The 54,896-nt window shown below is 72.7% G+C and carries 55 protein-coding genes (2 of these 55 cut by a window edge); 27 read left to right on the top strand and 28 right to left on the bottom strand.

Annotated features, from left to right (window positions below; all coding sequences use genetic code 11):
* Positions 1–1,167, bottom strand: the 5' portion of a protein-coding gene (locus tag ABZ267_RS11295; protein WP_356753290.1) for an alpha/beta fold hydrolase. Its footprint begins 135 nt before the window's first position; only the first 1,167 of its 1,302 coding nucleotides appear in the window; it begins with the start codon at positions 1,165–1,167; its stop codon lies off the left edge, out of view.
* A gap of 143 nt (positions 1,168–1,310) precedes the next feature.
* On the opposite strand from ABZ267_RS11295, the gene ABZ267_RS11290 reads away from it, so the two are divergent.
* Complete coding sequence (locus tag ABZ267_RS11290; protein WP_356753288.1) at positions 1,311–2,474, top strand: betaine/proline/choline family ABC transporter ATP-binding protein; 1,164 nt, start codon at positions 1,311–1,313, stop codon at positions 2,472–2,474.
* An 88-nt stretch (positions 2,475–2,562) separates the two neighbouring features.
* Here ABZ267_RS11290 and ABZ267_RS11285 read toward each other — a convergent pair whose 3' ends face one another.
* Complete coding sequence (locus tag ABZ267_RS11285; protein ID WP_356753286.1) at positions 2,563–2,766, bottom strand: hypothetical protein; 204 nt, start codon at positions 2,764–2,766, stop codon at positions 2,563–2,565.
* Between the two features lie 38 nt (positions 2,767–2,804).
* Complete coding sequence (locus tag ABZ267_RS11280) at positions 2,805–3,101, bottom strand: DUF2087 domain-containing protein (protein ID WP_356753284.1); 297 nt, start codon at positions 3,099–3,101, stop codon at positions 2,805–2,807.
* A gap of 345 nt (positions 3,102–3,446) precedes the next feature.
* Between ABZ267_RS11280 and ABZ267_RS11275 the strand changes: the two genes are divergently transcribed.
* Positions 3,447–4,343 (top strand): nitroreductase/quinone reductase family protein, encoded by an 897-nt coding sequence (locus ABZ267_RS11275; RefSeq protein ID WP_356753282.1) that lies wholly within the window; start codon positions 3,447–3,449, stop codon positions 4,341–4,343.
* Positions 4,344–4,347: 4 nt separating this feature from the next.
* On the opposite strand, the gene ABZ267_RS11270 is transcribed toward ABZ267_RS11275, so the two are convergent.
* From ABZ267_RS11270 to urtA, 8 genes are all read right to left on the bottom strand, one after another.
* Positions 4,348–5,295, bottom strand: a complete 948-nt coding sequence (locus ABZ267_RS11270; RefSeq protein ID WP_356753280.1) for an ABC transporter substrate-binding protein — start codon at positions 5,293–5,295, stop codon at positions 4,348–4,350.
* The gene (locus tag ABZ267_RS11265) at positions 5,292–5,963 is read right to left on the bottom strand and encodes an ABC transporter permease subunit (protein WP_356753278.1); all 672 of its coding nucleotides are present in this window, start codon (positions 5,961–5,963) and stop codon (positions 5,292–5,294) included. Before ABZ267_RS11265 ends, ABZ267_RS11270 begins: the two co-directional genes overlap by 4 nt.
* Positions 5,960–6,643 carry an ABC transporter permease gene (locus tag ABZ267_RS11260; protein WP_356753276.1) on the bottom strand — a complete coding sequence of 228 codons (684 nt, stop codon included), beginning with the start codon at positions 6,641–6,643 and terminating at the stop codon, positions 5,960–5,962. Before ABZ267_RS11260 ends, ABZ267_RS11265 begins: the two co-directional genes overlap by 4 nt.
* Before the next feature lie 133 nt (positions 6,644–6,776).
* Positions 6,777–7,475 (bottom strand): urea ABC transporter ATP-binding subunit UrtE, encoded by a 699-nt coding sequence (gene urtE, locus ABZ267_RS11255; RefSeq protein ID WP_356753274.1) that lies wholly within the window; start codon positions 7,473–7,475, stop codon positions 6,777–6,779.
* Between the two features lie 5 nt (positions 7,476–7,480).
* A complete protein-coding gene (gene urtD, locus ABZ267_RS11250) occupies positions 7,481–8,266 on the bottom strand; it encodes an urea ABC transporter ATP-binding protein UrtD (protein WP_356753272.1) in 786 nt (261 codons plus the stop codon).
* Complete coding sequence (gene urtC / locus ABZ267_RS11245; protein ID WP_356753270.1) at positions 8,263–9,399, bottom strand: urea ABC transporter permease subunit UrtC; 1,137 nt, start codon at positions 9,397–9,399, stop codon at positions 8,263–8,265. Before urtC ends, urtD begins: the two co-directional genes overlap by 4 nt.
* On the bottom strand, positions 9,396–10,280 hold the full coding sequence (gene urtB, locus ABZ267_RS11240) for an urea ABC transporter permease subunit UrtB (RefSeq protein ID WP_356753268.1): 885 nt from the start codon (positions 10,278–10,280) through the stop codon (positions 9,396–9,398). Before urtB ends, urtC begins: the two co-directional genes overlap by 4 nt.
* Positions 10,277–11,524 (bottom strand): urea ABC transporter substrate-binding protein, encoded by a 1,248-nt coding sequence (urtA, locus tag ABZ267_RS11235; RefSeq protein WP_356753266.1) that lies wholly within the window; start codon positions 11,522–11,524, stop codon positions 10,277–10,279. The genes urtB and urtA overlap by 4 nt, the downstream gene beginning before the upstream one ends.
* 438 nt (positions 11,525–11,962) lie before the next feature.
* Between urtA and ABZ267_RS11230 the strand changes: the two genes are divergently transcribed.
* Complete coding sequence (locus ABZ267_RS11230) at positions 11,963–12,442, top strand: MarR family transcriptional regulator (protein ID WP_356753265.1); 480 nt, start codon at positions 11,963–11,965, stop codon at positions 12,440–12,442.
* Here the strand turns inward: ABZ267_RS11230 and ABZ267_RS11225 are convergent.
* Positions 12,399–13,517 carry a substrate-binding domain-containing protein gene (locus ABZ267_RS11225; protein WP_356753263.1) on the bottom strand — a complete coding sequence of 373 codons (1,119 nt, stop codon included), beginning with the start codon at positions 13,515–13,517 and terminating at the stop codon, positions 12,399–12,401. The genes ABZ267_RS11230 and ABZ267_RS11225 overlap by 44 nt on opposite strands.
* A 184-nt stretch (positions 13,518–13,701) precedes the next feature.
* Between ABZ267_RS11225 and ABZ267_RS11220 the strand changes: the two genes are divergently transcribed.
* From ABZ267_RS11220 to ABZ267_RS11160, 13 genes are all read left to right on the top strand, one after another.
* Positions 13,702–14,067: a VOC family protein gene (locus ABZ267_RS11220; protein WP_356753261.1), complete on the top strand. Its 366-nt coding sequence runs from the start codon at positions 13,702–13,704 to the stop codon at positions 14,065–14,067.
* A 238-nt stretch (positions 14,068–14,305) separates the two neighbouring features.
* A complete protein-coding gene (locus ABZ267_RS11215; protein WP_356753259.1) occupies positions 14,306–15,397 on the top strand; it encodes a tetratricopeptide repeat protein in 1,092 nt (363 codons plus the stop codon).
* Positions 15,394–16,443, top strand: a complete 1,050-nt coding sequence (locus ABZ267_RS11210; RefSeq protein ID WP_356753257.1) for a polyprenyl synthetase family protein — start codon at positions 15,394–15,396, stop codon at positions 16,441–16,443. The genes ABZ267_RS11215 and ABZ267_RS11210 overlap by 4 nt, the downstream gene beginning before the upstream one ends.
* A gap of 85 nt (positions 16,444–16,528) precedes the next feature.
* Positions 16,529–17,131 carry an isochorismatase family protein gene (locus tag ABZ267_RS11205; RefSeq protein WP_356753255.1) on the top strand — a complete coding sequence of 201 codons (603 nt, stop codon included), beginning with the start codon at positions 16,529–16,531 and terminating at the stop codon, positions 17,129–17,131.
* 316 nt (positions 17,132–17,447) lie between these two features.
* On the top strand, positions 17,448–18,614 hold the full coding sequence (locus ABZ267_RS11200; RefSeq protein WP_356753439.1) for a glycosyltransferase: 1,167 nt from the start codon (positions 17,448–17,450) through the stop codon (positions 18,612–18,614).
* Positions 18,611–20,110 carry a sugar transferase gene (locus ABZ267_RS11195; protein ID WP_356753253.1) on the top strand — a complete coding sequence of 500 codons (1,500 nt, stop codon included), beginning with the start codon at positions 18,611–18,613 and terminating at the stop codon, positions 20,108–20,110. The genes ABZ267_RS11200 and ABZ267_RS11195 overlap by 4 nt, the downstream gene beginning before the upstream one ends.
* 2 nt (positions 20,111–20,112) lie before the next feature.
* Positions 20,113–21,465: an O-antigen ligase family protein gene (locus tag ABZ267_RS11190; RefSeq protein WP_356753251.1), complete on the top strand. Its 1,353-nt coding sequence runs from the start codon at positions 20,113–20,115 to the stop codon at positions 21,463–21,465.
* A complete protein-coding gene (locus ABZ267_RS11185; protein WP_356753249.1) occupies positions 21,462–23,285 on the top strand; it encodes a lipid II flippase MurJ in 1,824 nt (607 codons plus the stop codon). Before ABZ267_RS11190 ends, ABZ267_RS11185 begins: the two co-directional genes overlap by 4 nt.
* Complete coding sequence (locus ABZ267_RS11180; protein ID WP_356753247.1) at positions 23,275–24,090, top strand: polysaccharide deacetylase family protein; 816 nt, start codon at positions 23,275–23,277, stop codon at positions 24,088–24,090. Before ABZ267_RS11185 ends, ABZ267_RS11180 begins: the two co-directional genes overlap by 11 nt.
* Positions 24,087–25,223: a glycosyltransferase gene (locus ABZ267_RS11175; protein ID WP_356753245.1), complete on the top strand. Its 1,137-nt coding sequence runs from the start codon at positions 24,087–24,089 to the stop codon at positions 25,221–25,223. The genes ABZ267_RS11180 and ABZ267_RS11175 overlap by 4 nt, the downstream gene beginning before the upstream one ends.
* Entirely contained in the window at positions 25,220–25,918 is a 699-nt protein-coding gene (locus ABZ267_RS11170) for a lipopolysaccharide biosynthesis protein (protein ID WP_356753243.1), read from the top strand. Before ABZ267_RS11175 ends, ABZ267_RS11170 begins: the two co-directional genes overlap by 4 nt.
* The gene (locus tag ABZ267_RS11165) at positions 25,915–27,063 is read left to right on the top strand and encodes a GNAT family N-acetyltransferase (RefSeq protein ID WP_356753241.1); all 1,149 of its coding nucleotides are present in this window, start codon (positions 25,915–25,917) and stop codon (positions 27,061–27,063) included. Before ABZ267_RS11170 ends, ABZ267_RS11165 begins: the two co-directional genes overlap by 4 nt.
* Positions 27,064–27,202: 139 nt before the next feature.
* Positions 27,203–27,484, top strand: coding sequence for a chaplin (locus ABZ267_RS11160; protein WP_356753239.1), 282 nt, complete (start codon positions 27,203–27,205; stop codon positions 27,482–27,484).
* A gap of 68 nt (positions 27,485–27,552) precedes the next feature.
* Here ABZ267_RS11160 and ABZ267_RS11155 read toward each other — a convergent pair whose 3' ends face one another.
* A complete protein-coding gene (locus ABZ267_RS11155) occupies positions 27,553–28,416 on the bottom strand; it encodes a tyrosinase family protein (RefSeq protein WP_356753237.1) in 864 nt (287 codons plus the stop codon).
* Between the two features lie 55 nt (positions 28,417–28,471).
* Complete coding sequence (locus ABZ267_RS11150) at positions 28,472–28,927, bottom strand: tyrosinase family oxidase copper chaperone (RefSeq protein WP_356753235.1); 456 nt, start codon at positions 28,925–28,927, stop codon at positions 28,472–28,474.
* A 216-nt stretch (positions 28,928–29,143) separates the two neighbouring features.
* Here ABZ267_RS11150 and ABZ267_RS11145 point away from each other — a divergent pair, with 216 nt between their 5' ends.
* From ABZ267_RS11145 to ABZ267_RS11135, 3 genes are all read left to right on the top strand, one after another.
* On the top strand, positions 29,144–30,424 hold the full coding sequence (locus ABZ267_RS11145) for a cytochrome P450 (RefSeq protein WP_356753233.1): 1,281 nt from the start codon (positions 29,144–29,146) through the stop codon (positions 30,422–30,424).
* Positions 30,425–30,547: 123 nt separating this feature from the next.
* A complete protein-coding gene (locus tag ABZ267_RS11140) occupies positions 30,548–31,804 on the top strand; it encodes a glycosyl hydrolase (protein WP_356753231.1) in 1,257 nt (418 codons plus the stop codon).
* Between the two features lie 241 nt (positions 31,805–32,045).
* Entirely contained in the window at positions 32,046–34,547 is a 2,502-nt protein-coding gene (locus tag ABZ267_RS11135) for a SpoIIE family protein phosphatase (RefSeq protein ID WP_356753229.1), read from the top strand.
* Here the strand turns inward: ABZ267_RS11135 and ABZ267_RS11130 are convergent.
* The 11 genes from ABZ267_RS11130 to ABZ267_RS11080 form a co-directional block, all read right to left on the bottom strand.
* Entirely contained in the window at positions 34,486–36,306 is a 1,821-nt protein-coding gene (locus tag ABZ267_RS11130) for an ABC transporter ATP-binding protein (RefSeq protein WP_356753227.1), read from the bottom strand. The genes ABZ267_RS11135 and ABZ267_RS11130 overlap by 62 nt on opposite strands.
* A complete protein-coding gene (locus ABZ267_RS11125; RefSeq protein ID WP_356753225.1) occupies positions 36,303–38,078 on the bottom strand; it encodes an ABC transporter ATP-binding protein in 1,776 nt (591 codons plus the stop codon). The genes ABZ267_RS11130 and ABZ267_RS11125 overlap by 4 nt, the downstream gene beginning before the upstream one ends.
* On the bottom strand, positions 38,075–39,427 hold the full coding sequence (locus ABZ267_RS11120; RefSeq protein ID WP_356753223.1) for a nitroreductase: 1,353 nt from the start codon (positions 39,425–39,427) through the stop codon (positions 38,075–38,077). The genes ABZ267_RS11125 and ABZ267_RS11120 overlap by 4 nt, the downstream gene beginning before the upstream one ends.
* Positions 39,428–39,441: 14 nt before the next feature.
* Complete coding sequence (locus ABZ267_RS11115; RefSeq protein ID WP_356753221.1) at positions 39,442–40,809, bottom strand: YcaO-like family protein; 1,368 nt, start codon at positions 40,807–40,809, stop codon at positions 39,442–39,444.
* Positions 40,806–42,356 (bottom strand): CocE/NonD family hydrolase, encoded by a 1,551-nt coding sequence (locus ABZ267_RS11110; RefSeq protein ID WP_356753437.1) that lies wholly within the window; start codon positions 42,354–42,356, stop codon positions 40,806–40,808. The genes ABZ267_RS11115 and ABZ267_RS11110 overlap by 4 nt, the downstream gene beginning before the upstream one ends.
* A 29-nt stretch (positions 42,357–42,385) precedes the next feature.
* Positions 42,386–43,225 (bottom strand): hypothetical protein, encoded by an 840-nt coding sequence (locus ABZ267_RS11105; protein ID WP_356753219.1) that lies wholly within the window; start codon positions 43,223–43,225, stop codon positions 42,386–42,388.
* A gap of 130 nt (positions 43,226–43,355) precedes the next feature.
* Positions 43,356–43,490 (bottom strand): streptamidine family RiPP, encoded by a 135-nt coding sequence (amiA, locus tag ABZ267_RS11100; RefSeq protein ID WP_356753217.1) that lies wholly within the window; start codon positions 43,488–43,490, stop codon positions 43,356–43,358.
* A 65-nt stretch (positions 43,491–43,555) separates the two neighbouring features.
* A complete protein-coding gene (locus ABZ267_RS11095; protein WP_356753215.1) occupies positions 43,556–44,449 on the bottom strand; it encodes an ABC transporter ATP-binding protein in 894 nt (297 codons plus the stop codon).
* Between the two features lie 17 nt (positions 44,450–44,466).
* Positions 44,467–45,525 (bottom strand): iron ABC transporter permease, encoded by a 1,059-nt coding sequence (locus ABZ267_RS11090; RefSeq protein ID WP_356753213.1) that lies wholly within the window; start codon positions 45,523–45,525, stop codon positions 44,467–44,469.
* On the bottom strand, positions 45,522–46,562 hold the full coding sequence (locus tag ABZ267_RS11085; protein ID WP_356753435.1) for an iron ABC transporter permease: 1,041 nt from the start codon (positions 46,560–46,562) through the stop codon (positions 45,522–45,524). The genes ABZ267_RS11090 and ABZ267_RS11085 overlap by 4 nt, the downstream gene beginning before the upstream one ends.
* A 32-nt stretch (positions 46,563–46,594) precedes the next feature.
* Entirely contained in the window at positions 46,595–47,578 is a 984-nt protein-coding gene (locus ABZ267_RS11080) for an ABC transporter substrate-binding protein (RefSeq protein ID WP_356753211.1), read from the bottom strand.
* Positions 47,579–47,752: 174 nt separating this feature from the next.
* On the opposite strand from ABZ267_RS11080, the gene ABZ267_RS11075 reads away from it, so the two are divergent.
* On the top strand, positions 47,753–49,018 hold the full coding sequence (locus ABZ267_RS11075) for a hypothetical protein (RefSeq protein WP_356753209.1): 1,266 nt from the start codon (positions 47,753–47,755) through the stop codon (positions 49,016–49,018).
* Positions 49,019–49,109: 91 nt separating this feature from the next.
* A complete protein-coding gene (rpmF, locus tag ABZ267_RS11070) occupies positions 49,110–49,280 on the top strand; it encodes a 50S ribosomal protein L32 (RefSeq protein WP_356753207.1) in 171 nt (56 codons plus the stop codon).
* A gap of 83 nt (positions 49,281–49,363) precedes the next feature.
* Here the strand turns inward: rpmF and rpsN are convergent, their stop codons facing one another.
* Positions 49,364–49,669: a 30S ribosomal protein S14 gene (rpsN, locus tag ABZ267_RS11065; protein ID WP_356753205.1), complete on the bottom strand. Its 306-nt coding sequence runs from the start codon at positions 49,667–49,669 to the stop codon at positions 49,364–49,366.
* The gene (rpmB, locus tag ABZ267_RS11060; protein ID WP_356753203.1) at positions 49,669–49,905 is read right to left on the bottom strand and encodes a 50S ribosomal protein L28; all 237 of its coding nucleotides are present in this window, start codon (positions 49,903–49,905) and stop codon (positions 49,669–49,671) included. The genes rpsN and rpmB overlap by 1 nt, the downstream gene beginning before the upstream one ends.
* Positions 49,906–49,974: 69 nt before the next feature.
* Between rpmB and rpmG the strand changes: the two genes are divergently transcribed.
* The 5 genes from rpmG (at position 49,975) to ABZ267_RS11035 (ending at position 53,598) form a co-directional block, all read left to right on the top strand.
* Positions 49,975–50,139: a 50S ribosomal protein L33 gene (gene rpmG / locus ABZ267_RS11055; RefSeq protein ID WP_018487565.1), complete on the top strand. Its 165-nt coding sequence runs from the start codon at positions 49,975–49,977 to the stop codon at positions 50,137–50,139.
* 54 nt (positions 50,140–50,193) lie between these two features.
* Positions 50,194–50,448, top strand: a complete 255-nt coding sequence (locus ABZ267_RS11050; RefSeq protein ID WP_028417931.1) for a type B 50S ribosomal protein L31 — start codon at positions 50,194–50,196, stop codon at positions 50,446–50,448.
* Positions 50,445–51,602 (top strand): GTP-binding protein, encoded by a 1,158-nt coding sequence (locus tag ABZ267_RS11045; protein WP_356753200.1) that lies wholly within the window; start codon positions 50,445–50,447, stop codon positions 51,600–51,602. The genes ABZ267_RS11050 and ABZ267_RS11045 overlap by 4 nt, the downstream gene beginning before the upstream one ends.
* A gap of 49 nt (positions 51,603–51,651) precedes the next feature.
* Positions 51,652–51,894: a 30S ribosomal protein S18 gene (gene rpsR / locus ABZ267_RS11040; protein ID WP_356753198.1), complete on the top strand. Its 243-nt coding sequence runs from the start codon at positions 51,652–51,654 to the stop codon at positions 51,892–51,894.
* Positions 51,895–51,960: 66 nt separating this feature from the next.
* On the top strand, positions 51,961–53,598 hold the full coding sequence (locus tag ABZ267_RS11035; RefSeq protein ID WP_356753196.1) for an MFS transporter: 1,638 nt from the start codon (positions 51,961–51,963) through the stop codon (positions 53,596–53,598).
* Here the strand turns inward: ABZ267_RS11035 and ABZ267_RS11030 are convergent.
* On the bottom strand, positions 53,586–54,029 hold the full coding sequence (locus tag ABZ267_RS11030) for a subtilase-type protease inhibitor (protein ID WP_356753194.1): 444 nt from the start codon (positions 54,027–54,029) through the stop codon (positions 53,586–53,588). The genes ABZ267_RS11035 and ABZ267_RS11030 overlap by 13 nt on opposite strands.
* A gap of 391 nt (positions 54,030–54,420) precedes the next feature.
* Here ABZ267_RS11030 and ABZ267_RS11025 point away from each other — a divergent pair, with 391 nt between their 5' ends.
* Positions 54,421–54,896, top strand: partial view of an ABC transporter ATP-binding protein gene (locus ABZ267_RS11025; RefSeq protein ID WP_356753192.1) — the 5' portion only. 445 nt of this gene lie beyond the right edge of the window; only the first 476 of its 921 coding nucleotides appear in the window; the start codon lies at positions 54,421–54,423; its stop codon lies off the right edge, out of view.

The raw sequence follows: 54,896 nt of genomic DNA, 5'->3' as shown, positions 1-54,896 counted from the left end.
CGCGGTGTCGACGTACATGTCGTCGTGGTAGACGGCGGCGGCGACGGGCACCTCGTTGGCGGCGAGCCGCTCGGGGTCGTAGAGGACGGGCCAGTCGGTGCGCTGCGCGAGGAGCTCGGCGGTCTCGCGCAGCGGGCGGAGCGCCGGGTCGACGTCGAAGTGCCACGGGTGGACGGTCTCGCCGGTGAAGAGGAGCGGCCCGTCGCCCGCCAGCGCCGTCGCGGCGTCGAACTGCGGGAATTCGGCGCGTACGCGTTCGGCGGACCAGGCGGTGGGGCGCTCGCCGTATCCGTAGATCGCCTCGTGGATCAGCGCGTAGAGCGGGTGTCCGGCGAACGAGGTGGCCGAGCGCAGGGCCTCCTGGAAGGTGTCGGAGAGTGCGGTGCCGTGCGGCGTGCGGACGAACGCGTTCTCCAGGAGGTAGTGGAGCTGGTGGCTGCCGCTGCCGCTGCCGGCACCGAGCATGTGGCCGAGCGACTGGAAGAGTTCCGGGGTCAGGCGGTGGCCGGCGCTCTCGGGGCGGTGTTCGGTCAGGTACGCGGCGATGGCGCGGGCCCGCTCGACGTCCTGCGGGTAGCGGGCGTAGTGCGCGGCGACCTTCCGTTCGATACGCGGGTACGCGGCCCGGTAGACGTCGTCCGCGTGCGCGTCCAGCGAGGGCAGGCCACCGGTGATGAGGACCGCCGCGAGGCCTTCGGGCGCCGAGGAGAGGTAGCGGACCGCGCAGAAGCCGCCGAAGGACTGGCCGAGCACCGTCCACGGCGCGCCGCCGGTGAGCCGCTGCCGGACGGTCTCGCAGTCGCGGACGATGGCGTCGGAGCGGAAGTGGGCGAGGTGGTCGGCCTGTTCGCGCGGGCCGCCGCGCAGCGGGAGCGTCTGCCGGTTGGCGGGCGTCGAGAGGCCGGTACCGCGCTGGTCGAGCAGGAGCACCCGGAACTCGCGCAGCGCCCGGCCGAGCCACGCCTCCGTACCGGTGAACCTGCGGGCGCCGAAGCCGGGGCCGCCCTCCAGGTAGACCAGCCAGGGCAGCTCCTCGCCGGATCGTCCGGCGGCCACGGCCTCGCGCCCGTACAGCTCGATCTGCTCGCCGCCGGGGTCGCTGTGGTCGAGCGGGACGGTGAAGCGGTGGTCGGTGAGGACGACGCCGGGCTGGCGGTAGCTGGTCACGGATGCTCCTGGGTCGTGGGGCCGGGCGGTCCTGGTGAAAGGGCCAGTCCAGCACAGGACCCGCCGGTTACGGCGGGAGGGCGGGTGCCCCGGACGGTCCTGGCCCGTGTGCGCCGCGCGCGGGGCGCTCCTACTGTGCGGACATGATCCGGTTCGAGCAGGTCGGCAAGGTCTACCCGGACGGTACGACGGCGGTCGACGGTCTCTCCTTCGAGGTAGCGGAAGGAGAGCTGGTGACGCTGGTCGGGCCGTCGGGCTGCGGCAAGACGACCACGATGATGATGGTGAACCGGCTGATCGAGCCGACCTCGGGCCGGATCCTGGTGGACGGCGAGGACATCGCCGGGATCGATCCGGTGAAGCTGCGCCGCCGGATCGGCTATGTGATCCAGCAGGTCGGCCTCTTCCCGCACCGCACGGTCCTGGACAACACCGCGACCGTCCCCGCCCTGGTCGGCTGGAAGCGCGCGCGGGCCCGGGAGCGGGCGGCGGAGCTGCTGGAACTGGTCGGCCTGGACCCGAAGACGTACGGCTCGCGCTATCCGTCCCAGCTCTCCGGCGGCCAGCGCCAGCGGGTCGGCGTGGCGCGGGCGCTCGCCGCGGATCCGCCGGTGCTGCTGATGGACGAGCCGTTCGGCGCGGTGGACCCGGTGGTGCGGGAGCGGCTGCAGAACGAGTTCCTGGCCCTCCAGGAGCGGGTGCGCAAGACGGTCCTGATGGTCACGCACGACATCGAGGAGGCGGTGCGGATGGGCGACAGGATCGCGGTGTACGGGGACGGGCGCATCGAGCAGCTCGACACGCCGGCCGCCGTGCTCGGCACTCCGGCGACTCCGTACGTGGCCCGATTCGTGGGCTCGGACCGGGGGTTGAAGCGGCTGTCGGTGACCGCGATCGAGGCGGAGGACCTGGAGGAGCCGCCGGTGGCCCGGCTGGACGAGCCGGCCGCAGCGGCTGCGGGCCGGTTGCGGGCGGCGGGAGCCAGGTGGGCGGTGGTGCTGGGCGCGACGGGCGAGCTGCACGGCTGGGTGTCGGCGGATGCGCTGCGGTCGGCCGGAGAGCGGGGGACGGTGGGCGCGCTGGCCCGGCGGATGGAGGCGTGGGTGCCGGTGGGCGCGCCGCTGAAGCAGGCGTTCAGCGAGATGCTCCAGCACGACGCGGGGTGGGTGGCGGTGCTGGACGGGGCCCGGTTCCTCGGGGTCCTGACGCCGGCGAAGCTCCATGAGGCGCTGCGCCGGTCGGTGGACGCGGACGCGCAGGGCGTGGGGCGCGAGGAGGTGGACTTCGACTCGGTGGCGGACGCGTGAGCAGGCGCGGCCGCCACCGGTAACTCCTCTGTGCGGCCTGTCACGTGAGCGGTGGCCCCCGCCACCGCTCATCCCCTTGTGCGGCCTGTCAGTTGAGAATCGCGCGGACGATGGCACCGAACACGCGGCTCACCGCGCCCAGCGCACCGGCCTCCACCACGACCTCCGCGACATCGGTACCGCTCTCGGCCGCATCGGGCCCGTGCTCCTTCAACCGGCACCGGCGGCACACGCCGCTCCTCAGCCGTCCCCGTTTCTTGCAGCGCTTGCACGCCTTGCGCAGTATCCCCATGCGGCCAGGATCTCACCCCGGCCCGCAGGGACGCGAGGTCACCGGCCGCGGCGGTAACTGCTCCCGTCCCGCGGGCGGACGAGCAGTCCGGCGACGACCAGGTGGCGGCGCATCGCGGAGCAGTCCTCGTGGACGGTGAGCAGCGCCTCGTTGACCTCCCGCTCGGTGTACGCACGGTCGCGCTCGAACAGCGTCTCGGCCAGGTGCGTCAGCAGCTGCTCCAGCCGGGCCCGCTTGCGCGGGATGGTGACCAGGCGGCCGTGCGAGAAGAGGGCGGTGACCTGGTGCGTACGCCGGACGGACTGCTGCGGCGGAAGGGTCTGTTGTTCAGGCATGGCCCGAGCGTCGCAGGCTCCGAACGGGCGGGCAACGCGTTTTCCGTTCGGCCGGACGCGGGGGCCCGTCCCGCATTGACAGCGACTGGCGCCCTCGTTCTAATGGTCCGCGTGCAGCGTGACGTCGGCCAAAGAGATCTGGGCCGGCCGGCGGTCAAGCCAGCACCTTCTTCCAGGGACGACGTGATGAGTCTTCTCACCGCCCACTGCTTCTGACACCTTCAGGCGCTTTCTGCCACCCGACGCTTTCGCGACCGCGTGTGCCGCCTTTCCGGCTGCACTCGTCGTACCGCGCCGTCCGCACGTCTTCGCTTCCCCACTTCTCACGGGAGACCCAGAACACCCATGCCCTCTGCCTTCCAGCAGTCCGTCATCGACGAGTTCCGCGCCAACGCGGGCAAGGTCGGCGGTCCTTTCGCCGGCTCCGACCTGCTCCTGCTGACCACCACCGGCGCCCGCACCGGGCAACCGCACACCACACCGCTCGGCCATGTCCGCGACGGTGACCGGCTGTTGGTTGTCGGCTCGAACCTCGGCGCCTCGCACCACCCCGACTGGTACAACAACCTCCTCGCCCACCCGACGGTCCAAGTGGAACTGGGTGAAACGGAGTTCGGGACCATCGCCGTACCCGCCGAAGGCACCCGGCGCGAGGAGCTCTTCGCCCGGGTGGTGGCCGAAGCTCCCGGCTACGCCGAGTACCAGGCGGCGACCGACCGAACGCTGCCGGTCGTGGTCCTCCAACTCCCCGACCCGCAGGCGCCGGTCCGCGACATCACCTCGCTGGCCGACAAGCTCGTCGAGGTGCACACCTGGCTGCGCGGCCAACTGGCCCAGGTGCACGCCGAGACGGAAGCGCACTTCGCCGCCCGCGCCGCCCACCGAGGAGCGGGCGCGCCGCCCGCTCCCGGTCTCGGCCTCCAGATCCGGCAGCGCTGCCTGGCGTTCTGCCAGGCGCTGGAGTTCCACCACACGAGCGAGGACGGCCATGTCCTGCCGGTGATGGAGGGCTATCACCCGCACCTCGGACCGGTCTTCGACCGGCTCCGGGAGGAGCACCGCTCCATCGCGGCCGTACAGTCGGCACTGGCGGCGTTGCTGGCCGGTGTCGCGATCGCCGAGCCGGACCGCTTCCGCACCGAACTGGCCTCCATGACCGCACAGTTGACCGCACATCTCGACTACGAGGAGGCGGAGATCCTGCCTCTGCTGGCGGACGTGCCATGGCCGCCCGTCCCGTGAGTGCTCAGCTCCTCGGGATGAGCTTCTTCGACTCCAGGTAGGTGCGCGCGACGTCCTCGGGAAGCCTGCGCCAGCTGTCGACCTGTTCGTTCATCGACGCCAGGTCGGCGGTGGTCAGGACGGTGTTGAGCCGGCCGAGGGCGTCGCGTACTCCGGCGCCGCCGGCGCGGGCGCGGTTGACGACGGGGACCACGTAGTCGGCGTTCTGGAGCTTCTTGTCGTCCTCCAGCAGCACCAGCCCGAACTGGTCCAGCGTGGCGTCGGTGGTGGTGGTCAGCACCATCTGGTCCTGACCGTTCTGGACGGCCTGTTTCGCCTGCGTGGTGCCGACGCCTTTCGGGTCGACGGCGACGATGTCGAGCCCGTACGTCTTCTCCAGCCCGGGTGCGCAGTAGGGCCGCTGTACGCATTCGTCGCCCGCCGCGAGACGCACCGGGAGCTTCGCCCGGCCGAGGTCGCCGAGGGTCTTCAGGTTGTGCTTCTCCGCATAGGAGGCGGCGACCGCGAAGGCGTTCTGGTCGACGGCGCGGCCGGGGTCGAGCACGGTGAGCCCGCGCGGGGCCGCGAGCTTGCGCAGCGCCTTCATGGTGGCGGCGAGGTCGGGTGAACCGACCGGGGCCGCGTCGGCTCCGTTGGCCTTGGCGTTGAGCCAGTCGGCGAAGGTCGCCGCGTACTCCGGGACGACGTCGATCTGGCCGCTCTCCAGGGCCGGTTCGTAGATCTCCCGGTTGGTCACGGAGATGATGTCGGCGGAGTAGCCGGCGCGCTCCAGGAGCAGGGCGTACAGCTGGGCCAGCAGGTCGCTCTCGGTGAATCCGGCCGACCCGACGGTCAGCTCCTTGCTGTCGCCGGGCGGCGCGGTGACCTCACCTCGGTTCTCCAGGCTGGGACCGGTGGTGCAGGCGGTGGCGAGCAGCAGGAGACCGGCCAAGGCCCGGTAAGCGCCGATCATGCGGCCTCACTTCCACGGCTGGGCGCGATCCGCTGCCCCGCCTCGAAGAGGCTCTCGACGAGGAGAGCGAAGACGGCCACCAGGACCGCGCCGGCCACCACCTGCGGCGTGGAGGCGAGGTTGAAGCCCGCGGTGATGATCCGGCCGAGTCCTCCGCCGCCGGCCAGCGCGGCGAGGGTGGCGGTGGCGACCAGCTGCACGGCGGCGATCCGTACGCCGGTGAGGATCAGCGGGAGGGCCAGCGGCAGCTCCACGCTCCACAGCATCTGGCGGCCGGTCATGCCCATGCCTCGGGCGGCCCGCACGACGTCACGGTCGACCTCGCGCATTCCCACGTACGCGTTCGTCAGCAGCGGCGGCACGGCGAACAGCACGAGCGCGATGATCGTCGACCACTGGCCGTACGTGCCCACGGGCGTGAGCAGCAGCAGGACGAGCACGGCGAAGGTGGGGACGGCCCGGCCGATGTTGGAGATGTTGACGGCGAGCGCGCCGCCTTTGCCGAGGTGGCCGAGGACGAGCGCGACAGGCAGGGCGATCAGACAGCTGATGAGCAGGCAGACGACGGTGAGGAAGAGGTGCTCGCCGAGCCGGTTCCAGATCCCGTCGGGGCCGGACCAGTGGGTGGCGGTGGTGAGCCAGGACCAGGTCTCGGAGAGCGTGTTCATGCCTGGCTCCCCTTCCGGGTCCACGGGGTCAGCAGCCGTTGCGCGCCGAGGAGGAGCAGGTCGGCGGCGACGGCGATGACGACGCAGAACACGGAGGCGGTGAGCACCTGGGCCTTGAAGTAGGTGTTCATGCCGGAGTAGATGAGGTTGCCGAGGCCGCCGTAGCCGACGATCGCTCCGACGGTGACCAGCGAGACGGCGGAGACCGTGGCGATCCGCAGCCCGGCCATGGCGGCCGGCAGGGCCAGCGGAAGCTCGACGGCGAGCAGCAGGCGCAGCGGCCCGTATCCCATGCCGCGCGCCGCCTGCCGGGTCTCCTCCGGAACGGCCCGGAGGCCGGCGAGGATGTTGCGCACCAACAGCGTCAGCGAGTAGAGGACGAGGCCGGTGACGACGAGTGCGGGGGAGAGCCCGTACACCGGCAGCAGCAGCGAGAACATCGCCAGCGACGGAATGGTGTAGAGGATCGTCGTCAGCCCCAGCACCGGACCGGCGGCCCAGCGCCAGCGGCGGGCGGCGAGGGCCAGCGGGAGGGCGAGCGCGAGGCCGATGAGCACGGCGAGCGCGGTCAGTTGGAGGTGCTGGAGAGCAGCGTCCATAAGGATCTCCCGGCGGCTGGAGAGGTAGGCGCCGCAGATCCACTCGTTGCGTGCGAGGCAGTCGTCCGGAGGTGCCGTCACCTGCCCATTCCAGCGCGGGCACGGGACCTCCGCTTCTCCTGTTGGCCCGTCCGGGTGGTGTTCGAACGGCTGCGCAACGCTTCGCGGGCCGGGCGGGCCCCGTCCCGTACGGGAGGAGGCGCCGGCCCGCCGCTCACACGCTCAGCGCCTCCCGGACCGTCCGTTCCGCGCCCGTTCCTCCCTCTCCCGACGACGTGACCCGGCCCGCCTCCAGGACGTAGTAGCGCTCCGCCGCCCGCATGGCGAAGCCGACGTGCTGCTCGACCAGGAGGACGCAGAGGCCGCCCCGCGCGGCCAGGGACAGGATCGTGGTCTCGATCTCGGCGACGACGGAGGGCTGGATGCCTTCGGTCGGCTCGTCCAGGAGCAGGAGCCGGGGCCGGGTGACGAGGGCGCGGGCGATGGCGAGTTGCTGGCGCTGGCCGCCGGAGAGGAGGCCGGCCCGGCGGTGGGCGAGTTCGCGGAGTACGGGGAAGAGGTCGAGGGCCTCGTCGATGGCCTCGCGGCCGCCACCGCGCGGCGAGCCGTCGGCGACGAGCCGGAGGTTCTCGGCGGTGGTCAGGTGCGGGAAGGACTGCTGGCCCTGCGGGACGTACGCCATGCCTCGGGCGACACGCTGGTGCGGGGCCAGGCGGGTGATGTCCTCGCCGTCGAGGAGGACGCTTCCGCGCGACGGCCGCAAGAGGCCCATGGCCGTGCGCAGGAGCGTGCTCTTGCCGGCGCCGTTGTGGCCGAGGACGGCGGCGACGCCGTCGCGCGGCACGGCCACGGTCACGCCGTGCAGAACGGTGGTGCGGTCGTAGCCGGCGCGTACGCCGTTGATCTCCAGCACGGCTCTCACACCTCTTCGCGGACGGGGACGGGGTGGACGGCCGGCGGCTCGGGTTCGGAGGCGCGGCCGAGGTAGACCTCCTGGACGGTGGCGTCGGCCTGGACCTCGGCGACCGTTCCTTCGCTGAGCACCTTGCCGGCGTGCAGGACGCTGACGCTGCGGGCGAAGGAGCGCATGAAGTCCATGTCGTGCTCGATGACGACGACGGTGTGGTCCTCGCTGATCCGCTGGAGCAGCGCTCCGGTGGACTCGCGCTCGTCGTGGCTCATTCCGGCGACCGGCTCGTCGAGCAGCAGCAGCTCCACGTCCTGGACGAGCAGCATGCCGATCTCCAGGCTCTGCTTCTGGCCGTGGGCCAGCACACCGGCCGGACGGTGGCGGAGCGCGGTGAGGCCGGTGGTCTCCAGCGCCTTCTCCACGGCCTCGGGCACATGCCGGCGGCGCCGGAGCAGGTTCAGCGCGCTGCGGCCGGCGCCTGCCGCGATGTCGAGGTTCTGCTCGACGGTGAGCTGCTCGAAGACCGTCGCCGTCTGGAACGTGCGGCCGATGCCCCGGCGGGCGATGCGGTGCACGGGCTCGCCGAGGATCTCCGTACCGCCGAAGCGGACCGATCCGGTGGCCCGGACCAGGCCGGTGACGGCGTCGACCAGCGTCGTCTTGCCGGCGCCGTTCGGCCCGATCAGGAAGCGCAGGTCGCCCGGGCGGATGTCCAGGTCGACGCCGTCGACGGAGGTGACGCCTCCGTCGAACGTCACCCGCAGATCGCGGATCGTCAGTCCTTCGCCGCTCATGTGGTCACTTCCTTCGTCGTCCTGACTCCGTCGGAGGTCCGCCGCCTGCGCAGCACCGTCCGCAGCGAGGCCAGCCCGCCGGGCAGGAAGCCGACCGCGACGACGAACAGCAGGCCTTGCAGGTACGTCCATCCGGCCGGCCAGGCGTCCGAGAGCGTGCTCTGCGCCCAGGCCACCGCGATCGCTCCGAGCACGGCGCCGACCAGCGAGGCCCGGCCGCCGACCGCCGCGCCGATGACGAAACCGATGGACGGCACGATCCCGATCAGCGCCGGAGAGATGATGCCTACCGCCGGTACGAACAGCGCACCGGCCAGACCGGCCATGCCTGCCGCGACCACGTACGCCACCAGCTTGACGTCGGCCGGGTTGTATCCGAGGAAGCGCACCCGCTCCTCGGAGTCCCGTACGGCGATGAGGAGTTCGCCGTACCGGCTGACGAACAGCTGCCGGGCCAGAGCCATCAGGAGGAGCAGCGCGACCGCGATGATGAGGTACACCATCCGGCGGTTGACCGGGTCGCTCAGGTCGTAGCCGAAGAAGCCCTGGAAGTCGGTGAGTCCGTTGGTTCCGCCGGTGGTGGTCTGCTGGCCGACCAGCCAGATGGCCAGCGCGGCCGCCAGCGCCTGGCTGAGGATGGCGAAGTACGCGCCTTTCACCCGACGGCGGAAGACCAGCACGCCGAGCAGCGCGGCGACGGCCATCGGCAGCAACACCGTCATGGCCAGCGCGAACGCCGGATTCGCGAACGGCTGCCACCACCAGGGCAGGCCGCCTTCGGTGCCGTAGAGCTGCATGAAGTCCGGCAGGGTCTGTCCGGTCGCCGCCGCGTCGGCCAGCTTGAGGTGCATGGCCATGGCGTATCCGCCGAGACCGAAGAAGACGCCCTGTCCGAGCACCAGCAGCCCGCCTCGGCCCCAGGCGAGGCTGACGCCGATCGCGACGATCCCGTAGCAGAGGTATTTGGCCAGCAGTCCGAGCCGGAAGTCCGACAGGACCAGCGGTGCGACGCCCACCAGCAGCACCGCGCCGAGCAGGAAAGCGGCAGGTGTACGGAAGCGGCTCAGGAACGGTTCGGCCGCGGGTTCGGCGGCCGGATCGGTCGTCGGCACAGGGGTGCTCGTCGTCGTCATACCAGGCTCCTGGTGCGCACGGTGTACAGGCCCTGCGGCCGCCACTGCAGGAAGGCGACGATCCCCACGAGGACCACCACCTTCGCCACGCTCACGGTCGTCGAGTATTCGAGGACCGACTGCAGCAGGCCGAGTACGAACGCGGTGATGACCGCTCCTCTCAGCCGTCCGATGCCGCCGACGACCACGACCAGGAAGGCGTCCACGATGTAGTTGGTCCCGGTCGTCGGACCGATCGGCCCGATCAGCGTCAGCGCGACCCCGGCCATGCCGGCCAGACCCGAGCCGATGAAGAACGTCGTCCGGTCAACCCGCTCCGTCGCGATCCCGGACACCTCCGCGAGGTCCCGGTTCTGGACCACGGCCCTGATCCGGCGGCCCAGCGATGTGGTCCGCAGCGTCGCCGCCAGGCCGACCACGCACAGCAGCGCGAACCCGAGGATGAACAGCCGGCTGTTGGCCAGGTTCACTCCGGCGACCGACATGCTGCCGGTCAGCAGGTCCGGCGCTCTCGTCTGCACGTTCGGCGCACCGAAGACGTCCCGCGCGAGCTGCTGGAGCATCAGCGAGACACCCCAGGTCACCAGCAGCGTGTCCAGCGGACGGGTGTACAGCCGCCGGATCAGCAGCCACTCCAGGAGCGCGCCCATCGATCCGGCCACGAGGAACGCGATCGGCAGCGCGAGGAGCAGCGAGATCCCGGCGTCGCCGACCGGCTTCTGCAGGACGTACGTGGTGTAGGCACCGGCCATGATGAACTCGCCGTGCGCCATGTTGATGACGCCCATCTGACCGAAGGTGAGGGTCAGACCGAGAGCGATGAGGAGGAGCACGGCGCCTATGCTGACGCCGGTGAAGGACTGGTTGAGGATGACCGTCACAGGTCCGCCGCCCAGTCGTAGCCCTTCAGGTACGGATCAGGCTTGATGGGTCCGCCGGAGTTCCAGACCTCCTCGATGAGGCCGTCGGCGGTGACCTTGCCGATGCGGGCGGTCTTGTGGACGTGCTGCGTCGCTCCGTCGACCGTCACCTTGCCCTCCGGCGCGTCGAACGTGATGCCGTCCGAGGCCGCCTTCACCTTCTCGACGTCGAACGAGCCCGCCTTCTCAACCATCGCCTTCCACAGGTGGACGGAGATGTACGCCGCCTCCATCGGATCGCTGGTCGGCTTTCCCTTGCCGTACGCCGCCTGGTACGCGGCGACGAACTTCTCGTTCGCCGCGCCGGGCGTCGTCTGGTAGTAGTTCCAGGCCGTCAACTGGCCTTCCAGGTACTGCGTTCCAATGCTCTTGACCTCCTCCTCCGCGATGGAGACGGAGAGCACCGGCAGCTTCTTCGCGGTCAGCCCGGCGGACTTGTACTCCTTGAAGAAGGCCACATTGCTGTCGCCGTTCAGGGTGTTGAAGACCGCGTCGGCCCCGGCGCCCTTCACCTTGTTGACGATGGTGGCGAACTCCGTGGAGCCGAGCGGCGCGTAGTCCTCGCCGAGCACCTCCATGCCGTTGGCCTTGGCGTACGTCTTGATGATCTTGTTGGCGGTACGCGGGAAGACGTAGTCGCTGCCGACGAGGTAGAGCTTGGTGAGGCCCTGCTTCTTGAGGTAGTCGAGCGCGGGCACGATCTGCTGGTTGGTGGTGGCGCCCGAGTAGAAGATGTACGGGGACTGCTCCAGGCCCTCGTACTGCACCGGGTAGAAGAGCAGCGACTTGTTCCGCTCGAAGACCGGCTTCACCGCCTTGCGGCTGGCCGAGGTCCAGCAGCCGAAGGTGGCGACGACCTTGGAGTCCGTGATGAGCGCCTGCGCCTTCTCGGCGAAGGTCGGCCAGTCGGAGGCGCCGTCCTGGCTGACCGGATCGAGCTTCTTGCCGAGGACGCCGCCGGCGGCGTTGATCTCCTTGACCGCGAGCAGCAGCGCGTTGTGGACGGTGACCTCGCTGATGGCCATGGTGCCGGAGAGCGAGTTCAGCAGGCCGACCTTGACGGTGTCGCCGGAGGTGTCGGCCTTGGCGCCGGCGGCCTTCGACGTGTCGCTGCCGGTCTTCGCGCCGCAGGCGCTGAGCGCGGCGCCGGCGCCGAGGGCGGAGAGGCCGGTCAGGAGACCGCGTCTGGTGATGAGCCCGGACATGGCACATACCTCCTTGCCCCGAAGGGCGGTGCGAGGGAATTCCTCTGGATGAGGAAGAAAAGGGAAACGAGGGAATGGCGGGAACGGGTCGGCACCTGATCCGGTGTGGTGCGGCCGTTTCGACAGCACGGGTCCCAGCCGTTCCGGGGTGGCCTCCGGGCTGGTCGCTGAAGTGGTCCACAGCCTGCGGCGGAACTGTTTCCGGTGCGTTGCGGCGCAGTTGAGGAACAGTTTCCGACGGAAGTAATCGCGCACCGGCGTCCTGTGAGCCGACGCCACCCGGGCGATGGATCAACGGATTTCCGGTGTCCGCCCGCATTACTTCCATCGGAAAGGATCGGAATCGGCGAATGGCCTGACAGGTGCCTGGTGATCGGTTGTAGGCTCGATCGCGTCCCCGCCGCGGGGGCCGTGCCGGACGTGAGCCCGAGGAGTGCCATGGCTGGGCAGCCCCAGGAACTGCTCCACCTGCTGACCCGGGCCGAGCGTCTCGCGGCGCGGCGCGTGCACGCGGTGCTCGACGCGTTCGACTGCTCCGTCGACGCGTGGCGGGTCCTCGACCTGCTCTCCGGCGACCAGGGCCGGACCATGACGGGCCTCGCCGAGGACGCCGTCCTGCCCGCGCCGACCCTCACCAAGCTCATCGACCAACTCGTCGACCAGAACCTGGTGTTCCGCCGCGTCGACCCCACCGACCGCCGCCGCGTCCTCGTCCAGCTCACCCCTCGCGGCCTGCGGCGGCGCCGCCAACTCTCCCGCGCGGTACGGGCGGAGTGGGGACCGTCGTCGCCGGGGCTCACGGAGGACGAGGAGAGTCAGCTGACGCCGTTGCTCGGCCGGCTGGCCGACGCGCTGGCCGACGGCGGCGACGAGGTCACAACAACGGACTCGGGGACGGAAGTTGGACGAGCACGGTGAAGTCGAGTCCGTCTGCCTCCGCCAGGTAGATGCGCTGGCGCACATGCCGCCCGTCCAGACCGAGCAGGCCGCGCGGCCCCTCGTACCGGACATGCCCGGCGGCCGCGCCGATGGCGGACACGTCCAGGGTACGGGCGCGCTCGATGAGCGCCGCGAGCAGCAGCACACCTTCGTAGCAGGACTCGCCGAGGCTGCCGGGCACCGGCGCGTCCGCGCCGAAGCGTGCGGCGTAACGGCCGTGGAAGTCCATGCTGTATCCGTCGGCGAGCGAGGCGAAGAAGCCGGCCGTGCTGTAGAGGCCGACGGTCGCCTCGGGGCCGCTGCCGAGGAGCATGCTCTCGTCCATCAAGGTGCTCAGCCGCAGGCACCGCGCGTCCAGCCCGGTCGCGGCGAACGCCCGGTTGAAGCGGACCGCGTCGCTGCCCACGAGCAGCATCAGCACGGCGTCGGCGTCCGCCCGCTCGATGCGCCGCAGCACATCGGCGAAGTCGTCCGTGCCGAGCGGCAGATACGCCTCTCCACAGACCCGGCCCCGGGACTCGCGCGCGTACCGCCGGGCCGCCCGCGCGGTGTGCCGCGGCCAGATGTAGTCGTTGCCGACGACGAACCAGCGGCGTACGTCCCAGGTCCGCGCGAGCATCCTCATCGCCGGGAGCAGTTGTCCTGCCGGCGTCTCGCTCGTCATGAAGACACCCTCGGTCCGCTCACCGCCCTCGTACAGTGCGGTGTAGACGTACGGCACCCGGTGCGCGACCCGTGGCGCCACCGCCTGCCGCACCGAGCTGATGTGCCAGCCGGTGACCCCTTGCACCGCACCCGCCGCCACCAGCGCCTCGACCTCGGCCGCGACGCTCGACGGCTCCGCGCCGCCGTCCACCTCCAGGAGCCTCAGCTCCCGTCCCAGCACGCCACCCGCCGCGTTGACCTCCTCCACGGCCAGCCGCGCACACGCCGCGCAACCGGGCCCGAAGATCCCCGCCGGTCCCTGCATCGGATACACCAGCGCCACGTTCAGCACCGACGCGTCCACCGTGAACCACTTGGGTGCGGACAGGCGCGTCGGAAGCCGTGACATGCACTCATGATGGCGCCGCCCTCGGCCCGGATCCGGACGAGGCCCGGGATCGAGACCGATTCGTAGAGGTACGCGCCCGGGTCGCCGGGCCGGACACCTGCGCGGGCGGGATCATCGCCGTACGGTGGAAGAAGCGTGCGCACACGGACGCTCGCATGCCCATAGAGACGGCAGGTGCCCCGCGATGGCCGGTGAGATCTCCTTCTTCGAGCTCGGAGTGGACGATCCCGGGAAGGCCCGGGCGTTCTACGGCGCGCTCTTCGGGTGGACCTTCGAGCCGGGTCCTTCCGGCGAGGGCGGCTTCGCGATCGGTACGCCGAGCGGGCAGGGAGGCGTGCACGGCGGTGACCCCGGCGGCGGCCCGTACCTCTTCTTCCGGGTCGACGACATGACCGCGGCGGTGGAGCGGGTGCGTGAGCTGGGCGGCAGCGTGGAGGGCACGGACCTGGGCGAGGACGACGCGTCCGCCGCGCGGTTCGGCCGGTTCCGGCTCTGCCGCGACGACCAGCGCTCGCCGTTCGGCCTGCACGAGCCGCCGGGCGTGCACTGACATACGAGGCTTCGGTTGCCGCGCGGAGACGTCCCGGAGAACGTCCTGCACGGTCCGAGCAACCCCATGGGCTCCGCCGCCGTCTTGATCACTGACAGAACGGTTCGCCGCCCGGAAAACGAGCGGCGTCCACCCCCACCTGTACCGGGCTCGGAGAATCGGCCAACTATGCGCTCCATGTATACACAGAGCGCATAGTGTACACCGGTCCCGCCCGGGCACCGCGCGGAAGGCACCCATGCAGACCAAGGCACTGGCGCCCGAGTACCAGGGCGCTCTCACCAGGATGTCGGTGAACGCCTCCCTCACCGACGTACTGGCCGAAGGCGTACGCCATCTGAAACAGGCCGAACTCTCCGGCTCGCAGGAGGAGGTGGCGCGGACCGGGCTCGCGGTGGCCGAGGCGCACCGCCGGCTCGGGCAGGTCGAGGAGGCGGACCGGGCGTGGAAGGCCAGCTACCGGGCCGCGCGCTCGGCCGGGGCCACCGGGGCGATGGCGTGGGCGCTGTGGAGCGGCGGGACGCTGGCGCGTCAACGGGGTTCGCTGCGCCTCGCGTTCCGGCTGCTGGGGCTCGCCGCCGAGCTGGGCGAGCGCGGCGGCGACGTGGTCGCGCGCGGCTACTCGCTCGCCGGACTGGCCGAGACCGGACGCATCCAGGGCGACTACGCGACGGTCGCCACGCTCCACGAGCAGTTGCTCGCCGAGGCCCGCGCCCGCGGCGAGGCACGCCACACGGTGTGGGCACTGGAGGGGATCGCGCAGATCCACCGCAACACCGGGCAGCTGGACTCGGCGCTGGAGATGTTCGAGGAGGCGGCTCTCCTCGCGGGCAACGCCGACGACCGGCGGGGCCGCGCCTGGGCCCTGCGCGGCATCGCCGACATCGTTTCCCTCCGGGACGGCGGAACGGAACGCGCACTCGGCCTGCTCGCCGAGGCCGAGGTCACCTGCCGGGAGATGAAGCTCTCCAGCGCGCTCGCCTACAACCACAAGATGCGCGCCAACGTGCTCTTCCGCGCCGGGCGGTACGAGGAGGCGCGTGAGGTGTACGAGCAGGCGCTGACGGAGTTCCGCGCGATGACCGAACCCCGCGGCGAGGCGCTGGCGGCTCTGGGCCTGGTCAAGGCGCGCGCCCGCCTGGGCCGGGACCGCGCGGCCACGGCGGCGGAGCTGGACGAACTCCGTGGCCGGCTGAGCCGGATCGGACTGCTCAACGCGCGGGAGATGGTGGAGAAGGCGTACGTGGAACTCGGCGTCGAACCAGCGGCGGAGGACGGCGGGCGCGGCACCGGATCCGCCGCCTCGCACGAGGAGGCCCGGGCCCGATGACGCTGTCCACGACCCGGCAGGCACCGGCGCCGCAGATACTCGACCGGTGCCGCGAACTCGTCCGGCCCGCACTGGTGGAGTCGGTGCGCAGGCTGCACCCCTGGCACGCCGAGACGGCCGCCTTCTCGCTGGGCTGGAGCGGCGTGGACGGCGACCCGGTCCCGGGCTCGCAGGGCAAAGGGGTGCGCCAGGCGCTCGCGGTTCTCGGTGCGGAGGCGGCCGGGGGCAGTGGCCGGGACGGGGTCACCGGCGCGGTCGCCGTCGAGCTCGTCCACACCTTCTCGCTCATCCACGACGACATCATGGACGGCGACGAGACCCGGCGGCGCCGCCCGACCGTATGGAAGGCGTACGGCACCGGGCCTGCGGTCCTCGCGGGGGACGCCTTGTTCGCGCTGGCCGTCCGGACTCTGACGGAGGTCCCCGGCGCCACAGGGGCGGCGGCGGTGCGCCGTCTGTCGGCGGCGCTGGGCGATCTGGTGCACGGTCAGGCGCAGGACCTGCTCTTCGAGTCGCGGCCGTGGACCGGACCCGATGCGGTCCTGCCGCACGAGTACCGGGCGATGGCCACACAGAAGACGGGGTCGCTGCTCGGCTGCGCCGCTGCTCTGGGCGCGGTGCTGGCCGGGGCTCCGGCGGCCACGGCCGACGCGCTGGACCGGGCGGGACGGCACCTGGGCGTGGCGTTCCAGGCGGTGGACGACCTGCTGGGCGTCTGGGGCGATCCGCAGATCACGGGGAAGCCGGTGCACAGCGATCTGCGGCGGCTCAAGAAGACCTTCCCGGTCCTCGCGGCCCTGGCCTCCGAGCACCCGGCGGCCCGGCGGCTGGAGACCCTCCTCAGCGGAACCGGTCCGCTCGACGAGGCGGGGCTGCGCCGGGCGGCGGAGCTGATCGACGAGGCCGGCGGGCGCCGGGCCACGGTGACGGAGGCCCGGCAGCACCTGAGGACCGCCCGCGCCTGCCTGGATCAGGTGGACCTCCACGAGGGCGCACGCGGTGATCTGCTGACCCTGATCCCTTTCCTCGTCGACCGCACCGGCTGACCCGGGCCGGCGGCCTCGCCCGGGGCCGCCGGCTGCAAGGATGGACACCCCGACGCCCCGCACACCGCCGAAGGCCGGAGCCGTCATGCCTCCCCTCCTCCCGCCCGTACACGCGCTCCTCGTCGTGGATCTCCAGACGGCCTTCGTCGCGGGCGACACGCCCGTGCCCGACGCACACCGGCTGCTGGACCGGGTCGACGGCCTCGTCCGCCGGGCCCGGGCGGCCGGGGCACTCGTCGTCCACCTGCAGAACGACGGGCCGGCCGGAGAGCCCGACGAACCGCACACGCCCGGCTGGGAATTGCACCTCCCGGTCGCCGACGGCCCGGCCGAGACCGTGATCCGCAAGACCGAGGACGACGGCTTCGAGTCCACCACGCTGGAGGGCCGGCTGACGGCCGCCGGGATCGCGTCGCTCGCCGTGTGCGGGGTGATGTCGGAGATGTGCGTCCTGGCCACCGCCCGCCGGGCGCTGGAGCTGGAGTACCGGGTCGTGCTGCCGCACGACGCCCATGCAACGTACGACATCCCGGCCGCGCCGGGCATCAGTGAGCGCGTTCCGGCGGCGATGGCGTCCCGGGTCGCGGAATGGGCCCTCGGCGACGAGGTGGAAGTCGTCGCCCACGCCGAGGACGTCACCTTCGCGGCCACCCGGCCGGAGTCCTTCGCCGACAAGAGAACTGCGTGACCGTCAGTTCGATGGTGCCGCCACCCACTGCGGCAACCGGCCGTCCCCGAGATGCGGCGAGCAGCGTCACATCCTCCCCGGCACAATTCCTTCGGCCGGCCCTCGCAATGGCGCCTCGTCCTCTCTCCTGACACGTATTCCGCCACCTTGACGAGGACACGGCTCAGCCGCGCGGACCACCTGATCAGCGGCATCGCGCCGGTAATCCTCACGTGGTCGTATGAGCGAGTCACGCGCACGATTTCGCCATATATCTGCCAAAGTGCACTTCGGCTTTACTCACCGGATTGAGCGAAGAGAGCCGTACGTGCTGCACATGCGTCGTGCCGAAGAAAGACAGTTGACGGTCCTTCATTTGGTTCAGCCCGTGGACGGTGGAGTGGCCCGGGTCGTCACCGATCTCGTCAGGGCCCAGGCCGTCGCCGGGCTGCGGCCCGTGGTGGCCTGTCCGCCCGGCAGCCCGCTGGCCGTCGGGGCCGCCGCCGCGGGGGCCCAGGTCCGGGGCTGGGCCGCCACCCGGGCGCCGGGTCCGCGGCTGGCCGGTGAGGTGGCCGGGGCGCGGCGGATCGTCCGCGACTGTCGTCCGCACGTCGTGCACGCGCACAGCGCCAAGGCAGGCCTCGCGGGCCGGATCGCCGTACGGGGCAAGGTGCCCACGGTCTTCCAGCCGCACGCCTGGTCCTTCGAGGCCGTGGACGGCCGGACCGCCGAACTGGCGCTGAACTGGGAGCGGTTCGGCGCGCGCTGGGCCGACCACATCCTCTGCGTCAGCGAGTCCGAGCGGCGCACCGGACAGGAGGCGGGCATCACCGCCCGCTGGTCGGTGATCCACAACGGCATCGATCTCGACCGCTTCCGCCCCGGCGGCCAGACCGAACGCGCCGCCGCCCGCGTCTCGCTGCCGTTGCCGGCCGGCATGGATCCGCGGGCCCCGCTCGTCGTCTGCGTCGGCCGCCTGACCCGGCAGAAGGGCCAGGACGTCCTGCTGAGCGCCTGGCGGCGACTGCGGGTACCGGGAGCGCGCCTCGTCCTCGTCGGCGACGGCCCCGACCGCGCCGGCCTGGAGGACGCGGCCCCGGCCGGCGTCCTGTTCACCGGGGCGAGCCCCGACGTACGGCCGTGGATCCACGCGGCCGACGTCGTCGTCCTGCCGTCCCGCTGGGAGGGCATGGCGCTGGCTCCGCTGGAGGCCATGGCCTGCGGCCGGGCCGTGGTGATGAGCGATGTCAGCGGAGCGCGGGAGAGCGTGGCGCCGGGCGACGAGGACCGCCTCCTCGTACCGCCCGAGGACCCCGCGGCGCTGGCGGCCTCGCTCACCGCTCTGCTCACCGATCCGGAGCTGCGCGAGGCGGTGTCCCACCGGGCCCTGCGCCATGCCCGGACGGCGTTCGACGTCCGACGGACCGCGGGGGCGGTTGCCGGTCTTTACCAGGAAATTGTCTCCCTGTCCGGCCCCACGATGAGGAAGCGCACCGAGCGATGACGATGGAGAGTGCACCGGTCCCCGGCGCCGGCCAGGCCACAGCCGTACAGGCTCACACGGTTCATCCGCCGCGAAGAAGCGACGGCGGTACGCGGGTGCTCGGCGGTGGACGCCGCGCCACCCGGGTCGCGCCCGCCGCGCGGCTCCTCGGGGCCGACGCGGCGGCGCTGGCCGTCACGTTCGCCGTGTGCACCCCGGCCGGCTGGCCCTGGCCCGTGGTCGCCGTCCAGGCGGTGGCGCAGATGCTGCTCCACGCGTACCGGGGCCTCTACCGGTTCGGCCTCTCCCCCTCCGTGCTCTCCGAAGTGCCCGCGCTCCTCGGCCTCGGGCTGCTCCAGTGGTACGTGACCATGGAGGTCGTCGCGGCCTGGGCGCCGGCTCACGAGATCGGCTGGACGGTGCTGGCGTACGCGGCGGCCGCGCAGACCCTGCTCTGCGCCTCCGGACGCGCGGTCGTGCACCGGATGCGGCACCGGTCGGCCGTCCGCAACCCGCTCTCCACGCTGATCGTCGGCCACGGCCCGGTCGCCCGCCAGGTGACGGCCGCGCTGTACGACCACCCCGAGTACGGGCTGCGCCCGGTCGGCCGGGTCGCCGCAGCCGCCGGTCCCGACGCCTCCGACGCCTCCGTCGAGGAGCCCGCGGCGCGGCCGGACGGAGTGAAGCTGCCGGTCCTGGTCACTCCGCAGGAGGTGGGGCGGGCCGTCGTGCAGAACAGCGTGCGGCACGCGGTGTTCACCGCACCGCCGGAGACCACGCCCGACGGACCCGCTCTCTTCGCCCTGCTCACCGGGCACGGCTGCCGGGTGTGGCTGGTCACCGGCGACACCGCCGTCGCCACCCGGCCCGCCGGCGTGCGCCCCGACCACCTGTGGGGTTTCGCCGCCCATCCGCTCCAGGACGGCACGCACCGGCCGGTCAGCCACGCGGCGAAGCGGGTGATGGACGCGGTCCTGGCAGGCGCCGGTCTGGTGCTGGTGGCGCCGCTGCTGGCGGTGTGCGCGCTGGCGGTACGGATCTCGGACGGCCCCGGCGTCATCTTCCGGCAGGAGCGGGTGGGCCGGCACGGCCGTCCGTTCGTCCTGCTCAAGTTCCGTACGCTGCGGCCCGCCGACGCGCAGGAGTCCGCGACACGGTGGAACGTGGCCTCCGACGGACGGATGAGCCGTGTCGGCCGACTGCTGCGCCGCACCTCGCTCGACGAGCTGCCGCAGCTGTGGAACGTCCTGCGCGGCGACATGAGCCTGGTCGGCCCGCGCCCCGAACGTCCCTTCTTCGTCGCTCAGTTCAGCCGCACCCATCCCGGCTACCAGGCCCGCCACCGGATGCCGGTCGGCATCACCGGGCTGGCGCAGGTGAACGGGTTGCGCGGTGACACCTCCATCGAGGAGCGGGCCCGGTTCGACAACCGGTACATCGAGACCTGGTCCCTGTGGCAGGACGCGTGCGTGCTGGCGCGGACGGCGGGCTCCTTCTTCCGGCTCGGAGGCAGCTGACCATGGCCGCCACGCTGACCGCCCCGGCGCCCGGGGCCCCGGCGCCCGCCGCTCCCCGCCCGAGCCCGGGCGGATGGCGGAGCCGATGGCCACTGCTCCCTCTCATCGCGACCGTGCTGCTGCCCGCGCTGCCGTACGCCCTCGGCGGCGGCGTGGGACCGGCCGACATCGCCTCGGCCGTCGCGGTCCTGGTCTGCGGAGGACGGCTGCTGCACCTCCGGCGGCGCCCGCTCAGCGGGACCGCCGCCCTGGTGCTCGGACTGCCCGCCGTGGGCTTCGTGGTGGCGACGGTGACGGCAGCCGATCCGGCCGCGGCGTTGCCGGGGCTGGTCCGCTACCTCCAGGTCTTCGTCCTGGTCCCGGCCGCCGTCTGCCTCCTGCTCAAGGACGCCTGCGGCTTCCGGATTGTGACCGGGGCCCTGGTGCTCCTGGCGCTCGTGCAGGGCGTGGTGGGCGTCGACCAGTACGTGACCGGGACCGGCGCCTCGTACATGGGCGAGGATCTCCGGGCGGTCGGCACGTTCGGCCCGAGCGACATCATGGGCATGGCCACGGTCGTCGCGTACGGGCTGCTGGCCGCCGCCGCCTGTGCGCTGCGGACCCCGCGTACCGCTCCGGCGTGGCTGCGTCCGTGCGCCGCCGTCGTGGCCGTCGGGCTGATCGTGCCGCTCGCGCTCTCCTTCAGCCGAGGCGTGTGGATCGCCACGGCGGCCGCTCTCCTGGTCGCACTCGCTCTGACGGACCGGCGGCAGGCGCTGACGTCGCTGGCGGTGCTGGGAGCGACCGGCGTCGTCCTGGTCGGCGGGTTCGGCATCGGCTCGGAGATGATCGCGGACCGGGCCGCGAGCGTGACCCAGGTGGCCCAGGCGCCCGACCGGTCGGTGAACGACCGGTACACGATGTGGAGCGCTGCGGGCTCCATGTGGCGCGAGCAGCCCATGACCGGAGTCGGCCTCAAAGGCTTCCCCGACCACCGCGACGCGTACGCCTCGATCGGCCTATCCTCCGGCAGCGACACGGCGGGCGCGGGCCAGGAGTTCCGCAAGCAGGCTCTCCTCTCGCCGCACAACATGTATCTGCTCATCCTCAGCGAACAGGGCCTCATCGGTCTGACGGCGGTCGTCGGCAGCTGGGCGGCGATCCTCATCGGTGCCGTACGCCGGCTGGTCCGGGTCCGCGCGCGCGGCGACACGGCCGTGGACTGCGGGCTGGTGGCGGTCGCGCTGATGACCTGGCAGAGCGTCAACTTCCTGTACTCCGACATCGGCGGACCCACGACCGTGCTGGGCGGCGTCGTCCTCGGGCTCGCCGCCTGGTGGGCGCTGGCCGAACCGGAGAAGGCGGGTTCGGCGTGAGCGACACCGGTACGGGGACGGAGGCGGAGGCGCTCCCCCGCGAGGCCTCGCCCCTGGAGGACCGCCCCCGCGACGCCCTCCCCCAGGAGACGCTCCCCCGCGCGGAGACCGCCCCTCCCCTGCTCCCGGGGCCCGGGCAGCCTCCCGGCTCCGGCCCCGGGGGGACCACGGCCGTCGACGCCGCGCCGGAACCGGCGGACAGCGGCGAGGCTCCCGGGCTCGGGTCCTTCCTCGCCCGTGCGGCGGCGGGCACGGCGGTGCTGACCGTGCTCGCGGCGGTGCTCGGCCTGGTGCGGGACCAGGCGATCGCCCGGTACTTCGGCGCGAGCGACGCCAGTGACGCGTTCCTGATCGCCTGGACCGTGCCGGAGATGGCGGCCACGCTGCTGATCGAGGACGGGATGGCGCTGCTCCTCGTCCCGGCCTTCAGCCTCGCCCTCACCCGGCGCGCGGACGCGGAGGCCGCGAAGGGCGGCGAGGACGGCGCAAGGCCGGACGACGGCGGAGAGCCGGGTCCCGACCCCGTACGGGAGCTGGTGGCGGCCACCCTCCCCCGGCTCTGTGTCCTCCTCATGGCCGGAGCGGTGCTGCTGATGGCGGGCGCCCCCTGGGTCGTCGGCGTCCTCGCACCCGGGCTCGCCGATCCGGAACTCGCGGTGGACTGCACCCGGCTCACCGCCGTCACCGTGCTCACCTTCGGCATCACGGGCTACTTCAGCGCGGCCCTGCGCGCCCACCGCAGCTTCCTGCCGCCCGCCGGGGTCTACGTCGCGTACAACATCGGCATCATCGGCATGACGCTGGCGCTGCACTCCGCGTGGGGGGTACGCGCGGCTGCGGCGGGCGTCGCCGTCGGCAGCCTGCTCATGATCCTCACCCAGCTCCCCACCCTCCTCCGCCTGCTGCCCCTGGCACGCCCCCGCCTCGGGCGGCTCAGGAAGCGTGCCTCGCGCACCGCTCCGCTACTGGGCCTGACGGTCCTCGCCCCGGTCGTGCTGTTCGTGGTGAGCCGTCAGTCGCAGGTGCTGGTGGAGCGCTTCCTCGCCTCCACGCTCCCGGCGGGCGCCATCTCGCACCTGAACTACGCGCAGAAGGTGGCGCAGATGCCGATGGTGCTCTCGCTGATGATCTGCACGGTGACGTTCCCCGTCGTCGCGCGGGCCATGGCCGACGGGAACCGGGAGAAGGCCCGGCAGCGGGTCGAGCGGGATCTCGCGCTGGCGGGCATGGTCGTGCTGCTCGGCACGGCGGTCGTCCTCGGTTACGCGCCCCGGATCATCGAAGTCCTCTTCCAGCGCGGCGCCTTCGACACCGCCGACACCGAGGCCACAGCGCAGGTCATGAGGGTCTACGCGGCCGGGCTGCTCGGCCACTGTCTCGTCGGCGCGCTGAGCCGGCCGTTCTTCTCGTCCGGCCGGCCCACCTGGTTCCCGGCGTTCGCGATGGGCACCGGGCTCCTGGTCACGATGGGCGCCGGGTACGCGCTCACGTACCGCTTCGGCGTCGCCGGCATCGCGACCGCCAACGCCGTCGGGATCAGCACGACCGCGCTGCTCCTCCTGATGGGGCTGGGCACCCGGGTGGTCCCGATCCGGGCCCGGGCGGTCGCCCTGTCGCTCGCCCGCCTCGCGGGCGCGGCGCTGGTGGCCGGGGCGGCGGGCTGGGCGGCGGCGCAGCTGCTCGCCGACGCCGTGCTGAGCCTCGCCGCCGGATGTGTCCTCGTTCCCGCCGTCTTCTTCCTGACCGGGCTGGCCCTGCGCTCGCCCGAGGTCGTCTCCCTGCTGGCACTCATCCGACGGAGGTTCACTGATGGCCGCTGACCCTTCGGCGCCTTGCGCCGACGCTCCCTCGTCCCGGTTCCGGCCGCACACCCGCCGTCAGCCGTGGATCCTCACGTACCACTCGGTCACGGACACCGACGACGACCCGTACGGCATCACCGTCTCTCCTCGGCGGCTCGGCGAGCAGCTGGCCTGGCTGCGCAGCAGAGGCCTGCGCGGAGTCGGCGTGTCGGAGTTGATGCGGGCCCACGCGGCAGGCAGGCGCGGGCTGGTCGGGCTGACCTTCGACGACGGCTACGCGGACTTCTTCCACGAGGCCCTGCCGGTGCTGCGCGCCCACGGCTGCACCGCCACCGTCTTCGTCCTGCCGGGACGGCCGGGCGACGTCAACGAGTGGGACCCGCTGGGGCCGCGCAAGCCGCTGCTCACGCACGACGGGATCCGGCGGATCGCCGAGGCGGGAATGGAGATCGGCTCGCACGGTCTGCTCCACCAGGACCTCACCACGCTCACGGACCAGGAGCTGCGCCACGAGATCGTCCGCAGCCGGGAGTTGCTCGGCGAGCTCACCGGTACACCGCCAGACGGGTTCTGCTATCCGTACGGGACGCTCGACCGGCGGGTGGCGGAAGCCGTCCGCTCCGCCGGGTACGGATACGGCTGCGCACTGGCTCCCGGCCCGCTGATCAGCCGGTTCGCCCTTCCTCGCACGCACATCAGCCAGGCCGACCGAGGCGTCCGCCTCTGGGCCAAGGACCTGCGGCACGGGCTGCGGCACGGAGCGGTCGTGCCCGGCGCCGGCTCCCGTACCGCCTCTCCGGTACGGGCGGGTGGCCCGCGGTGAGGGCGCTGCACGTCATCACCGGGCTCGGGGTCGGTGGGGCCGAGCAGCAGTTGCGGCTGCTGCTGCGCCATCTGCCGGTGGAGTGCGACGTGGTGACGCTCACCAACCCGGGTCCGGTGGCGGACGGGCTGCGGGCCGACGGGGTGCGCGTCATCCACCTCGGGATGCGCGGCAACCGGGACCTCTCGGCGGTCGGTCGGCTGACCAGGCTGATCCGCGACGGCCGCTACGACCTGGTCCACACACACCTCTACCGCGCCTGTGTGTACGGGAGAATCGCGGCGCGTCTCGCGGGCGTCCGGGCCACCGTGGCGACCGAACACTCGCTGGGCCGCGCCGAGATCGAGGGCCGACCGCTGACCCGTGGCATCCGCGCTCTGTACCTCTCCACCGAGCGGCTCGGCGCGGCCACCGTCGCCGTCTCCTCCACCGTGGCCGGGCGGCTGCGGGACTGGGGGGTGCCGGCGGAGCGGATTCGGCTGGTGCCCAACGGCATCGACGCCGACCGCTACCGCTTCGACCCGGACCGGCGGCTCGCCGTCCGGGCGGCGCTGGGGATTCCGGACGACGCGTTCGTGGTCGGCGGGGTGGGCCGGCTGGTGCCGGGCAAGCGGTTCGACGTGGCGGTACGGGCGGTCGCCGCGCTGCCGGAGGCCCGGCTGCTGCTGGCCGGTGACGGGCCGGAGGCCGGACCGCTGCGGGCGCTGGCGGCGCGGCTCGGGGCGGCGGACCGGATCCTCCTCCTCGGCGAGTGCGGCGCCGGCGGTGGCGGCCCGGTGCCCGGCGTGCCGGCGCTGCTGAGCGCCGTCGACACCTTCGTATCGACGTCCCGCGAGGAGTCGTTCGGCCTGGCCGCCGTGGAGGCGCTCGCCGCCGGACTGCCCGTCCTGCACGACGCCTGCCCGGCCATCGACGACCTGTCCGCCGCCCACGCACCGGGCGCCACCCGGATCGCCGGGAGCCCCGACGAGCTGACCGCCGTGCTGCGGCAGCGGATACAGACCCGCCCGGACCGCCGCCCGCCGCCCCGGGCCGTCGGCCACTACGACATCCGGCGCAGCAGCGAGCGCCTGATGGACGTGTACGCGTACGCCCTGGACACCGCCCCACCGAACCGGAGAGCCCTTCCATGACCGAGTCTCCCGCGCAGCCGCGACACGTCGTCCTGCGGAAGCGGCTGAGTAACGCCCCTGCCCAGCTGCGCACCGCCCTGACCCGGCTGCCGCACTGGTGGCCCCTGCCCGCCTGCGTACTGCTCGGCACCGCCTCCGGGCTCTCGTACGGGCTGCTCGCCACGCCCCAGTACGAGGCCACCAGCTACGCCATGGCGGTCGCCGAGGAGGAGACGGACCCGTCGGCCGCGCTCGGCTACGCGCAGTCCTACGGGCGCCTCGTCACCAGCGACGCCACTCTCTCCTACGCCCAGGGCGCGGCCGGTGAGCCGATGCGCGCGCTCCGCTCCCAGGTGCGCTCCGAGACCTCGCCGGACTCGCCGATGATCGCGGTGACCGGAACGTCGGACAAGCCGGGCCGGGCGGCCGACATCGCCAACGCGGTGATCGAGGCCGTCATCGTGAGCAGCGGCCATGTCTCCAAGGACACCGGCGTGAAGCTGATCAAGTTCACCCACGCCATGAAGCCGGACCAGCCCATCTCGCCGTCGGTGCCGCTGGGCACCACCGTCGGCGCGGCCGCGGGCGGTCTGCTCGGCGGGCTCGTCCTGCTGGTACGGCCCAGGCGCGCGGGCTGGAGCGTCTCGGCCCAGGTGCCCGGGCCGACCGCCGCCGAGGACCACAGCACCACCGACGAACGGGAGCTCGTGCGATGACGGCCAACCGAACGGGCAGCCTCACCGTGACGCTCTGCCGCGACTTCCGGGAGTTCGGCGCGCTCGCCGGGGAGTGGGACGCGCTGCACCGCCGCTGCGCCACCGCCACTCCGTTCCAGAGCCACGCCTGGCTCCATTCCTGGTGGCTCTCCTACGGCCAGGAAGGCAGGCTGCGGGTCCTGCTGGTCCGCCGCTCGGGTCGGCTGATCGGAGCGGCACCGCTGATGCTGGTGCACCGGCCGATGCCGCTGCTGGTGCCGATGGGCGGGGCGATCTCCGACTTCTTCGACATCCTGCTGGACGAGGAGGAGGCCGGGTACGCGGTCGGCGCGCTCCAGCGCGGCCTGGACCGGGCCGCCCGGCACACCGTGATCGACCTGCGGGAGGTCCGGCCGGACGCGTCGGCGCAGCTGCTGTTCGGCCGGTGGCCGGGCGCGCGGAGCCGGCTCACGGACTCGACGTGCATGGAGCTGCCGGCCCGGCCGCTCGGCGACCTGGTGGGACAGCTCACCGGCTCGCGGGGCCAGCGGCTGCGGGCCAAGCTGCGCCGGATCGAGGCGCTGGACGTGGAGGCCCGCAAGATCCCGCAGGACGGGGTGCCGGCGGCGATCGGCACGCTGCTGCGGCTCCACGAGCTCCAGTGGCTGGACCGCGGGGTCAATCCGGAGCACCTGCGGGCCCGGTTCTCGGACCACCTGATCCGCTCGGTGGGCCGGATGGTGGGCGACGGTACGGCCGCTATGACCGAGTTCCTGATGGGCGGCGAGGTCGTGGCGGCCAATCTGACGCTGCAGTCCGGGCAGCTGGCGGGCGGCTATCTGTACGGGGCGGACCCGGGACTGCGGGAGCGGAAGGTCGATGTGTCGACGATGCTGCTGCGCGAGGTCTCCCAGCAGGCCTCGGACTCCGGCCGTGAGGTGCTGAGCCTGCTGCGCGGCGCCGAGCAGTACAAGAACCACTGGCAGCCGGCCACGGTGGTCAACCAGCGGCTCCTGCTGGCCCGTCCCGGCCTGGAGCCGCTGCTGCGGCTGCGGGAGTCGCAGGTGGCGGTACGGGAACGGGCCGTGGAGACGGTCAAGACCCGGTTCCCCGCCGCGCGGGACTGGCACGAGCGGCTTACCACGCTTCCCGTCCTCGGGCGGTGAGGCGGGCCGCGACAGGCCGGAGGACCACCCGGGAAACATCGGCTGCGCGTTGATCCGTTACCGACCGGCCTCTGCCGCGTTGTCAGGGCATGCGGGCCTCGTGCTCCGCAGAAACCCCCCTTTCTCACAAGGAGTTCTGATGTCGCGTATGACGAAGGTTGCCGCTGTGATGGCGGGCACCGGTGCCCTGATCGCCGGCGGCGCCGGGATGGCCACCGCCGACGCCGGTGCGCAGGGTGCGGCCATCGGGTCCCCCGGTGTCCTCTCCGGCAACGTCCTCCAGGTCCCGGTCCACGTGCCGGTCAACGTCTGCGGTAACACGATCAATGTGATCGGTCTGCTCAACCCGGCCTTCGGCAACACCTGCGTCAACGCTGACGGCGGCCACGACGACAAGGGTGACTACGGCTACGGCCGCTGATCACCCCGTAACACCGCGACGGCCGGCTCCCTCCTTCCCGGAGGGGCCGGCCGTCGTGCTGTGCGCGTTCAGGCGTAGCGGTAGACCTTGCTGTGGTCGAGGAGGGCCCGAGGGGTGACGTTCCACGGCGGCATCGGGTCGTCGAGGCCGAAGACGTAGTCACGGTCCCGGCCGGGCGAGGCGGGTTTGCGGCCCGGCAGGTAGGCGGACTTGGGGTGGGCCTTGCGCCAGCGGTCCCAGAGCAGGTCGATGAACGAGTGGTGGAGCCAGAAGACCGGGTCCTCCGGTGAGGCGGCCCCGGCCATCGGGCCGCCGACCCACTGGTGGACCCGGTTGTGGTTGGCGACGTTGCGCACCCGGTGGATGCCCCAGCCCTCGATGCGGTTGCGGAACCCTTCGGTGCTGATGCTGTTCCACGGCGCGGTGTCGTAGACCGGGTCCTTGAGCGCCCGGGCCACGTCGTCGGCGGTGGGGAGGGAGACCGGGTTGTTGCCGGGCCTGCCGAAGTTGCGGGTGAGCCAGTCCTGGTCGGTGATCCCGGCGCCGACCCTCCAGTTGCCCGCGTCGTAGGCGAACGGGCCGGTGGTGACGCGCCGGTCACCGGGCCGGCCGTTCCCGCCGAGGAAGTCCTCCGCCCAGAGCGAGGAGGTGGGCGAGCGGTCCTTCGTCCAGTCCCAGTACGGGACGCTCACACCGGCGTCGACGGCCTGGAGGGCCCGCTCGAACTCCAGCAGATAGCGGCGGTGCCACGGGAAGAACGAGGAGGTCATATGGGCCGGGCGCGGCCGGTTCTCGGTGTCCATGACGTAGTACTCGCGGTGCATGACGACGAAGTCGTCGTAGCGGCCCGAGCGCTTGAGCTTCAGGATCGCGTCGACGAGGCGCCGCTTCTCGGTACGCGTAAGGTCGCGCTGGTTCTTGCGGGTGTACACCGGTTCCGGTCCTCCTGGTTGCTGTGCGGTACGGCGGTCACGTGCAGCGCGACGCTCACCTGTGGTGCGGGGCGCGCAGCGCGAGGCGGGCGGTGCCGAGCTCGTCCACGGCGGCGCGGGCCGTCTCGCGGAGCGTGGGGAACGACTCGTAGTGCGTGACATCGCTCAGATAGGTGCCGTCCGCGCGCCGCATGACGTGCAGCGGCCGGCCGTCGATGCGGATCTCGGTGACCGGCTCGCCCTCGCCGGTCCCGCCCGCCTCACCGGCCGGCATCAGGACGGTCACCGACCCGCGGATCTCCCGGCCCCGGTACATCTCGGCGAACTCCTCCACACTGCCCGGCCCCTGCACGGGTGCTGAGGCGGTGCCGGGCTCGGGGTCGCGCAGCGGCAGGAGGACTGCGGCGGTGCCGGTGGCCACGGCCGCGGTGAAGGCGGTACGCAGGACGATCCGGCGCGACGTACCGCGTCCTTTACGCGGTGCGCCGCCCGGATCCGTGGTTCGGGTCATGGGTCACTGCCTCTCTCATCGACTCGTCCCGGCGGACGTTGCTCGCGATGGTGGCAACGAGGCGCCGCCGAATCGGTTCTCTTCGGCGCTGCGTCGCCCGCGTTCCGTCAAACGCGTGACCGTGCGCGGCCATCCGCGCCGGGCGCCCGCGTCGCGCGGTGCGCGGCGCGCACCGGACCGGACGATGGCCGGGCGAACTCGTGGAGGTGGATGGACATGACCGTTCCGAATCAGGTGTCCGGTGGCCGTGCGGCGGGCTTCGACCTCGCCGACCCGGCCTTCTGGCAGTTGCCGCGCCCGGAGAGGCTCGGCGCCTTCGCCCGGCTGCGTGAGCTGGAGACCCCCGTGCTCTTCACGCCCCGGCCGGGCACCGCCCGTACCTCCGGCAAACCGTTCTACGCGCTGGTGCGGCACGCGGACGTGCTGACCGCGAGCCGCACGCCGAAGGTCTTCGCGAGCGCTCCGGGAGTGACCACGCCGGAGCCGGCCGGCTGGGCGAAGGCGCTGTTCGGGAACTCGATGGTCAACATGGACGGGCCCGAGCACGCGGCGCTGCGCCGGATCGTCTCGCGGCGGTTCACACCACGGCTGCTGGCCGCCACCGAGGAGAACATCGGCCGGCTGGCCCGGCGGCTGGTGGACGAGATGATCGCCGAGCGGCCGGGCGACTTCATGCCGTCGGCGGCCTCGCGGCTGCCGCTGGAGGTCATCTGCGACCTGATGGGCATCCCGGTGGAGCACCGGCCGCGGATCGCGGCCCAGATCGACCACGCGTCGGAGCACGTCGGCGTCGAGCGCCGGGGCCGGGCCAGGCTCCGGATCCCCGGTCGGGGGCTCGCCTCGCTGGCGGTGATGCGGCTCGTCATGGCGCGCCTGGCGCACGAGCGCCGCCGCCACCCGCAGGACGACCTCGTCTCGGCCCTGGTGCGCGCCGACATCGACGGCGGGGCGCTGTCCTCGCGGGATCTCGGCGCCTTCTTCTCTCTGCTGCTGGTGGCCGGGGTGGAGACCACGCGGAACGCGATCGCGCACGGACTGTCCCTGCTGGACCGGCATCCGGAGCAGCGGGAGCTGCTGCGGTCGGATTTCGACCGGTACATCGGCGGCGCCGTCGAGGAAATCGTCCGCCATTCGACGCCGATCATCCAGTTCCGCAGGACCGTCGTCGCGGAATTCGAGCTCGGCGGCCGGACCTTTGTCCCCGGCGAGAAAGTCGCACTGCTCTACGCGTCCGCCAACCGCGATGAATCGGTTTTCACCCGTCCGGATCTCTTCGACATCACCCGGTCGCCGAATCCGCACCTCGGTTACGGCGGTGGCGGCCCGCACCACTGCCTCGGCGCCCACCTGGCCCGGCTGGAAATGACGGCCCTGTTCCGGGAACTGCTCACCCGACGGACCGTCATCCGGCAGACGGGCGATCCGAAGCTGGTCGATTCGAATTTCGACAACCGCGTCGGCTCGCTGCCGTTCACCTTCGCACCCGACGTCACCTGAACGGCTCGTTCGCAACGCCGAATACGATTAAATGGACCGCTCTGATCGCGTGCGGTGCAGGATGATGAAACTCTCTCCCCAACGGGCCGAATCGGCCGGAATTCATTGCAGCCAGGAGGAGTCATGCCGGCCAAGCGCCGACTCATCACCACGTGCATCGCCGCGGCTGTTCTCAGTCTCCTGGCAGGCGGCGGCATCGCGGGCCAGTTGCCGCCCGGCACCGATTCCGTGGACAGCGCCGCCCCCGGACCGCAGGCCGGCCGGGACGGCGGCTCCACCGCGCACGGCGCCTATCTGGACTACGGTCCCGACGGCGTACGCAGGATGGCGGACCTGTCCCGCTGGCTCGGCGGCGCGGAGCTGCGGGTGGGCCACACCTACCTGCCGGGTGACCTGTGGGTGAACATCGAGGGCACGCCCGACTTCCTGGACGCCTGGGCCGACTGGCGCAAGGCGGAGAAGGACCGGATGTTCGTCCTCAACGTGCCCATGCTGGAGCGGAACGAGGAGCGCGTCCCCGACGCCCAGGTCCGCCGGCTGCTGCGGTCGGGTGCGGCGGGCGACTACGACCAGCACTTCACCCGGCTCGCGGAGCGCCTGGTCTCGCTCGGTGTGCCGGACTCGGTGATCGTGCTCGGCTGGGAGATGAACGGCACCACGTACACCCACCGCTGCGGTCCCGATCCCGCGTCCTGGAAGACGTACTGGCAGCGGATCGTGACGGCGATGCGGGCCGTGCCGGGCCAGGAGTTCCGTTTCGACTTCACACCCAGCCGTGGGCTGGACGCGGTGCCCTGGACCGAGTGCTATCCGGGTGACGACGTCGTCGACATCATCGGCATGGACTCCTACGACCAGCCGCCGGGCGAGTCGTTCGACGACCAGATCAACGATCCGTACGGGCTCCAGAAGCACGTCGACTTCGCGGCGGAGCGCGGGAAGCCGATCTCGTTCCCGGAGTGGGGGCTCTTCCGCAACGGCGACAATCCGGAGTACATGCGGCGGATGCTCGACTGGATCGACCGGCACCAGCCCCTGTACCAGACGATCACGGACTACTGCCCGCACGGCGTGTGGCAGTGCAAGAGCAATCCGCGCTCCTCGCAGGTGTTCCGGACGAAGCTCGCCGAGATGGCCGCCCCGGTGAAGCCCGCCCCGAGCGCGCCTCCCACCTCGCCGCCGAGCCCGACACCGACGCCGCCGTCTCCGACTCCGACGCCGGACGTTCCGCCGGCCGTACAGCCCTCACCCACCCCGTCGGGGCAGCCGACGCCCAGCGCTCCCGAGCCGCCGGCCGACCGCAGGTGGTGCGTCACCGTGCCGTTCGGCGACTGGCTGGGTCAGTGGATGAGGGAGCGCAGGATCTGCTTCCGCTACTGACCGGAGGTACGGAAACGGCTCCGGCCCTCCCTCGGAGAGCCGGAGCCGTCCACCCACACGGGTCCAGCGCGGGGGCAGGTGGGCAAGCAACCGCTTGTCACTCCCCCAACGGGGGCACGGCCTGCCGCGTCACGCCGCCGAACGGGCGAAAAGGCGTGCGGCGGCACCGGCCGGGAGGCGGGCCGCTGCGTAGTCCGGGGTGACGCGCGACCATGGAAACCTAGAGATGGTGGTGAGGTGCATGGCATCCGCCGGCGAGGACCCCCCGGCTGGGCCCGGCCCGCTGCCTTCCGCGGATCCGCGCGGCCCCGTGCGGCTGAGCGACGACGCGGTGGCGGTGGTCGCCGGGGACGGCACGGTCATCGGCTGGACCCGTGGTGCGGAGGCGCTGCTCGGGTACCCGGCCGCCGACATCGTCGGCCGCTCCGCAGCCCTGCTGCTGGCCGGTGCCCCGGATCCCCGCCGTGCGGCCGCGATCGCCGCCCGCGGCCGTGGCGGATCCGGCTGGAGCGGGCTGATCACGCTGCGGGACAGGACCGAGCGGCAGATCGACGTCGACGTGCGCGTCTCCGCCTCGTTCCTGGTCGCCGGGCGCGAGAGCTTCCTGCTCTCCGGACGCGAGCGCAGCCCGCAGTGGACGGTGGAGGGGTCGGTGCTGGAGCGGTTCCTGACCCGGTCGCCGGTCGGCATGGCGGTGATGGACCCGGAGCTGCGCTACATCTGGCTCAACGACACCCTGGAGCGGTTCGGCGGAGTACCGCGGGAGCAGCGCCTGGGACGCCGGCCGGCGGATGTGCTGCCCGGGCTGCTCGCCGCGCCCATCGAGCGGCTGATGCGGCAGGTCCTGGCGACCGGTGTACCGGTCACCGACTACGAGTACCTCGGCTGGAGCTGGTCCGACCCGAACCGCAGGCGGGCCTATTCGAGCTCGTTCTTCCCGCTGGTGGACGGCCGGGAGAACCGGATCGGCATCGGTTACATGGTCCAGGACGTGACCGACCGGTGGAACGCGCGCCGGCTGCTGGCGCTGGTGAACCAGGCGGGTGCCAGCATCGGCTCCACCTTGGACGTGCAGCGCACCGCTCAGGAGCTGGCAGATTTCGCGGTGCCCCGGTTCGCCGACTTCGTCTTCGTGGACCTGCTGGAGACACCGCTGGGCCGGGAGCGGCCGGGCGCGCCGCTGATCGGTGCGGAGCTGCGGGGCGGCAGGCCGCCGATGCGCCGGATGGGGATGAGTTCGGTGCGCGAGGGATGTCCGGAGGCGGTCGTACGGATCGGGGAGAGCGTCGACTTCGTACCGCCGCCGCACGATGTGCACTTCCTTCTCGACGGTGACCCGGTCCTCCTGCCGCTGCTCGATCCGGACAGCCACGGGTGGGCCGTGGAACAGCCGGAGCGGGGCGCCCGGATCAGTGACTTCGGGCTGCACTCGCTGATCTCCGTACCGATGCGGGCGCGGGACACCGTCCTCGGGCTCACCACGTTCATGCGGTCGCAGAACCCGGTCCCGTTCGACGAGGACGATGTGGCGCCGGCCCGCGAGCTGGTGGCGCGGGCCGCGGTGTGCGTGGACAACGCCCGCCGCTACACCCGGGAGCACACGGCAGCGCTGGTGCTCCAGGAGAGCCTGCTGCCGCACACCCTGCGCGGCGGGACGGCGCTGGACGTGGCCTCCTCCTACCTGCCGGCGGACGCGAAGGACGGGGTCGGCGGCGACTGGTTCGATGTGATCCCGCTGTCCGGCGCCCGGGTCGGCCTGGTCATCGGGGATGTGGTGGGCCACGGGATCAGCGCGGCGGCGACGATGGGCCGGCTGCGGACCGCCGTGCAGACGCTGGCCGACATGGACCTCGCACCGGACGAGCTGCTGGCCCGGCTGGACGATCTCGTCATGCGGCTGAGCGAGGAGGAGCCGGCGGGCGGGGAGGCCGAGCGAGGCGGGACGACGGTGCTGGGCGCCACCTGCCTGTACGCCGTCTACGATCCGGCGAGCCGGCGCTGCACGATGGCGCGGGCCGGCCATCCGCCGCCGGTGGTCGTCACGCCGGAGGTCAGCTTCCCCGACCTGCCCTCCGGCCCGCCGCTGGGCCTCGGCGGGCTCCCCTTCGAGTCGCTGGAGGTCGAGCTGCCCGAAGGAAGTCTGCTCGCTCTCTACACCGACGGCCTCATCGAGGGCGCCGACAAGGACCGGGAGCAGGGCATGGTCCGGCTGGGCCGGGCGGTCTCGCGGGACGGGCTGCCGCTGGACGAGCTGTGCGCGGCGGTGGTCAAGGAGCTGCTGCCCGTCCCGCAACCGGACGACATCGCCCTCCTCCTCGCCCGCACCCACGCGCTGCGCCCGGACCGGCTGGCCTCGTGGGACGTACCGCTGGACCCGGCGGCCGTCGGCGCCACCCGGAACAACGTGGCCCGCCAGCTGGAGGCGTGGGGTCTGGAAGAGCTGACGATGACGACCGAACTGATCGTCAGCGAGCTGGTGACCAACGCGATCCGGTACGCCTCCGGTCCCGTACGGCTCCGGCTGCTGCTCCAGTCCGTGCTGACCTGCGAGGTCTCCGACGCCAGCAGCACCACGCCGCGCCTGCGGCACGCCCGGACGACGGACGAAGGCGGGCGCGGCCTCTTCCTCGTCGCACAGCTCGCCCGGCGTTGGGGCACCCGGTACACGGACTCGGGGAAGATCATCTGGGCGGAGCAGAATCTGCCGTCACCTCTGTCTCCCGGTCCGCTTCCTCCCGGCTGAGCAGCCGGGTCAGCGCGCCGCCCGACCGGATCAGCTCGTCCCAGGTGCCCTCCTCCACGATGCGTCCCGCGTCGAGGACGGCGATGCGGTCGGCCCGGCGGACGGTGGCGGGCCGGTGGGCGATGATCAGCGTCGTACGGGAACGGGCCCGGGCGTCCGCCGCGAGCGCCCGCGCCACCTCCGCGTCGCCCTGATGGTCGAGGTGGGCCGTCGTCTCGTCCAGGACGAGGACCCGGGGCCGGCCGAGGAGCCCTCGGGCCAAGGCGACCCTGGCGCGCTGGCCGCCGGAGAGCGTGGCGCCACGTTCACCGACCGGGGTGTCCAGGCCGTGCGGCAGGGCATCGACGACGGAGGCGAGGCCGCAGGTCCGGACGGTGGCGGCCAGCTCCTCGTCGGTGGCGTCGGGAGCGGCTAGGCGGAGGTTCTCGGCGAGGGTGCCGTGGAAGAGCGGGGCCTCCTGGCCGACCACACAGACGGCTGTCCGCAGGTCGTGTTCGGCGAGGTCCCGCAGATCGACGGGATGGGCGGCGTCCGCCGGCACCAGCTCCACCGTGCCCTCGCGTGGGTCCCAGTACCGGGCCAGGAGGTGGGCCACGCTGCTCTTTCCGGCACCTGAGGCGCCCACGAGGGCCACCGTCCCGCCCACTCGTACGGTCAGATCGAGGCCGTCCAGGACGGGCCCGGCGCCGTAGCCGAACCGTACGCCGCGCAGCCGCAGACCCAGTGGTCCGGGCGGCACGGGCACGGGGGTGGCGGGAGCCGGGGCTCCGGCGGGGGCGTGCACCGCCGCGCGGACCCGGGCGGCGGCGGCGCGCAGGCTGCCCGCCCGGCCCAGTGCGGCCGCCGATTCGGCCACCGGGGCCAGGGCGCCGAGGGCGAGGGCCATGGCCGCCGGGGCCCAGGCACCGTCGAGCCGCCCGCCGCCCGCCGCGTGCGCGGCAGCGGCGACGACGCCGATGACGGCGGCGACGACGAGCAGATCGCGGGCCGCGCCGGCGCCCGTCTCCCAGGACTGCTCGGCGCGCTGGGCGCGGGCGAGGCGCCGGCCGCCGGAGCGCAGCCGCGCCCGTGTGCGGTCCAACGCGCCCGCCATCAGCAGCTCGTGGAGGCCGTCCACGGTCTCCACGCTCTCCGCGGAGAGGTCGGCGAGCGCGGCCCGCGTCCGCGCCCCGCGCTCGGCCCGGCCGCGCGCCTCCACCAGCGGCGACCACAGGAGCAGCAAAGCGGCAGGCACGACGGCGAGGAGCAGCCACGGGCCGAGGAGGCCGAGCAGGGTGGCGGCCACCGCGAAGACGACGCCGGAGGCGAGGAGTTGGGCGATGGCGTGCGCGTAGAAGAACTCCAGCGCCTCCACATCGCCGAGCGCGGTCGCGGCGAGGTCACCGCTGCGGCGGCCGGCGATCCGCGCGGGCGCGGAGCGGGCGAGCCCGTCGAAGACCCGTACGCGCAGCTCGGCCAGGACGCGGTAGGCGAGGTCGTGCGAGAGGTCCATCTCCCGCCAGGTGGCCAGCGCCCGGAGCAGGACGAGCCCGATGAGGACGGCCACGGTGACGGACGAGGGAGCCCGCTGCTCGGTGACCGCCGTACCCACGGTGTGGGCGGCGAGCGTGACCAGGGCGACGAGGGCCGCCTGGTCGACGAGGGCGGCGAGACAGGTGCGCAGGACGGTGGCGCGGTGGGCGCCGAGGACGGGGAGGAGGGAGCGGAGGGCGCCGGTGTCGTGGGCCGGGGCGTTCCCGGGAGTGGCGGGCGGGGTCATGCGGCGTGTTCCTCCTGGACGACGTGCTCCTCCTGGGCGGTGTGTTCCTCCTGGGCGGTGCGGCCGGCCGCGACGAGCGAGGCGTAGACGCCGCCGCCCGCCAGCAGTCCGCTGTGGACGCCGGACGCCTCGACCCGGCCGCCGTCGAGGACGACGATGTGGTCGGCGTGGCGTACGGCGTCGAGCCGGTGGGCGACGACGAGGCAGGTACGGCCCCGGCTCACCGCCGGCAGTTCCCGTACGATCTGCGCCTCGCCGCGCTCGTCCACCGCGCTGGTGGCCTCGTCCAGGATCAGGACCGGTGCGTCGGCGAGCAGGGCACGCGCGAGGGCCAGTCGTTGGCGCTGGCCGCCGGAGAGCGTGGCGCCGCGTTCGCCGACGAGGGTCTCGTACCCCTGCGGAAAGGCGGTGATCTCCTGGTGGATGCCGGCTGCGCGTGCGGCGGCGTGCAGCTGTGCGTCGGTGGCGGCAGGGCGGGCGAGGCGCAGGTTCTCGGCGATCGTGGCGTGGAAGAGGTACGTCTCCTGCGAGACGACGGCGATGCCGCGCCGCAGCGAGGTGAGGCTGTACGCGGCGGTCTCCGTACCGGCGATGGTGACGCGGCCGCCGTCCGGGTCGCGCTGGCGTAGCAACAGGCTGAGCAGGGTCGACTTACCGGCGCCGGAGGGTCCGACGATCGCGGTGGTGCGTCCGGCGGGCGCGGTGAAGGTGACGCCGTCCAGGGCGGGGCGCTCGCTCGACGGGTGGGTGAACCGGACGTCCACGAAACGGATTTCGGGAGCAGTGGCCCACCGCGCGTTCACCGTGCCCCGGTCCGCGACGGCGGGTTCGGTGGTGCGCAGGGCGGCGATCCCGTCGGCGGCGGAGACCCCGAGGTAGCCGGCGTGCCATTCGCGGGAGAGGTCGCGGATCGGGCGGAAGCACTCGGAGGCGAGCATGAGCAGGAGGTACGTCCCGGTGGTGGCGGTGCGTCCGGTCGCCGCCGAGGAGCACGCCACGAGAACCGCGGCCGCGGTACCGCCCTGCACGGCGAGGTCGGTGAGGCCGGTGTCGACCAGCGAGACCCGCAGTTTGGCGACGGTCGCCCGGTGGAGCGCCGCCGACCGCTTCTCCAGCCTCTCCCGTACGCGGCCCACCGCACCGGCCGCGCGCAGCGTGGCCATGCCTTGCAGGGCCTCCAGGTAGTCGGCGGCGAGGGCCTCGTAGGAGTCCCAGTGCTCCTTGCCGCGCCGGGCGAGCAGCCGGTCCCACCAGCGCGGCCCGAAGAGCGCGAGCAGCAGGGCGAGGCCCAGGCCGAGGGCGGCGTACGGCTCGATGAGCGTGACGGCGACGAGGAGCAGAGGAGGTACGGCGGCGGTGACGAGCGCCTGAGGGAGGTAGCGGGAGACGTACGCGTCCACGCCCTCGACGCCGTCCACGAGCGTGGCGCGTACGGCACCGGCCCGCGCGCCGGTGGTGGCGGGTGGCCCGAGTTCGCCGAGGCGGGACAGGAGGGTGTCACGGAGCCGGATCCGGACGGCGGCGCCCGCAGTGACGGCGGTCAGGCGTTGCGCGCGGCCGAGCGCGGCGCGGATCAGGACGACGGCGAGCACGGAGAGAAGGAGCGGGATCAGGCCGGCCGTGTCTCCGTGGGCGATCCGGGAGAGGACGACGGCGAGCAGGACGGCCTGGGCGAGGTGGGTGAGGGTGACTGCGGCGAGCAGTGCGGTCGCGCCGCCCAGGGGGCGGCGGGCCGTGCGGGCGGCGCGCAGGAGTTCGGGGTGGAGCATCATGGGCGTTCTTCCTTGCCCGATTGGGGCGGTGGGGCGGTGAGTGTGGGATCGGCGGGTCCGGCGAGGGCCAGGCCGTGGAGGATCCAGTCCTGTCCAGGCGCGTCGCCGAGCGCGGCACCGAGGTCGGCCTGCTGCCAGGAGCCGATGGGGCGCGAGCGGAGGCCGAGCGCGGTGGCGAGGGCCTGGCCGACACCGGCGGCGTAACCGGCGGCGAGGTGGCTGCCGCGGATCAGCGCCGGTGAGGCGTCGGCGGGACAGCCGTGGGCGACCAGCACCGCTCCGACTGAGCCGATCCACTGCTGGCCCGCCGCCCAGCGGGCGAAGGTGGGGCGCGCGTCGCCGGAGGCGAGCGGGCCGGTCGTCGTGAGGAGCCCCGGAGTCTCGCCGCCGACCGCTGCGGCCCAGGCGGGACCGTCCGGCCGGGCGTCCGCAGCGGTGGTGAGGACGTGGGCGAGCAGGTCCGAAGCGGGTGGCCGGGTCAGGTCGGAAGGGTCCGCGCTTCTTCGCGTACGGAGGGTGTCGTCGGTCACTGGAGCGGGGCCGTGGGCAGGGTGCCAGGTGGAGCCTGAGTCTGCTGCCAGGCACTCCAACAGGTATCGGGCAGCGGCCAGTTCGGCTGGTGGAGTGGTCTCCGCGCCCGGCTGCGGGACCGGGCTGACGGCGCCAGGCAGGTCGGCCCACGCGGCCAGCGGACCACGGCAGCGCGAAGGCCCCTCCTCCGCAGGCAACCACACGGCTCCGAGAGGGAGTTCGGGTTCCGATCCGGGCCAACGGCCCTGCCACTCCGCCGCGCGCGGCAGCCCCGCCGCCGCAGCCAGCTCACCACCGTCCGCGTCGAGCGAGACCCGTACATCGACCGGGTCCGCCGCGAGCACCAAGGCGGCCGCAGCGTGGCCCGCGTCCAGCAGGAGCAGCGGCCAGGCGCGGTGTCCGTAGTGCGCGACGGTACGGGCGGCGGCCACGGTGAGGACCACGACGGCTCCCGGAGGCGCGTCGGACGGGGCCCGGCCGCGCGGGTGGGCGCGGTGGGCGCGCGCGTCGTACGCGTACCGTCCGGGCGGCAGCGAGCAGCCGGGGCCGACGAGGAGGTGCGCCCGTACGGGATGGAGCGCGCCGGCCGAGGGCGCGGGCCGCAGTCGGCCGCCTGTATTCCGAAGCGCGGCAAGCGACAGCCGCAGAGTCCGGTCCAGATCCACCACTCCCCCGGGCCCGTCCAGCGACAGCGCCGGGCCGCTCCACGGGAAGGCACGCTCCGGCACGTACGGAACCGTGCGCGGCGCGCGCGGCGATCTGGCGTCGGCCAAGGCACGGCGCAGCAGGCCGACGGACACCGGAGGAGCCTGGATCATGAGGACGTGCTCCTTCACATGTGCGGCGGCGGTGCGAGGGTGAAGTCCGCCGGTCCGGTGGGAGGTTGGGTGCGCCAGCCTCGGTCCGACGCGGCCTCGGCGAAGCGCGGGCAGCCGAAGTAGCCGAAGGCGGCCGGGGCGTTGGGGATGAGGCCGGAGACGAGGACGCGGGCGACGCGCAGCGGGGTTTCGGCGATGTCCTCGGTGGTCAGGTCGACCGTGATCACGCGGTGGCCGCCGGCGGCGAGCGCCGCGTCCAGAGCGGACCGGCTGCCGGACGCGATCTCGGTGACGGGGACGACACCTCCGGACGGTTCGGTGAAGCGGCGGGCCAGCGGGGCCATACGCTCGTCGAGCCAGACCTGCACATGGGCGCCGAGATCGCGTACGGCGGCGAACTGCGGTCCGCAGTCGTCGAGATAGCGCCGGTCGGCCCGGTGCTCCAGGTACAGGCCCCGCGCGAAGAGACCGGCTTCCACCGAGCGGTGGACCCACCCGTCCGCCTCCACCGCGCCCTGCGTGAACACCCAGGTGTGCACCGCCTCCAGCACCGCCTTACGGGCCGCCTCCGCCGGGTCGTACCGGCAGGCGAACCCGGCGGCGTGGATGCCTCGGCGACGATCGTGGACCAGGGCGGCCATGCAGGGAGCGAACTCGGAGGGCATCTCCACGATGTGGACGTCCAGTTCGGCACCGGTCAGGTCTTCGGTGAGGCCGGGAACGCTCGCCGGGTCGATGCCCCGGGCCGGTCCGTCCAGGTGCCACCACAGCTCCAGCGCGTCGCGCTCGACGACTTCGAGCAGCCCTCGCCCGACGGCGTCGTCGAAGCCCTGGCCGGTGGCTATGCCGGCGTAGTTGAGGTGATGAGTGCGTGGAAGTGAACGCAGCTCGCCTTGCCGCCAGTTGAGGTACGTGAGCGCGACGGGCGCCCAGCAGGGCCGGCCGTTCTCGGTGGCCGGCGTCCACAAGGCCGGTGTATCGGGCGTGAGTTCGATGTACGGGAAGCGCGTGCGCTCGTGCTGCCAGGAGGCGTACGAGGGAACCGAACCGGGTCCGTACAGCCGCAGGCCTTCCGCCTCCAGCTCGGCGGCCGTGGCCCGGCGCGGTGCGGCGGGATGGCCGGGCGGCGGCACGCGGTTGCCGCAGTAGCGTTCCACGGCCTCGGCGACGGCGGCGATCCAGGCGCCTTGGGAGTCGCCGAAGGTGGTGCCGAGCGAGACCCGGTCGGCGGGCCAGGCGCCGAGGCGCCGGGCGTCGGCGACCTCGGCGGTCATCGCGGTGTAGCGGGGCGGCGCTCCGGCCGGGTGCTCGACGGGCTCGACACCGCGGATCAACCCGCAGACGGGATCGACCAGGGCTTCGATGGGCAAGGTGCTGGTCAACGGCATATCTCCGGTACGGGCTCGACGTAGCGACGCCGGGCGACGACGGTCAGGTGCAGGGCGCTTCCCGGGGACCTGACCGCTCTGCGGGACGGGGCGAGGCGGATGGCGGTCACCGGGTTCTCGCCGGTGTGCGGGTTGCGGGCGTGGGCGGGGAAGTGGTGTCCGGCGATCTCCGCGCGCAGCCGGGTCCCGGCGGGCAGCCGGCGGCCCAGGGTGCCGAGCGGAACGGTGATCTCGACAGCCTCGCCGGGCGGATCGGCGCGCCGGACGATGCCGAAGGCGAGCGGGTCCGCGCGGCCGGCCGGGTCGAGCGCGGTGACGCGTACGGCCCAGTCGGCGGCGGGCGTGTCGGCGGTGGCGTGGAACCGGGCGGAGGCGGGTCCGGCCAGGTCGAGCGGGCGGGGCAGGGGTGGCGAGAGGAGGAGGCAGCGGTCGGCGGGGATGCCGGGGGTGGAAGGCGGGACGGTCAGGTCGTCGGAGCGCACGGGTCGGTCCGGGTCCACGGTGAACTCGGCTCCGTGCAGCATCCGTAGACCGGTGGGAGCACCGAAGGGCCAGGCAACGGTGCGCGTTGAGGCCCCGTCTGCGGCTTGCTTCCCCACCGCGTGCCAACGGCCACTGCCACCCAAGGTGATGACCCCGCGCCGCTCCCGCGCCAGCCGTCCGGCGAGGGCGGCGCGGGCCCACCGTACGTACAGCGCACCGAGGTTGACGCGGTCGGCGGCCGACTCCGTTAGGTCCGCGGTGAGGCGGTGGCCCCATGGGCCGAGCAGCAGGCGCGCCGGTCCGCCCCAGCCGCGCCACAGCGCCACGGTGTCCTCGGCGAACGGGTCGCGGGTGCCGCCGACGGCGAGGAGCGGGAGGCGGGAGGCGGAGCCGCGCCGGACGATCCTGCCGCGCACGCGGTCGTCCCAGAGGCCGGGCCAGGAAGGCAAAGGGCGGCTCAGGTGGTCGGGCAGGCGGGTGAGCGGGAGGTGTTCCAGGAGCCGGGGGTTCTCGGCGAGCGCTTGGGCCAGCGCGTCGGGAGCGGAGTCGGGGCGGTCGCCGTGTGCGGCCCACCAGCCGGCGCGGGCCCCGAGCCGTTCGGGTCCCGCTGGTTCGCGGGCGGTGTCGGCGAGGCCGAGCGCGGGGACGGCGGCGATGACGGCGTCCGGACGGCCGTCGCCGGGTGCGCCGAGCGCGGTGACGAGGGCGCAGTGGGCGGCGTAGGAGGAGCCGACCGCGACGACCCGGCCACCGCCGCTCCACGGCTGCTCGCGCACCCAGGCGATGGTCGCGGCGCCGTCGCTCTCCTCGTGGTCCCGGTAAGGGTGCCAGAGGCCGGGCGAGCCGTGCCGGCCGCGTACGTCCTGGGCGAGGGCGGCGAATCCGTGGGCCACCCAGCCGCGCAGCTCGGCGCGGTGGGCGGTGCGGCCGTAGGGGGTGCGGATGACGACGGCGGGGTGGGGGCCCGGTGTGGCCGGCAGGCAGAGGTCGGTGGCGAGCGGGACGCCGTCGGGGGCGGGGATGTGGACGGTCTGGGTGTCGGCCGGAGAGTTCGTCACCGCGTTCGCCGGAATGCTGGTCGCCGTGTTCACGGCGCGGTCCGTGTGATGGGGGCGGGCAGCGGGGCGACCTTCGGTACGGGGAGGACGGGATGTTCGGTGACCGTGAGGTGGCGGAGGTCGATCCGGCGCAGTCGGCGGCGGGCAGGCAGGGCGGGCCCTCGGTGCGGTTCACCGGTCGCCCAGGCGATCAGGTCGGCGGTGAGCAGTGCGGCGATCAGGGCGGCGGACGGTTCGGTGGGGTGCGGTCCGGTGTCGGGGGTGCGGTGGCCGGCCCAGTAGGCGGCGAGTTCGCCGTGAGCGGCCGTTGCCGCGAGTCTGCGCAGGCGTACGTGGGCGGATGTGACGTCGCCGGGCTCGGAAGCGAGGGGTTCGATCCAGGCGTGGGCGCCTTCGCGGTGGCAGCGCAGCCAGGCGGTGTGCCGGACGGGCAGCCGGTCAGCGGTGTCCCAGAGGCCGGTCGGAACGGGTGAGTCGAGGCACCAGACCACGGCCGTGTCCCGCTCCCCCGCGAGTGCCGCCACGCCGTCGGCGGTGGCGAAGTGGACCTCGGCCCCTTCCGCCGCGGCGAACCGGGAGAGCGGCTCGGTGAGGACGGGGTCGCCAAGGAGGTGGACCGTCCGTCCGGCGAGCGGTGGGCGACGGGGCTCGGTCACCGCGTGTCCGGCCTGCTCGAACGCCGAGACCAGAAGGTCGAGTTCCTCCGACGACGTCCGCCGATCCTCCACTGTCAGCCGCTCGATCAGCTGCTCCGGGCCGATGCTCCCGGTGTTGATGCGCAGGAACTCCCCGTCGGAGGTGCGGAGTACGGGCCGGCCACCGGGCACGGTGACGATCCCGGCACCGGGAGCGAGTCGACTGCGGTTCACGGGGGCCTCCGGAGGGCGTGGTGGTACGTGGGGTGAGCGGGTCGTGCGAACGGGACGGGCCCGTCCGGGAGTTCGTCCGGACGGGCCCGCCACGCGAGGAGCGGGAGCCTGCCTCAGCGGCAGGTGCCGCTTACTTCTCGTCCGCGGTGTCGGCCTCGACGGCGTCGTCGAAGGGGTTCTCGACGAGGGCGTTCGAGTGGGTGGCGGAGAGGTGGGCGAGCTGGCCCTGTTCGGCGATCGGGCTGAACACCTTGTTCTGCTCCATGAGTTGAAGCCTCCATTCGGATCGGTTGGTTGGTTGCGACGCTGTTCCTTGCCGCACCACAGACACTAATGAATATGGTTTTCATTTCGCAATAGCTGGAGTGGGTCGAGAGGGTGATCTGGGTAACAGACGGGCCAGCCACCCTCGGAATCCGTCCCCACCCGCCCCTGCACACCGAGCACTTCGGCCAGCAGCTTCTCCGTGACCACCTCACCGGGAGGGCCGTCGGCGGCGACACGTCCTTCGCGCAGTGCGACGATCCGGTCGGCGAACCGTGCCGCGTGGTTGAGGTCGTGCAGGACCATCACGACGGTGAGCCGCCGTTCGGTGCGCAGCCGTACGACGGTCTGGAGCACCTCCAGTTGGTGCCGCAGATCGAGATAGGTGGTCGGCTCGTCCAGGAAGAGGAGCGGCGCGTCCTGGGCCAACGCCATCGCGAGGCGCACCCGTTGGCGCTCGCCACCCGACAGCGCGTCCACCGGCCGGTCCGCCCAGCCGCTGACGCCGACATCGGCGAGGGCCCGGGCGGTCACGGCGTCGTCACCGTCCCGCAGCATCCCGAGCGGGCCCCGGGTGGCGTAACGGCCCTGGCGGACCAACTGCCGTACGGTCAGCGCCGGTACGGCCGGTGCCGACTGGTGGAGCAGCGCCACCCGGCGAGCCGCGGCCCGTCTGGGCAGGCGTGCCGCGTCGTCCCCGCCGAGCAGGACCCGGCCCCCGGTCGGAGTGAGCAGGCCGGCGGCGAGCTTGAGGAAGGTGCTCTTGCCGCAGCCGTTCAGGCCGATGAGCGCGACGAGTTCGCCCGCTCCGATACGCAGGTCGATCCCGCGGAGCACCTCGCGCCCCGGATAGCCGAAGCCGAGCCGCTCCGCCCGGACCACGTCGGGTGGATCCGCCGCGCCGTCCGTCCCGTCGCCGTTCGTCACGTTCGCCGTGACATCCCTTGTCCGTGCTGCCATGTCCGTCTCTCTCCCCGTCATCGTTCGTCCGTCCGTCGCCGCGCCACGACCAGCAGCAGCCCGGCTCCGACGAAGGTGGTCAACGCGCCGACCGGCAAGGTCAGCCGGTCCGCGTCCAGCGCCACCACCAGCAGCCGGGACAGCAATTGGGCCGCCGCGTCCGCTCCGCACACCACCACCGCGCCGAGCAGTGCGGCGCCGGGCAGGGCGATGCGCAGATCAGCCCCGAAGACGGCCAGCGCCAGATGCGGCACCAGCAGCCCAACGAATCCGAGCGCTCCCACGGCCGAGACGGCCCCCGCCGTCAGAGCCACCGCGCACACGAGCGCGGCCGCGCGGCCCCGCCCGGCGTCCAGACCGGCGGCGGACGCCTGCTCGTCGCCGCAGCGCAGCAGGGTCAGCGGAGCGGAGAGCAGCCACGCGGCCGCTCCCCACACCGCCGCCCACGGCCACAGCAGATGCCAGTGAGGCCAGACCCGGCCTTCGGTGGAGCCGATCAACCACTGCACCACGCTGCCGAGTTCGCCCGGAGCCACCAGAAGGACGACGGCGGTGAGGCCGGCGAGGACCGCCGAGACCAGCACACCGTGGACGGCGGTCTGCTCGGGGTCGCCCTTCTCCCGTCCGGCGAGCAGCCAGAGCAGTCCGGCACCCGCGAACCCGCCGAGGCAGGCTGCCACGACGACCGCCGCCGGCGAGTCCCAGCCGGCCAGGCCCAGACCGGTGGCGGCGACCGCGCCGAGAACCGCGCCGGGCGTGACGCCGGTGACCTCGGGCCCGGCCAGCGGATTGCGCAGGGCCGACTGGAGGACGAGCCCGGCGACACCCAGGCTCGCCCCGGCGACCAGCGCCACCAGCAGCCGGGGCAAACGGAGTTGGAGGACGATGTGTTCGGCCATCGGATCGTCGGCCCCGCCGAGGAGTACGGCCCGCACTCCCTCGCCCGTCACGCCTCGCCCCGCGAACAGGTCCGCGCAGGCGACCGCGCAGACCAGGACCGCCAGGGCGCCCATCCGCACAGCCGGTGAGCGCCAGGCCCGCCGGGGTGGTGCGGGCGCCACTTCCAGGACGCTCATCGTTCCGCCTTCCGCTGGAGAGGTACGGGGCCGCCCTGCACCGGCAGGGCGGGCCGGATCGGCCCCCGGCCCTTCGCCGCCCTCCGCCCGCGCTTCAGCAGCACCACTCCGACCGGCACACCGACCAGAGCGGTCCACGCGCCGACGGGCGTCTCGACCGGCGCGAGCGCCAGCCGCGCGGGCTGGTCCGCGCAGAGCACCACGACCGCCCCGCACAGCGCGGACCGGACGAGCCAGCCCGCCGCCCCGCCGTCCGGCTTCAGCCGCCGGGCCAGGTGAGGTGCGAGGAAGCCGACCCAGGCGACCGGGCCGCAGACCGCCACGACCGGAGCGATCAGGACCACGGCGATGGCCAGCGCGGCGACCCGGGCGCGTTCGACACGTACGCCGAGCGCGCGGGCGTCGTCGTCGCCGAGCCGCAGCACGCCGAGCACCGGCACGCAGAGCACGAGCGCGGGCACCGCCACGGCGAGCCAGGGCAGCAGGCCGGTGACGTCGTCCCAGGTGCGGGCGGACAGACTGCCCAGCAGATAGCGGTAGATGAGCTGGAGGTCGAGCTGGTCGGCCATCACCATGAGCACCAGCAGTCCGGCTTGGAGCGCGGCGGCGACGGCGGCCCCCGTCAGCAGTACGGACGACGGACTGCGCCCGAATCCGGCCGCCACCAGCGTGACCAGCCCGCCGAACGCGGCGCCGGCCAGCGCCAGGAAGGGCTGGAGGCCGAGCGGTACGGAGAGGGCGAGCACGAGAGGTGCCGCCACTCCCAGCGCGGCCCCGGAGGAGACGCCGAGCATCTCCGGGACGGCGAGCGGATTACGTAGCGCCTCCTGGAGCACGAGACCCGCGGCGCCCAGGCAGGCACCGGCGACCAGCGCCAACACCAGGCGAGGCAGCCGCAGTTCGGTGACGACGACGCCGGCGAGACCGTCGGATCCGAGGGTGGCGAGGAGCCGGGCCGGCGGGACGTACGGCGTACCGAGGCTGAGCGCGCACACCACGCCGACCACGGCCGCCACCGTCAGACAGACCGGCGCCACGGGCAGCCGCCCGGACGCGGTGCGGCGACCCCTCACCGCAGTGCGGCCGTCGCCTCGTCGAGGACGACGCCCAGGGACCGGGTGCCGCGGCCTTTGGCCCAGACCTCGGAGTCGACCTCGATGACCTTGCCGTTCTTCACCGCCGGGATCCGCGACCAGAGCGGGTTCTTGGCGAGCTTGCCGGAGAGCTTGCCGTCCGGCGCGCCGAAGGAGAGCGTCTCCACGAAGAGGACGTCGACATCCCGGGCGAGAATCTCCTCCAGGCTGTAGGAGCCGTCAACTCCCCTGCTCTTCCAAGGATAGTGGGAGATCTTCGGGAAGAGTCCGGCGGCCACATCGGCCTCCGGAGTGGCCACGCCGAAGTTCTCGTCGCTGCCGAAGATGATCAGCGAGGTCTTGTCGCTCCGGACCTCCTCGGCCTTGGCCAGCCGCGTACGGAACGTCTTCTCCGCCTTCTCGCCCTGTGCCGTACGGCCGGTGAGCGCGGCCAGGTCGCGCAGGTAGCCGACGCTGTCCTCCCAGGAGCCGGGCTGCACGGGCCAGAAGGTGGTGGCGCCCTTCAGTGCGGGAGCGAGCTTGCCGTGGGTGTCCTCCAGACCGATCACCAGGTCGGGCCGGTGGGAGAGGATTGCCTCGACTTCGGGGCTGAGGAAGCCGCCGGGCACAACAGGGACCTTCGCCGCCTTCTCCTTCCCGAGGAACTCGGGATGCGCGAGCACCGCGGAGTTGGTGGCGGTGGGAACCATGCCGAGCTCGACGAGGATGTCGTCGCAGAGGGCGACCAGGCAGACGATCCTCTTCGGCGGCTTCTCCGGCGAGACCGTGACGCCCTTGGCGTCGGTGATCCGGGTGGCGGCCTCGACGGGCCGCACCTCGGTGCTCGTACGGGCCTTGGCCCCGGCCGCCGGTTCGGCGTCGGGCCCTCCTTCGTCGCCCGTCGTACCGCAGCCGGCCAGCAGCCCTCCCAGTACGGCGATCGCGGCCCAGCGGCGGACTCTCAGTGCGGTACGTGGCATCGGCGCGTCCCTCAGATTCTGTACGGCCCCGGGAAGGAGGCAGGTGCGACGGCGGGGCCCCGGGAGCCATCCCCACCACAGAGCGGAACCTTACACATGATTATCATTTCCAATAAAGCTGGCCAAGGCCGCCGCTCTGTCGCCGACCCCATCGACCACTCCCAGGAGCCCTCCATGCCCCACCCTCCTCATCCGTCACCTCGCCTCCTGGTCGCCGACCAAGTCGCCGGGCGCATCAGTCTGTTGGGCCTCCCGGACGGCCGCGAACGGGAGGCTCTCCACCACCGGCACCTCGCCGAGCACGCAGGCTTCCTCGCTCTGCCGGACGACCTGGTCGCCTGTGTGGACGACCGCGCGGGCGAGCTGCTGGTCCTCGATCCGTACGGCCCCGACACCGGCCGGCCGCTGGTCAGGCGCCGCATACCGGTCGCCGTGCCCGCCGAACACCTGGCAGCCGCACCGGACGGTCGCCGCCTCGCGGTGACCACCGGCCTCGGGCGCAACGAGGAGGCCTGGACCGGACTGCTGACGGCCGTGGACCTGGACGCGCCGGACGGCGCCGTCGCCGTGCGCGTACGCGGGCGCACCGGCGAACCGGGCGTGACGGTCCTCGGCGGGCCGTCGCCGCTCGTGGTGCTGCGCCACCGCGAGCCCGGCGAACTCCTGGTCCACCGCCACCACGACCTGATGGCCGCGCCTCCTTCCTGCCCGCCGATCGAGCCCGTCCGGCGCATCGGACTGCCGGACGACGACGGGCACGGCGACGCCTACGACCCGGTCACCGGACGGGTGTTCGCGGCGGCGGGCTCGGGCGTGCACCGCGTCCGGCACGACGGCGAGGGACTCACGCCCGAGCCTCCGCTGCTGTGGGCCGCCGACGGACGTACGGGAGGCCGCGGCTATTACCTGCGGCTCGATCCCGTACGGCGCAGTCTCTGGTCCTGCGTACGCGGCGGGCCCACCGCGCCGGGTCGGTGGCCGGAGTGGACCAACGACGCCTGGTGGCACCAGCTCGACACGGAGACCACGGGACGACTGGAGCTGGGCCCCGGACTGGTGTTCCGACTCGCCGTGACCGCCCGGCACATCGCGTACTCCCGGGTCCATCCGGACGGCGACGAGCTGATCCTGCTCGCCGCACCGACCAGCCCCGGAGCCCGGCCGCACATCACCGCCCGCCTCCCGCTGCCAGCGATGGCCGGTGCGCCCCGGCGTGGCGGCACCCCGTGGGACGGTGTCCAGCGGCGGGCCATCGCCGCCTCTTCCGGCGCCGGATCGGTCGCGGTCAGCCGAGGCGGCCACGGCGAGGTCCATGTCTTCGACGCCGACCGCGCGGAGCAGGTCACCACCCTCACCCTTCCGACCTCGCTCGACGACGGCGGCCATCTGGCGCTGATCACGCCTGGCGACGGCGCGCACGCCGACCCGGTAGGACGGTGACCGGCGACCTCACGGATCATCATTTGGAAACGACTTCCATTTCCGTATACGGTCGGCGCCACCGACCGGCCGCTACCTCCAGGAGAGACCCATGGCAGTTCCGAAGCGGAAGATGTCCCGCAGCAACACCCGCCACCGCCGCGCCCAGTGGAAGGCCACGACGCCTCAGCTGGCCCCGGTGACGGTCGACGGCACGGTTCACCAGGTGCCGCAGCGGCTGGTGAAGGCGTACGAGCGCGGCCTGCTGCGACCGGAGGGCTGAGCCGGCAGAGTAGAGAGAAGGGCGGGTGGTGGCGCGGCTCGATCGCCGCGCCACCACCCGCCCTCTGTGCGCTCAGGCCCTTGTCACCAGGAGGACTTGGTCACTCCGGGCAGGAATCCGGCGTGCGCCTGTTCGCGCATCCGGACCCGGGAGAGGCCGAAGGTGCGCAGATAGCCCCGCGGCCGGCCGTCGACGCTGTCGCGGTTGCGCACCCGCGTGGCACTGGCGTCGCGCGGCTGGCGCCTCAACTCCGCCAGCGCAGCAGCGCGTTCGGCCGCCGGAGTTCCGGGGCGGCGGATGATCTCCTTCAGTTCGGCCCGGCGGGCCGCGTACCGCTCGACGATCACCTTGCGCTTCTCGTTCTGCGCGATCTTGCTCTTCTTCGCCATCAGACCTTCCCTCCCCGTGCGCGGATGCGCGCGACCGCCGCTTCGATGCCGATCACGTCGATCGTCTTGATCGCCCGGGCGCTGAGGGTCAGCCGCACATGGCGTCCCTCACCGGGAAGCCAGTACCGCTTGCGCTGGATGTTCGGGTCGAACCGGCGTGACGTACGGCGGTGGGAGTGGGAAATGGCGTTGCCGAATCCCGGCTGCGAGCCGGTCAGTTGGCAGTGGGCGGACACGGGCGTTACCTGCCTCTCATCGATGCGTCCATTATTGAAAATGGAAACCATTGCCATATAGTAGCGCCCATGGCTCGCAACGACGTACGCCCGGTCATCAAGCTCCGCTCCACCGCGGGGACCGGCTACACCTATGTCACCCGTAAGAACCGCCGGAACGACCCCGACCGCATGGTGCTGCGCAAGTACGACCCGGTCGCTCGTCGGCATGTCGACTTCCGCGAGGAGCGCTGAGGGCCCTCCCTCTCCGGCCCGTCCCGCAGCAACCCCGACCGCTAGGACCCGCTCATGAAGCCCGGAATCCACCCCGCCTACGGCCCCGTCGTCTTCCGCGACAAGGCCGCCGACTTCGCCTTCCTCACCCGCTCCACGCTGACCAGCGACAGGACCGTGGAGTGGGAGGACGGCCGCACCTACCCGGTCGTCGACGTGGAGATCTCCTCCGCGAGCCACCCCTTCTACACCGGCACCGCCCGCGTCCTGGACACCGCGGGCCGCGTCGAGCGCTTCGAGCGCCGCTACGGTCGCGGTGAGGCCCGGTGACGGCGGAGGAGCGGCGGAAACTGCCTGTCGTCATCGTCTGCGGGCTGCACGCCGAGGCCCGCCGCGAGGTGGTGGAGGAGCTGCTCGCCAAGGTTTCGTACAGTGTCGCGCTGCACCACGACCTCTCCACGGCGACCGGCGGCACGGTATGCCGCACTCTGCGCGATGCCACCGGCCTCCTGTCCGCCGGCGAGACACCCCTGGTCAACGACTGCGCGTGCTGCGCGCTGCGCGAGGATCTGGTCCCCGAGCTGCAACGGCTCGCGGACGGCGGGCTGACCCGGCTGGCCGTGCTGGAGCTCTGGGACTCCGTGGAGCCGAAGTCGATGGCCGAGGTCATCGCGGTCCACGGTGCCGACAGCTTCGAGGTCACCAATGTGATCACCGCGGTCGATCCCACGCTCGTCCTGCCGTGTCTCACCAACGGCGACGACCTGGCGGAGGCCGGCCTCGCGGCGGCGCCCGCCGACCGGCGGACGATCGGCGACACCTGGGCCCGGCAGGTGGAGTACGCTCCCGTGCTCGCCCTGGCCGACAACCCGGCGGCCGACGACGAGGACCGTGCGCTGATCCGTCAGATGAACCCGATGGCACGTCAGATCGCTTGCGATGCACTTGAGTTGGCGGACATCGCCGTCGCCGGGTTCGATGTGCGGGCGGCGGCCGCCGGCCAGCATCCTGCCTGTGCGCTGCTGCCGCAGGAGGCGGAGGAGGCCGGAGTCTCCACGCTCGTCTGGCGGCGCCACCGCCCTTTCCATCCCGAGCGCCTCTACGACGCGCTGGAGGACCTGTGCTGCGTGGCGGCCCGTAGCCGGGGCCGGTTCTGGCTCGCGGACCGGCCCGACACGCTGCTCTCCTGGGACGCGGCGGGCGGCGCGCTCTGTGTGGAGAACACCGGCCCCTGGCTCGCCTCCCTGCCGGACGCGGCCTGGTCCATGGTGGAGCCTTACCGGCGGGCCGCCGCCGCGCTGGACTGGCATCCCGAGCACGGCGACCGCTGCCAGCACCTGGTCTTCGTCTCCCCCGGCCTCGACCGCGACGGGCTGACCCAGCTGCTGGAGTCGTGCCTGCTCAGCGACGAGGAGTTCCGGGCGGGACGGGAGGCGTGGAAGAGCCTGCCCGCCGCCTTCGACGCGCTCCTCGACCCGGTGTGAACCGGAAAGCCGTCCCGTACCCCCTCAACCATCCCGACAAGGAACTCCCATGGCACGCAAGCAGGACCCCCGCAAGCCCCTCAAGGCCCGCCCGAACCCGCTGGACGCGGCGGGGATCACGTACATCGACTACAAGGACACCGATCTGCTGCGGAAGTTCGTCTCCGATCGCGGCAAGATCCGCAGCCGCAGGGTGAGCCGGGTCAGCGCCCAGCAGCAGCGGCAGCTCGCGGCGGCCATCAAGAACGCCCGGGAGATGGCGCTGCTGCCGTACACCGGTTCCGGCAGGTAGCCGGGCGCCGCAAGGGCTCGGGGCGCTCGGGATGCAGCACCGTGGCAGGCCGAGCACCATGAACGTATGGGCACAGACACCTCCAGAGGGGACGGCCCGGAGTCGGCGTCGTCAGGCCCGGCGGCCACCGGCCGCCGGGCCGGATCCCCGAATCAGAGCCTCGCTCTCGCGGCCATGCTGTTCGCCGTGTCGATGACGTTCATCGACCAGACGATCGTCGCCATCGCCGCACCGGACATCATCCATGAACTGGGCCTCACCTCCACGCAGATGCAGTGGGTCGTCAACGCGTATCTGCTCACCCTGGCCGCGTTCTTCGCGCTGGGCGGACGGCTCTCCGACATCTTCGGCCACCGCCGCGTGATGCTGATCGGCACCCTGGTGTTCGTCATCGCCTCCGCGATGTGCGGTGCGGTGCCGGCCGGCGACTTCGCGCAGGCCTGGCTGATCGGGTTCCGTGCCGTGCAGGGCATCGGCGCGGCCCTGATGTTCCCGGCCGCGCTGGCCGTGGTCATCGCCGTGTTCCCGGTGGAGCGGCGAGGGCGGGCGCTGGCGCTGTTCTTCGGGCTCTCCGGGGCCCTCACCGCGGTGGGGCCGCTGCTCGGCGGCTGGCTCACCGCGTGGACGTGGCGCGCGATCTTCTGGGTCAACGTGCCCATCGCCGTCATCGCCATCGTGCTGACGCTGATGGCGCGCATCCCGGACCGGTCGCGGCGCGAGCCGCTGGATCTCCCCGGTGCCGTGCTCGTCGCGGTCGGCATGGGCCTGACGGTCCTGGGCCTGCAACAGGCGTCCACCTGGGGCTGGAGCTCAGTCCTCACCTGGGCGTGCATCGTGGTCGGTCTGCTGGTGCTGGCGTTCTTCTGCCGGTTCGAACTGCGCGCGCGGTTCCCGCTCATCAAGCTCCAGGTGTTCCGGGACCGGGCGTTCCAGATCGACAACGCGGTGCTGTTCTTCTCGATGATGGCGTTCGTCCCGGTCTTCTTCTTCGCCTCCGTGTACGCGCAGGTCTCGCTCAGCGCCTCGCCGAACCAGGCGGCGCTCTACCTCCTCTACTTCTTCATCGGCTTCGGCATCGCCTCCCAGTGGGGCGGCCGGATCCTGGACAAGCGCGGTGCCCGTCCGGCGCTGAAGCTGGGCACCGCGCTCGGCGCGGTCGGATTCTTCCTGTGGGCGCAGAAGTTGACGACGCTCTCCATGCACGACCAGTGGCTGTACGCGGCCATGGCCGGTGCGGGCATCGGGCTGCTGCTGGCGCCGGCCTCGACCGACGCGGTGAACCGGGCGATCGGTGCTTCGTACGGTGAGGTCACCGGGATCACCCAGACCGTGCGGAACTTCGCGGCCAGCATCGGACTCGCCGTCTTCGGCACGGTGCTGACGCACCGCACGATCACCAACGTGGAGGGCACGCTGGTCGGCAAGGGTGTGCCGGAGGGTGCGGCGGGCGGTGCGGCTGAGTCGGTCGCGCAGGCGGTGACCGGTCAGGCCGACACCCGTGGTCCCTCCGGGACCGGTCCGGTGGCCGATGCGGTGAAGGACTCGATGCAGGCGATCCGGATGGACTTCGCCCAGGCCAACCAGTGGGTGTTCTACGGGATGGCGATCGTGCTGGCCATCGCGTTCCTGTTCGCGCTGCGTCACCCGGGAACCCGGGTGACGCAGGATGCTCCCGAGGGTGCCGAACAGGCTCAGAAGGAGTAGACGGCGCTGTCGTTCATGCTGCCGGCCAGCTCGCAGGCGTTGCCGTACGTCGTCGCGAACGTGACACGCTTGCCGTGCCAGACGCCGTGAGCGGTGATCGTCACCGGGTTCCACTGCCGGGTACACATGCGGTCCGGCGAGGTGCGGGCCAGCGCGGTGAACTGGCCACCGACCGAATCGAGTTCGGCGCACGCGGCCTCCGGGTCCGGGTGAGTGCCCCGGGCGCTCGGCGCGCAGGTGAGCGTGACCGCCCGCTGGACCGTCGCGGTGAGCGGGTCCTCGCCCTGGGCCACGGTGAGGACGAGCGCGGAGGGCGCGTAGAGGCTCTCCGCCTTCGCCGGTGCCGCGTAGGCGGAGGTGGCCGCGAGACCACCGAAGACCAGGGTGCTCGCGGCGATGGTTGCGAAGATGGCGTGACGGTTGTGTCGCATGAGTGAAAACTCCTCGCTGGGTGCTGATTGCGGTCAGGAGTCTTGCGTATGCGGAAAGTAGGCGCACATCGACAGCCCGCTTCCGGCCGCAGACGTTCGTTCGAGCCGACCGGATGGTCGTTCGGGCAGCTCACACGGGCCGGAGAGCGCGTCCAGCATATGGACAGCCGCCGACGGTTCAACGGAAAACGACCGCCTGACCTGCGGTGACGCGGAAGCGGCGGGAAACCTCCGCGAGCCGCTTCGTCTGGAAACCAACGCCTTTTGGACCCATGCGCGTTCGCGTGGCCGCACCTCAAGGGTGACCGCCGGAGCCGCCCATGACCCTCGGAACTGAACCTTCCGTATACCGGGTGCGAAGCAAAATTAAGGTTAGGCTACCCTCACCGTCGTGATCGCTCCTGCCCACGACCGTGAAGACAGCCCGCCGCTCCGGCCCACCGCGCCCGGACCCGCCGCGGGCCCCGACAGCTCCCTGGGCCCCTCCGGCCGCATCGGCCTCGACGCCCGCGGCATGACCGTCGCGTACGACCGCGCCGACGTCGTCCACGGGGCCGACCTGCGGCTGCCTCGCGGTCGGGTCACCGCCCTGATCGGGCCCAACGGCAGCGGGAAGTCCACCCTGCTGCGTGCCGTCGCCCGGCTCCACAAGGCCCGTACCGGCACGGTGACGGTGTCCGCACCGGACGACGCCGAACCGGTCGACGCCCTCGCTCTGTCCCGTAACGACTTCGCCCGCCGCATCACCCTCCTCGCCCAGAGCCGCAACGCTCCGGCGGGGCTCAGCGTGCGGGACGTGGTGGGGTTCGGCCGCCACCCCTACCGGGGCCGGCTGCGCGGTGGTGATCCCGACGGCGCCCGGTCGAT

Origin of the sequence: Streptomyces sp. NPDC006174, from assembly GCF_040614075.1 — a bacterium.
GTDB lineage: Bacteria > Actinomycetota > Actinomycetes > Streptomycetales > Streptomycetaceae > Streptomyces.
The sequence above is the reverse complement of the archived record's forward strand: the minus strand, read 5'-3'. Positions and strand labels throughout refer to the sequence as shown.

Bases quoted from the DNA above. Each gene is read 5' to 3' on its own strand.
- ABZ267_RS11290 (WP_356753288.1), top strand. From the start codon at position 1,311: ATGATCCGGTTCGAGCAGGTCGGCAAGGTCTACCCGGACGGTACGACG.
- ABZ267_RS11285 (WP_356753286.1), bottom strand. From the start codon at position 2,766: ATGGGGATACTGCGCAAGGCGTGCAAGCGCTGCAAGAAACGGGGACGG.
- ABZ267_RS11280 (WP_356753284.1), bottom strand. From the start codon at position 3,101: ATGCCTGAACAACAGACCCTTCCGCCGCAGCAGTCCGTCCGGCGTACG.
- ABZ267_RS11275 (WP_356753282.1), top strand. From the start codon at position 3,447: ATGCCCTCTGCCTTCCAGCAGTCCGTCATCGACGAGTTCCGCGCCAAC.
- ABZ267_RS11270 (WP_356753280.1), bottom strand. From the start codon at position 5,295: ATGATCGGCGCTTACCGGGCCTTGGCCGGTCTCCTGCTGCTCGCCACC.
- ABZ267_RS11265 (WP_356753278.1), bottom strand. From the start codon at position 5,963: ATGAACACGCTCTCCGAGACCTGGTCCTGGCTCACCACCGCCACCCAC.
- urtD (WP_356753272.1), bottom strand. From the start codon at position 8,266: ATGAGCGGCGAAGGACTGACGATCCGCGATCTGCGGGTGACGTTCGAC.
- urtC (WP_356753270.1), bottom strand. From the start codon at position 9,399: ATGACGACGACGAGCACCCCTGTGCCGACGACCGATCCGGCCGCCGAA.
- urtA (WP_356753266.1), bottom strand. From the start codon at position 11,524: ATGTCCGGGCTCATCACCAGACGCGGTCTCCTGACCGGCCTCTCCGCC.
- ABZ267_RS11230 (WP_356753265.1), top strand. From the start codon at position 11,963: ATGGCTGGGCAGCCCCAGGAACTGCTCCACCTGCTGACCCGGGCCGAG.
- ABZ267_RS11225 (WP_356753263.1), bottom strand. From the start codon at position 13,517: ATGTCACGGCTTCCGACGCGCCTGTCCGCACCCAAGTGGTTCACGGTG.
- ABZ267_RS11220 (WP_356753261.1), top strand. From the start codon at position 13,702: ATGGCCGGTGAGATCTCCTTCTTCGAGCTCGGAGTGGACGATCCCGGG.
- ABZ267_RS11215 (WP_356753259.1), top strand. From the start codon at position 14,306: ATGCAGACCAAGGCACTGGCGCCCGAGTACCAGGGCGCTCTCACCAGG.
- ABZ267_RS11210 (WP_356753257.1), top strand. From the start codon at position 15,394: ATGACGCTGTCCACGACCCGGCAGGCACCGGCGCCGCAGATACTCGAC.
- ABZ267_RS11205 (WP_356753255.1), top strand. From the start codon at position 16,529: ATGCCTCCCCTCCTCCCGCCCGTACACGCGCTCCTCGTCGTGGATCTC.
- ABZ267_RS11200 (WP_356753439.1), top strand. From the start codon at position 17,448: ATGCGTCGTGCCGAAGAAAGACAGTTGACGGTCCTTCATTTGGTTCAG.
- ABZ267_RS11195 (WP_356753253.1), top strand. From the start codon at position 18,611: ATGACGATGGAGAGTGCACCGGTCCCCGGCGCCGGCCAGGCCACAGCC.
- ABZ267_RS11190 (WP_356753251.1), top strand. From the start codon at position 20,113: ATGGCCGCCACGCTGACCGCCCCGGCGCCCGGGGCCCCGGCGCCCGCC.
- ABZ267_RS11180 (WP_356753247.1), top strand. From the start codon at position 23,275: ATGGCCGCTGACCCTTCGGCGCCTTGCGCCGACGCTCCCTCGTCCCGG.
- ABZ267_RS11170 (WP_356753243.1), top strand. From the start codon at position 25,220: ATGACCGAGTCTCCCGCGCAGCCGCGACACGTCGTCCTGCGGAAGCGG.
- ABZ267_RS11165 (WP_356753241.1), top strand. From the start codon at position 25,915: ATGACGGCCAACCGAACGGGCAGCCTCACCGTGACGCTCTGCCGCGAC.
- ABZ267_RS11160 (WP_356753239.1), top strand. From the start codon at position 27,203: ATGTCGCGTATGACGAAGGTTGCCGCTGTGATGGCGGGCACCGGTGCC.
- ABZ267_RS11150 (WP_356753235.1), bottom strand. From the start codon at position 28,927: ATGACCCGAACCACGGATCCGGGCGGCGCACCGCGTAAAGGACGCGGT.
- ABZ267_RS11145 (WP_356753233.1), top strand. From the start codon at position 29,144: ATGACCGTTCCGAATCAGGTGTCCGGTGGCCGTGCGGCGGGCTTCGAC.
- ABZ267_RS11140 (WP_356753231.1), top strand. From the start codon at position 30,548: ATGCCGGCCAAGCGCCGACTCATCACCACGTGCATCGCCGCGGCTGTT.
- ABZ267_RS11135 (WP_356753229.1), top strand. From the start codon at position 32,046: ATGGCATCCGCCGGCGAGGACCCCCCGGCTGGGCCCGGCCCGCTGCCT.
- ABZ267_RS11130 (WP_356753227.1), bottom strand. From the start codon at position 36,306: ATGACCCCGCCCGCCACTCCCGGGAACGCCCCGGCCCACGACACCGGC.
- ABZ267_RS11125 (WP_356753225.1), bottom strand. From the start codon at position 38,078: ATGATGCTCCACCCCGAACTCCTGCGCGCCGCCCGCACGGCCCGCCGC.
- ABZ267_RS11120 (WP_356753223.1), bottom strand. From the start codon at position 39,427: ATGATCCAGGCTCCTCCGGTGTCCGTCGGCCTGCTGCGCCGTGCCTTG.
- amiA (WP_356753217.1), bottom strand. From the start codon at position 43,490: ATGGAGCAGAACAAGGTGTTCAGCCCGATCGCCGAACAGGGCCAGCTC.
- ABZ267_RS11095 (WP_356753215.1), bottom strand. From the start codon at position 44,449: ATGGCAGCACGGACAAGGGATGTCACGGCGAACGTGACGAACGGCGAC.
- ABZ267_RS11090 (WP_356753213.1), bottom strand. From the start codon at position 45,525: ATGAGCGTCCTGGAAGTGGCGCCCGCACCACCCCGGCGGGCCTGGCGC.
- ABZ267_RS11080 (WP_356753211.1), bottom strand. From the start codon at position 47,578: ATGCCACGTACCGCACTGAGAGTCCGCCGCTGGGCCGCGATCGCCGTA.
- ABZ267_RS11075 (WP_356753209.1), top strand. From the start codon at position 47,753: ATGCCCCACCCTCCTCATCCGTCACCTCGCCTCCTGGTCGCCGACCAA.
- rpmF (WP_356753207.1), top strand. From the start codon at position 49,110: ATGGCAGTTCCGAAGCGGAAGATGTCCCGCAGCAACACCCGCCACCGC.
- rpsN (WP_356753205.1), bottom strand. From the start codon at position 49,669: ATGGCGAAGAAGAGCAAGATCGCGCAGAACGAGAAGCGCAAGGTGATC.
- rpmG (WP_018487565.1), top strand. From the start codon at position 49,975: ATGGCTCGCAACGACGTACGCCCGGTCATCAAGCTCCGCTCCACCGCG.
- ABZ267_RS11050 (WP_028417931.1), top strand. From the start codon at position 50,194: ATGAAGCCCGGAATCCACCCCGCCTACGGCCCCGTCGTCTTCCGCGAC.
- rpsR (WP_356753198.1), top strand. From the start codon at position 51,652: ATGGCACGCAAGCAGGACCCCCGCAAGCCCCTCAAGGCCCGCCCGAAC.
- ABZ267_RS11035 (WP_356753196.1), top strand. From the start codon at position 51,961: ATGGGCACAGACACCTCCAGAGGGGACGGCCCGGAGTCGGCGTCGTCA.
- ABZ267_RS11030 (WP_356753194.1), bottom strand. From the start codon at position 54,029: ATGCGACACAACCGTCACGCCATCTTCGCAACCATCGCCGCGAGCACC.